Annotated in this window: 59 protein-coding genes and 18 pseudogenes (1 of these 77 cut by a window edge); 48 read left to right on the top strand and 29 right to left on the bottom strand. The window is 44.7% G+C overall.

The features are described from left to right. Together JCM11216_RS01890 and JCM11216_RS01895 are read right to left on the bottom strand one after the other, a co-directional pair. A pseudogene (locus JCM11216_RS01890) lies at positions 1–766 on the bottom strand (phosphoglycerate mutase); the annotation flags it as partial. A gap of 107 nt (positions 767–873) precedes the next feature. After that, on the bottom strand, positions 874–1,152 hold the full coding sequence (locus JCM11216_RS01895; RefSeq protein ID WP_243674841.1) for a divalent-cation tolerance protein CutA: 279 nt from the start codon (positions 1,150–1,152) through the stop codon (positions 874–876). 124 nt (positions 1,153–1,276) lie between these two features. Between JCM11216_RS01895 and JCM11216_RS01900 the strand changes: the two are divergent. The 4 genes and pseudogenes from JCM11216_RS01900 to JCM11216_RS01915 all read left to right on the top strand — a co-directional run bounded on the left by JCM11216_RS01900 (position 1,277) and on the right by JCM11216_RS01915 (position 5,033). Next, positions 1,277–2,235, top strand: a pseudogene (locus JCM11216_RS01900) (aldo/keto reductase). A 142-nt stretch (positions 2,236–2,377) separates the two neighbouring features. Then, positions 2,378–2,997 (top strand): annotated as a pseudogene (thiE, locus tag JCM11216_RS01905) (thiamine phosphate synthase). 103 nt (positions 2,998–3,100) lie between these two features. Beyond that, positions 3,101–3,748, top strand: coding sequence for a mechanosensitive ion channel (locus JCM11216_RS01910; protein ID WP_243674842.1), 648 nt, complete (start codon positions 3,101–3,103; stop codon positions 3,746–3,748). Positions 3,749–3,801: 53 nt separating this feature from the next. After that, positions 3,802–5,033, top strand: a pseudogene (locus tag JCM11216_RS01915) (redox-regulated ATPase YchF). A gap of 7 nt (positions 5,034–5,040) precedes the next feature. On the opposite strand, the gene JCM11216_RS15160 reads toward JCM11216_RS01915, so the two are convergent. The 4 genes and pseudogenes from JCM11216_RS15160 to argS (JCM11216_RS15175) form a co-directional block, all read right to left on the bottom strand. Further along, positions 5,041–5,508, bottom strand: a complete 468-nt coding sequence (locus JCM11216_RS15160; RefSeq protein ID WP_243675006.1) for a DALR anticodon-binding domain-containing protein — start codon at positions 5,506–5,508, stop codon at positions 5,041–5,043. Continuing rightward, positions 5,488–5,906: pseudogene (gene argS / locus JCM11216_RS15165) on the bottom strand (arginine--tRNA ligase); the annotation flags it as partial. The gene JCM11216_RS15160 and the pseudogene argS (JCM11216_RS15165), both read right to left, overlap by 21 nt. Beyond that, the gene (locus JCM11216_RS15170) at positions 5,813–6,475 is read right to left on the bottom strand and encodes a hypothetical protein (RefSeq protein WP_243674843.1); all 663 of its coding nucleotides are present in this window, start codon (positions 6,473–6,475) and stop codon (positions 5,813–5,815) included. The gene JCM11216_RS15170 and the pseudogene argS (JCM11216_RS15165), both read right to left, overlap by 94 nt. Further along, complete coding sequence (gene argS, locus JCM11216_RS15175) at positions 6,427–6,840, bottom strand: arginine--tRNA ligase (protein WP_243674844.1); 414 nt, start codon at positions 6,838–6,840, stop codon at positions 6,427–6,429. The genes JCM11216_RS15170 and argS (JCM11216_RS15175) overlap by 49 nt, the downstream gene beginning before the upstream one ends. A gap of 236 nt (positions 6,841–7,076) precedes the next feature. Here argS (JCM11216_RS15175) and JCM11216_RS01925 point away from each other — a divergent pair, with 236 nt between their 5' ends. From JCM11216_RS01925 to JCM11216_RS01960, 10 genes and pseudogenes are all read left to right on the top strand, one after another. Continuing rightward, positions 7,077–7,352, top strand: a complete 276-nt coding sequence (locus JCM11216_RS01925; protein ID WP_243674845.1) for a DNA-directed RNA polymerase subunit H — start codon at positions 7,077–7,079, stop codon at positions 7,350–7,352. Positions 7,353–7,511: 159 nt separating this feature from the next. Next, positions 7,512–8,684: pseudogene (locus JCM11216_RS01930) on the top strand (DNA-directed RNA polymerase subunit B''). Between the two features lie 106 nt (positions 8,685–8,790). Further along, positions 8,791–10,584: pseudogene (locus JCM11216_RS01935) on the top strand (hypothetical protein). After that, on the top strand, positions 10,581–10,742 hold the full coding sequence (locus tag JCM11216_RS15180; protein WP_243674846.1) for a hypothetical protein: 162 nt from the start codon (positions 10,581–10,583) through the stop codon (positions 10,740–10,742). Before JCM11216_RS01935 ends, JCM11216_RS15180 begins: the two are co-directional and overlap by 4 nt. After that, positions 10,674–10,918: pseudogene (locus JCM11216_RS15185) on the top strand (hypothetical protein); the annotation flags it as partial. The gene JCM11216_RS15180 and the pseudogene JCM11216_RS15185, both read left to right, overlap by 69 nt. A gap of 42 nt (positions 10,919–10,960) precedes the next feature. Further along, a pseudogene (rpoA1, locus tag JCM11216_RS01940) lies at positions 10,961–13,648 on the top strand (DNA-directed RNA polymerase subunit A'). A 23-nt stretch (positions 13,649–13,671) separates the two neighbouring features. Further along, positions 13,672–14,825: pseudogene (gene rpoA2, locus JCM11216_RS01945) on the top strand (DNA-directed RNA polymerase subunit A''). 62 nt (positions 14,826–14,887) lie between these two features. Continuing rightward, a complete protein-coding gene (locus JCM11216_RS01950; RefSeq protein WP_054853145.1) occupies positions 14,888–15,199 on the top strand; it encodes a 50S ribosomal protein L30e in 312 nt (103 codons plus the stop codon). 5 nt (positions 15,200–15,204) lie between these two features. Next, on the top strand, positions 15,205–15,657 hold the full coding sequence (locus JCM11216_RS01955; RefSeq protein ID WP_054853275.1) for a NusA-like transcription termination signal-binding factor: 453 nt from the start codon (positions 15,205–15,207) through the stop codon (positions 15,655–15,657). A 71-nt stretch (positions 15,658–15,728) separates the two neighbouring features. Next, entirely contained in the window at positions 15,729–16,154 is a 426-nt protein-coding gene (locus JCM11216_RS01960; RefSeq protein WP_243675007.1) for a 30S ribosomal protein S12, read from the top strand. 33 nt (positions 16,155–16,187) lie between these two features. Here JCM11216_RS01960 and JCM11216_RS01965 read toward each other — a convergent pair whose 3' ends face one another. Both JCM11216_RS01965 and JCM11216_RS01970 read right to left on the bottom strand, forming a co-directional pair. Then, positions 16,188–16,730 carry a hypothetical protein gene (locus JCM11216_RS01965; RefSeq protein WP_054853146.1) on the bottom strand — a complete coding sequence of 181 codons (543 nt, stop codon included), beginning with the start codon at positions 16,728–16,730 and terminating at the stop codon, positions 16,188–16,190. A 144-nt stretch (positions 16,731–16,874) separates the two neighbouring features. Continuing rightward, positions 16,875–17,431: pseudogene (locus JCM11216_RS01970) on the bottom strand (ADP-ribose-binding protein). Between the two features lie 125 nt (positions 17,432–17,556). Here JCM11216_RS01970 and JCM11216_RS01975 point away from each other — a divergent pair. Continuing rightward, the gene (locus tag JCM11216_RS01975; protein ID WP_243674847.1) at positions 17,557–18,507 is read left to right on the top strand and encodes an ATP-binding protein; all 951 of its coding nucleotides are present in this window, start codon (positions 17,557–17,559) and stop codon (positions 18,505–18,507) included. Next, positions 18,462–18,602, top strand: coding sequence for a hypothetical protein (locus JCM11216_RS15190; RefSeq protein ID WP_243670993.1), 141 nt, complete (start codon positions 18,462–18,464; stop codon positions 18,600–18,602). The genes JCM11216_RS01975 and JCM11216_RS15190 overlap by 46 nt, the downstream gene beginning before the upstream one ends. Before the next feature lie 7 nt (positions 18,603–18,609). On the opposite strand, the pseudogene JCM11216_RS01980 reads toward JCM11216_RS15190, so the two are convergent. Then, positions 18,610–19,778, bottom strand: a pseudogene (locus JCM11216_RS01980) (MFS transporter). Between the two features lie 199 nt (positions 19,779–19,977). Between JCM11216_RS01980 and JCM11216_RS01985 the strand changes: the two are divergent. Further along, entirely contained in the window at positions 19,978–20,217 is a 240-nt protein-coding gene (locus tag JCM11216_RS01985; RefSeq protein ID WP_243674848.1) for a hypothetical protein, read from the top strand. 123 nt (positions 20,218–20,340) lie between these two features. Here JCM11216_RS01985 and JCM11216_RS01990 read toward each other — a convergent pair whose 3' ends face one another. The 4 genes from JCM11216_RS01990 to JCM11216_RS15200 all read right to left on the bottom strand — a co-directional run bounded on the left by JCM11216_RS01990 (position 20,341) and on the right by JCM11216_RS15200 (position 22,837). Next, a complete protein-coding gene (locus JCM11216_RS01990; RefSeq protein WP_054853147.1) occupies positions 20,341–20,493 on the bottom strand; it encodes a hypothetical protein in 153 nt (50 codons plus the stop codon). 176 nt (positions 20,494–20,669) lie between these two features. Further along, on the bottom strand, positions 20,670–21,608 hold the full coding sequence (locus JCM11216_RS01995; protein WP_054853148.1) for a carbohydrate kinase family protein: 939 nt from the start codon (positions 21,606–21,608) through the stop codon (positions 20,670–20,672). Next, positions 21,598–22,170 (bottom strand): hypothetical protein, encoded by a 573-nt coding sequence (locus JCM11216_RS15195; protein ID WP_243674849.1) that lies wholly within the window; start codon positions 22,168–22,170, stop codon positions 21,598–21,600. The genes JCM11216_RS01995 and JCM11216_RS15195 overlap by 11 nt, the downstream gene beginning before the upstream one ends. Before the next feature lie 85 nt (positions 22,171–22,255). Continuing rightward, positions 22,256–22,837 carry an MFS transporter gene (locus JCM11216_RS15200; protein WP_243674850.1) on the bottom strand — a complete coding sequence of 194 codons (582 nt, stop codon included), beginning with the start codon at positions 22,835–22,837 and terminating at the stop codon, positions 22,256–22,258. Between the two features lie 105 nt (positions 22,838–22,942). Between JCM11216_RS15200 and JCM11216_RS02005 the strand changes: the two genes are divergently transcribed. From JCM11216_RS02005 to JCM11216_RS02010, 3 genes are all read left to right on the top strand, one after another. Beyond that, complete coding sequence (locus tag JCM11216_RS02005) at positions 22,943–23,680, top strand: hypothetical protein (protein WP_243674851.1); 738 nt, start codon at positions 22,943–22,945, stop codon at positions 23,678–23,680. A gap of 37 nt (positions 23,681–23,717) precedes the next feature. Next, a complete protein-coding gene (locus JCM11216_RS15205; RefSeq protein WP_243674852.1) occupies positions 23,718–23,906 on the top strand; it encodes a hypothetical protein in 189 nt (62 codons plus the stop codon). Positions 23,907–23,989: 83 nt separating this feature from the next. Further along, positions 23,990–24,787: a single-stranded DNA-binding protein gene (locus tag JCM11216_RS02010; protein WP_243675008.1), complete on the top strand. Its 798-nt coding sequence runs from the start codon at positions 23,990–23,992 to the stop codon at positions 24,785–24,787. Here JCM11216_RS02010 and JCM11216_RS02015 read toward each other — a convergent pair. Continuing rightward, positions 24,768–25,169 (bottom strand): Sjogren's syndrome/scleroderma autoantigen 1 family protein, encoded by a 402-nt coding sequence (locus JCM11216_RS02015; RefSeq protein WP_054853149.1) that lies wholly within the window; start codon positions 25,167–25,169, stop codon positions 24,768–24,770. The genes JCM11216_RS02010 and JCM11216_RS02015 overlap by 20 nt on opposite strands. Positions 25,170–25,363: 194 nt before the next feature. On the opposite strand from JCM11216_RS02015, the gene JCM11216_RS02020 reads away from it, so the two are divergent. The 6 genes and pseudogenes from JCM11216_RS02020 (at position 25,364) to JCM11216_RS02040 (ending at position 30,678) form a co-directional block, all read left to right on the top strand. Further along, entirely contained in the window at positions 25,364–26,206 is an 843-nt protein-coding gene (locus JCM11216_RS02020; RefSeq protein ID WP_054853278.1) for an aldo/keto reductase, read from the top strand. A 329-nt stretch (positions 26,207–26,535) separates the two neighbouring features. Beyond that, positions 26,536–27,357: a pseudouridine synthase gene (locus JCM11216_RS02025; protein ID WP_054853150.1), complete on the top strand. Its 822-nt coding sequence runs from the start codon at positions 26,536–26,538 to the stop codon at positions 27,355–27,357. A gap of 58 nt (positions 27,358–27,415) precedes the next feature. Then, the gene (locus JCM11216_RS02030; protein ID WP_054853151.1) at positions 27,416–28,096 is read left to right on the top strand and encodes a hypothetical protein; all 681 of its coding nucleotides are present in this window, start codon (positions 27,416–27,418) and stop codon (positions 28,094–28,096) included. Between the two features lie 4 nt (positions 28,097–28,100). Continuing rightward, positions 28,101–28,868 (top strand): hypothetical protein, encoded by a 768-nt coding sequence (locus JCM11216_RS15210; protein WP_243674853.1) that lies wholly within the window; start codon positions 28,101–28,103, stop codon positions 28,866–28,868. Between the two features lie 41 nt (positions 28,869–28,909). Beyond that, a complete protein-coding gene (locus JCM11216_RS15215) occupies positions 28,910–29,491 on the top strand; it encodes a radical SAM protein (RefSeq protein ID WP_243674854.1) in 582 nt (193 codons plus the stop codon). Between the two features lie 508 nt (positions 29,492–29,999). Then, positions 30,000–30,678, top strand: a pseudogene (locus JCM11216_RS02040) (translation initiation factor IF-6). On the opposite strand, the gene JCM11216_RS15220 reads toward JCM11216_RS02040, so the two are convergent. Both JCM11216_RS15220 and JCM11216_RS02045 read right to left on the bottom strand, forming a co-directional pair. Continuing rightward, positions 30,679–31,017: a DUF402 domain-containing protein gene (locus tag JCM11216_RS15220; protein WP_243674855.1), complete on the bottom strand. Its 339-nt coding sequence runs from the start codon at positions 31,015–31,017 to the stop codon at positions 30,679–30,681. Further along, on the bottom strand, positions 30,978–32,144 hold the full coding sequence (locus JCM11216_RS02045) for an RNA-binding protein (protein WP_243674856.1): 1,167 nt from the start codon (positions 32,142–32,144) through the stop codon (positions 30,978–30,980). The genes JCM11216_RS15220 and JCM11216_RS02045 overlap by 40 nt, the downstream gene beginning before the upstream one ends. 297 nt (positions 32,145–32,441) lie before the next feature. On the opposite strand from JCM11216_RS02045, the gene JCM11216_RS15225 reads away from it, so the two are divergent. The 3 genes from JCM11216_RS15225 to JCM11216_RS02060 are packed head-to-tail and all read left to right on the top strand — an operon-like array spanning position 32,442 to position 34,687. Then, positions 32,442–32,681: a hypothetical protein gene (locus tag JCM11216_RS15225; RefSeq protein ID WP_243674857.1), complete on the top strand. Its 240-nt coding sequence runs from the start codon at positions 32,442–32,444 to the stop codon at positions 32,679–32,681. Positions 32,682–32,691: 10 nt separating this feature from the next. Then, complete coding sequence (locus tag JCM11216_RS02055; protein WP_243674858.1) at positions 32,692–34,161, top strand: hypothetical protein; 1,470 nt, start codon at positions 32,692–32,694, stop codon at positions 34,159–34,161. A 1-nt stretch (position 34,162) separates the two neighbouring features. Next, complete coding sequence (locus tag JCM11216_RS02060) at positions 34,163–34,687, top strand: stage II sporulation protein M (RefSeq protein WP_243675009.1); 525 nt, start codon at positions 34,163–34,165, stop codon at positions 34,685–34,687. Here JCM11216_RS02060 and JCM11216_RS02065 read toward each other — a convergent pair. Beyond that, a pseudogene (locus tag JCM11216_RS02065) lies at positions 34,684–35,176 on the bottom strand (PaREP1 family protein). The gene JCM11216_RS02060 and the pseudogene JCM11216_RS02065 sit on opposite strands and share 4 nt — an antisense overlap. Before the next feature lie 86 nt (positions 35,177–35,262). Between JCM11216_RS02065 and JCM11216_RS15230 the strand changes: the two are divergent. The 9 genes and pseudogenes from JCM11216_RS15230 to JCM11216_RS15245 all read left to right on the top strand — a co-directional run bounded on the left by JCM11216_RS15230 (position 35,263) and on the right by JCM11216_RS15245 (position 40,572). After that, positions 35,263–35,664 carry an AAA family ATPase gene (locus tag JCM11216_RS15230; protein WP_243674859.1) on the top strand — a complete coding sequence of 134 codons (402 nt, stop codon included), beginning with the start codon at positions 35,263–35,265 and terminating at the stop codon, positions 35,662–35,664. A gap of 5 nt (positions 35,665–35,669) precedes the next feature. Next, entirely contained in the window at positions 35,670–35,987 is a 318-nt protein-coding gene (locus JCM11216_RS15235) for a hypothetical protein (protein WP_243674860.1), read from the top strand. A 51-nt stretch (positions 35,988–36,038) separates the two neighbouring features. After that, positions 36,039–36,902 (top strand): metallophosphoesterase family protein, encoded by an 864-nt coding sequence (locus JCM11216_RS02075; protein ID WP_054853155.1) that lies wholly within the window; start codon positions 36,039–36,041, stop codon positions 36,900–36,902. 297 nt (positions 36,903–37,199) lie between these two features. Beyond that, positions 37,200–37,640, top strand: a complete 441-nt coding sequence (locus tag JCM11216_RS02080) for a hypothetical protein (protein WP_054853156.1) — start codon at positions 37,200–37,202, stop codon at positions 37,638–37,640. A gap of 24 nt (positions 37,641–37,664) precedes the next feature. Then, positions 37,665–37,916, top strand: a complete 252-nt coding sequence (locus JCM11216_RS02085) for a hypothetical protein (RefSeq protein ID WP_054853157.1) — start codon at positions 37,665–37,667, stop codon at positions 37,914–37,916. A gap of 54 nt (positions 37,917–37,970) precedes the next feature. Beyond that, positions 37,971–38,366: a hypothetical protein gene (locus JCM11216_RS02090; RefSeq protein WP_243674861.1), complete on the top strand. Its 396-nt coding sequence runs from the start codon at positions 37,971–37,973 to the stop codon at positions 38,364–38,366. Positions 38,367–38,581: 215 nt separating this feature from the next. Next, positions 38,582–39,260 (top strand): annotated as a pseudogene (tpiA, locus tag JCM11216_RS02095) (triose-phosphate isomerase). Between the two features lie 289 nt (positions 39,261–39,549). Continuing rightward, complete coding sequence (locus JCM11216_RS15240) at positions 39,550–39,918, top strand: hypothetical protein (protein ID WP_243674862.1); 369 nt, start codon at positions 39,550–39,552, stop codon at positions 39,916–39,918. Positions 39,919–40,041: 123 nt separating this feature from the next. Further along, positions 40,042–40,572, top strand: coding sequence for an ATP-binding protein (locus JCM11216_RS15245; RefSeq protein ID WP_243674863.1), 531 nt, complete (start codon positions 40,042–40,044; stop codon positions 40,570–40,572). On the opposite strand, the pseudogene acnA reads toward JCM11216_RS15245, so the two are convergent. The 9 genes and pseudogenes from acnA to JCM11216_RS02135 form a co-directional block, all read right to left on the bottom strand. Then, positions 40,567–43,263: pseudogene (gene acnA / locus JCM11216_RS02105) on the bottom strand (aconitate hydratase AcnA). The gene JCM11216_RS15245 and the pseudogene acnA sit on opposite strands and share 6 nt — an antisense overlap. 256 nt (positions 43,264–43,519) lie before the next feature. Further along, on the bottom strand, positions 43,520–43,819 hold the full coding sequence (locus tag JCM11216_RS15250) for a hypothetical protein (protein ID WP_243674864.1): 300 nt from the start codon (positions 43,817–43,819) through the stop codon (positions 43,520–43,522). Continuing rightward, the gene (locus JCM11216_RS15255) at positions 43,806–44,174 is read right to left on the bottom strand and encodes a hypothetical protein (protein ID WP_243674865.1); all 369 of its coding nucleotides are present in this window, start codon (positions 44,172–44,174) and stop codon (positions 43,806–43,808) included. Before JCM11216_RS15255 ends, JCM11216_RS15250 begins: the two co-directional genes overlap by 14 nt. A gap of 298 nt (positions 44,175–44,472) precedes the next feature. Continuing rightward, a complete protein-coding gene (locus tag JCM11216_RS15260) occupies positions 44,473–44,805 on the bottom strand; it encodes a helix-turn-helix domain-containing protein (protein WP_243674866.1) in 333 nt (110 codons plus the stop codon). Between the two features lie 23 nt (positions 44,806–44,828). Beyond that, on the bottom strand, positions 44,829–45,266 hold the full coding sequence (locus JCM11216_RS15265; RefSeq protein ID WP_243674867.1) for a hypothetical protein: 438 nt from the start codon (positions 45,264–45,266) through the stop codon (positions 44,829–44,831). Between the two features lie 29 nt (positions 45,267–45,295). Then, entirely contained in the window at positions 45,296–45,466 is a 171-nt protein-coding gene (locus JCM11216_RS15270) for a hypothetical protein (protein WP_243674868.1), read from the bottom strand. A 30-nt stretch (positions 45,467–45,496) separates the two neighbouring features. Continuing rightward, on the bottom strand, positions 45,497–45,769 hold the full coding sequence (locus JCM11216_RS02125) for a hypothetical protein (protein ID WP_054853160.1): 273 nt from the start codon (positions 45,767–45,769) through the stop codon (positions 45,497–45,499). 1 nt (position 45,770) lies between these two features. After that, positions 45,771–46,361, bottom strand: coding sequence for a hypothetical protein (locus tag JCM11216_RS02130; RefSeq protein WP_054853161.1), 591 nt, complete (start codon positions 46,359–46,361; stop codon positions 45,771–45,773). A gap of 33 nt (positions 46,362–46,394) precedes the next feature. After that, on the bottom strand, positions 46,395–46,673 hold the full coding sequence (locus JCM11216_RS02135) for a DNA-directed RNA polymerase subunit L (protein WP_054853162.1): 279 nt from the start codon (positions 46,671–46,673) through the stop codon (positions 46,395–46,397). 578 nt (positions 46,674–47,251) lie between these two features. Here JCM11216_RS02135 and JCM11216_RS02140 point away from each other — a divergent pair. The 4 genes from JCM11216_RS02140 (at position 47,252) to JCM11216_RS15275 (ending at position 51,744) form a co-directional block, all read left to right on the top strand. After that, a complete protein-coding gene (locus tag JCM11216_RS02140; RefSeq protein WP_243674869.1) occupies positions 47,252–48,436 on the top strand; it encodes a hypothetical protein in 1,185 nt (394 codons plus the stop codon). Between the two features lie 359 nt (positions 48,437–48,795). Beyond that, a complete protein-coding gene (locus JCM11216_RS02145; RefSeq protein WP_054853164.1) occupies positions 48,796–50,325 on the top strand; it encodes a MoxR family ATPase in 1,530 nt (509 codons plus the stop codon). Continuing rightward, positions 50,322–51,446, top strand: coding sequence for a hypothetical protein (locus JCM11216_RS02150; protein ID WP_054853165.1), 1,125 nt, complete (start codon positions 50,322–50,324; stop codon positions 51,444–51,446). Before JCM11216_RS02145 ends, JCM11216_RS02150 begins: the two co-directional genes overlap by 4 nt. A 121-nt stretch (positions 51,447–51,567) precedes the next feature. Then, the gene (locus JCM11216_RS15275) at positions 51,568–51,744 is read left to right on the top strand and encodes a hypothetical protein (RefSeq protein WP_243674870.1); all 177 of its coding nucleotides are present in this window, start codon (positions 51,568–51,570) and stop codon (positions 51,742–51,744) included. 185 nt (positions 51,745–51,929) lie between these two features. Here the strand turns inward: JCM11216_RS15275 and JCM11216_RS15280 are convergent, their stop codons facing one another. From JCM11216_RS15280 to JCM11216_RS15290, 3 genes are read right to left on the bottom strand one after another with little or no spacing between them, the layout of a single operon-like run. Continuing rightward, the gene (locus JCM11216_RS15280) at positions 51,930–52,433 is read right to left on the bottom strand and encodes a CBS domain-containing protein (RefSeq protein WP_243675010.1); all 504 of its coding nucleotides are present in this window, start codon (positions 52,431–52,433) and stop codon (positions 51,930–51,932) included. A gap of 23 nt (positions 52,434–52,456) precedes the next feature. Then, complete coding sequence (locus JCM11216_RS15285) at positions 52,457–52,687, bottom strand: CBS domain-containing protein (RefSeq protein ID WP_243675011.1); 231 nt, start codon at positions 52,685–52,687, stop codon at positions 52,457–52,459. After that, positions 52,680–53,090: a CBS domain-containing protein gene (locus tag JCM11216_RS15290; RefSeq protein ID WP_243674871.1), complete on the bottom strand. Its 411-nt coding sequence runs from the start codon at positions 53,088–53,090 to the stop codon at positions 52,680–52,682. The genes JCM11216_RS15285 and JCM11216_RS15290 overlap by 8 nt, the downstream gene beginning before the upstream one ends. Positions 53,091–53,166: 76 nt before the next feature. On the opposite strand from JCM11216_RS15290, the pseudogene JCM11216_RS02160 reads away from it, so the two are divergent. The 6 genes and pseudogenes from JCM11216_RS02160 to JCM11216_RS15295 form a co-directional block, all read left to right on the top strand. Next, positions 53,167–53,630, top strand: a pseudogene (locus JCM11216_RS02160) (RecB-family nuclease). Between the two features lie 44 nt (positions 53,631–53,674). Then, positions 53,675–54,070 carry an NADH-quinone oxidoreductase subunit A gene (gene ndhC, locus JCM11216_RS02165; RefSeq protein ID WP_243674872.1) on the top strand — a complete coding sequence of 132 codons (396 nt, stop codon included), beginning with the start codon at positions 53,675–53,677 and terminating at the stop codon, positions 54,068–54,070. A gap of 5 nt (positions 54,071–54,075) precedes the next feature. Then, the gene (nuoB, locus tag JCM11216_RS02170; protein ID WP_054853168.1) at positions 54,076–55,332 is read left to right on the top strand and encodes an NADH-quinone oxidoreductase subunit NuoB; all 1,257 of its coding nucleotides are present in this window, start codon (positions 54,076–54,078) and stop codon (positions 55,330–55,332) included. A gap of 167 nt (positions 55,333–55,499) precedes the next feature. Beyond that, a pseudogene (locus JCM11216_RS02175) lies at positions 55,500–56,608 on the top strand (NADH-quinone oxidoreductase subunit D). A gap of 157 nt (positions 56,609–56,765) precedes the next feature. Continuing rightward, positions 56,766–57,239 carry a PaREP1 family protein gene (locus tag JCM11216_RS02180; protein ID WP_054853169.1) on the top strand — a complete coding sequence of 158 codons (474 nt, stop codon included), beginning with the start codon at positions 56,766–56,768 and terminating at the stop codon, positions 57,237–57,239. Between the two features lie 72 nt (positions 57,240–57,311). Beyond that, positions 57,312–57,388: the 5' portion of a hypothetical protein gene (locus tag JCM11216_RS15295; protein WP_243674873.1), read on the top strand. 358 nt of this gene lie beyond the right edge of the window; the window shows 77 of its 435 coding nt (coding positions 1–77); its start codon is at positions 57,312–57,314; the stop codon falls past the right edge of the window.

Below are 57,388 nucleotides of genomic sequence, written 5' to 3' on the forward strand. Positions count from 1 at the left end.
TTATCGCTGGCTTAATCCTATACTTAGTACTCAATGGTTCAAAGTTCCTCAGGGAACCCGCGCCCCCCCTGAGGAGGACCATGTTTATTGGGCCCTTACCCTCCCTCCTCCTCTTCTCATTGAATTCCGCCTTGCTTAGCTTTTCATAAACGAGTTTTGTGAATTCATTGATGTAATTAGCCGTGGTCCTGGCATCATCATTTAAGGCCCTGGTCTCTAAAACCCTGGCACCAGTGGCATGTGGGTCAGTATCGCTGACATGCGGTGATACATTGCCTCTAAGGACTAGGACACCCCCCCTATGCTCCACAGTCTGCTTATAAATAGCCTCAATGCCATACTTACTCCTTAATACGGGCAGTACCTCGTTATTGATTATATTCTCTATTTCCCTAACCTCATCGGGATTTATATACCTGCCACCTCTCCTATCAATGACCACTAAGTCATTATTGACAGTGGCTACGTTCGTCCTAAAGGCGACATCCCCCCCAGGGTTAAGCGTTAATCCCGCACCCAATGCCTCAAACGGTCCCCCCCTGCCAGGGTAATACTTGTACGGGTCATAGCCAAAAATGGCTAGGTGAGCCGTGTCACTGCCTGGCCTAATGCCTGGCGATATTACGTCCATAAGGCCACAGGATCCCTCAGCAACTAACCTATCAATTGTGGGTTTAACGGCAAATTCCAACGGAGTCTTTCCACCAAGCTCCTTAACTGGTCGGTCAGCACAGCCGTCTAAAATAACCAGTAATGCCCTAGGCATAGGCTTAAAGCAATGCTGGGGGGGCGTTAAAAGTATTTGCCTTAAGTGGAATTAGCTTCGGTTAAGCGTGTCATCAATCCACCTCAAGTACTCATCAAGACCACCAATTATTGCAACGCGATGATCTCGGGGGGGACCTTATATGGATGCCTCTCCCTTATTGATCTTATCAATTCATTAAGTTTATCCCTCCTTGATTTGATGATGAGTAATGCCTCATTATCCTCCTCAACCCTCCCCCCCTCCCAATAATAAATACTTCTTAATCCATCAATAATATTCACGCATGCAGCCAGTTTGTTATTAATTAACGACCTAGCTATTTCGGCACCGACATCCCTGTTAGGCACTGTAACAAGAATAATTACGTAGCCATCCTCAACCATAACTCCTCCCCCCCATAATTCATGAGGAATAATTTACTAAAGCATTATCTTCATTGTAAATTAAATCAATTTGTAATGAACTTCGTAATAATGTTTAAATGTGAAATAATTAGCGTCATTCTCGATGGAGTACATAAACCTTGGCAAGACTGGGTTGAAAATTTCGAGGATAGGTCTCGGTGCGTGGCAATTCGGTGGTGATGCTTGGGGGGGTCCCTACGAATATGGGATTGCCAAGGAGGTTATCGCCAAGTCCGTTGAGCTCGGTATAAATTTCATAGACACCGCGGCCGTCTATGGGCGTGGCCGTAGCGAGGAGTTTGTGGGTAGGGCAATTAGGGAGTTGGGGGGGATTAGGGATCATGTTGTTATTGCCACTAAGATACCTGGTGATTGGCATAGGTATGATGATGTCCTCAAGGCAGCGAGACGAAGTAGGGAGAGGCTTGGTGTGGATGTTATTGACCTCCTTCAACTCCATTGGCCAGCCTGTTGGCATAATGTACCAATTTGCGAGACCATGAAGGCGATGGAAAAGTTAGTTGATGATGGCGTAATTAGGTACATTGGCGTTAGCAACTACCCGCTCCAGCTCCTTGAGGCTGCTCGCTCATGCCTTAAGAAGACTGACATTGTCAGTTCCCAAAACAGGTATAATCTGATCGAGAGGGATGCGGAGAAGGAGCTCCTGCCCTACTTACAACGTGAGGGGGGGATTACGTTAATTGCCTGGAGTCCATTGGCGAAGGGTGCAGTCACTGGTAAGTACAGCCCGGAGAATAGGCCAGGGGGGGTGACCTTAGGGAAAACGAGCCGGTATTCTATCCTGATAATCTTAGGGAGGTAAGTACTAAGTTAGTACCAGTGATTAGGGAATTAGCGAGTAAGTACGGCAAGACGCCGGCCCAAATAGCGCTTAATTGGCTTATAATGCATGACAATGTTGTGCCAATACCAGGAGCCAAGAACGCGGCGCAGGTTGTCGAGAATGCCGGTGCGGCCGGTTGGAGGTTAAGCGAGGAGGACTTTAGGAAGCTCAACGCTGCAAGTAACTCCTTAGTCATAACGTATGTTACATGGTGATTAAGCCATTAAATTTATAGTTATTCATCACGTATTCCTAGTCCTAGAAAAAATAACTAGGCTAACGGTTAAGATACACCGGCAATGGGTAGAAGACTGAACAAAGCAAAATAAGGGGGGGGACCGCAGGTAATAACATTGTATGAAACTTCCTAAGGGAATATATGGAATAACGGATACGAGCTACACGGTAAAGAACCACGTGGATGCAGCCAGGGCATTCCTCGAGGGTGGGGGGGTTAGGATTGTTCAGTATAGGCGTAAGGAGGGTAGTATTAGGGTCATGCTTGAGGAGGCCAGGGCCATTAGGAGACTTTGTAATGAGTATGGGGCCGTATTTATTGTTGATGATAGGGTTGACATAGCCGTATTAAGCGATGCGGATGGGGTCCACGTGGGGCTTGACGATGCGCCCGTGGATGAGATTAGGAGAAGGTTTAGCGGCCTAGTGATTGGCGCTAGTGCCAGTACGGTCGGTGAGGCCGTACAGGGCGAGAGGGCTGGTGCTAACTACATAGGCGCAGGTTCTGTATTTCCAAGCCAACTAGGCCGGATTACAGGGTTACGGGTATAGATGGGCTAAGGAGCATTGTGAGGTCCGTGAATGTGCCCGTCTATGCAATAGGCGGTATAACGCTTGAGAGTATACCAACCATTAAGGCTACTGGTGCCTGGGGTGCGGCCGTTATTTCAGGAATACTGGCGTCAAAGGACCCGGTTAAGATGGCTAGGGCATTCGTCGAGGCATGGGAAAATGCCTAGTTCTTTCTATTATCGTAATTTTATAACTAGTATATGAGGATCTATGCCATGTTTTACCCCCCCGAGAAATCTTTATTAATACTTGATATTTAGCAAATAAAACGTGGCAACTACTACACCACAAATGAGTAGGAAGGAGATCGCTAGACATTATGCTAATGCCATAGTTAAGCTCGTGGTATACATAGTCGTATATGTAGTAGTCGCCGCGGTAGTTCACTGGTTGATAGTGTATTTACTGCCAACGATGTTTCACATAGATGTTAAGCCGTATGAGGGTTATGTTAATGTACTGCTTGCACTTGCCTTTGGTTACCTAATCGTGTCCGCCTTCGCCGATGTCATTTATTGGGCCATGAGATTTAGGTATGACCACCCGACAGCTAGGGCCATGAGGAATGTATTCCTACTAATAGGTATTGGTGCATTGGTTGCGGGCATCGCGGGTGGAATTGGTGGTGGAGTTGCTGGTGTGGCTGTCGGTGGCTTCCTCGGTATTGTGATTGGCTTTGCCGTCCAGCAGGTCCTTGGGCAGGCGGTGGCTGGCCTATTCCTACTATTGGCTAGGCCGTTCAGGATTCATGACCATGTGAATCTGCTTGGTGAGGAAGGTATTGTTAATGATGTTGCAATACTGTTCACTGAGGTTATTAAGAGCGACGGCACTAAGGTCTTGATACCGAATAATTCAATAATTGGTAATAAGATATACCTACTGCCCAAACAGCAGCCTCAACAACAGCAGAAGTGATTCGTCAACATAAATAATATTAAATTTATTAATTGGTATTGTTTTCATTTCTCGTGCCTTTACAGAGCCATGTTCAGATTGGCATCGTCGGCAAGCCTAACGTTGGTAAGTCCACATTCTTCGCTGCGGCGACTATGATCGACGTTAAGATTGCGCCTTACCCGTTCACCACGATAGAGCCTAACGTGGGTATTGGCTATGTTAGGATACCCTGCGTGTGCAGGGACCTGGGCGTTAAGGATAATCCCAGGAACTCCATATGCATTGAGGGTAATAGATTCATACCAGTGGAGTTGATCGATGTTGCTGGCTTGGTACCTGGGGGGGCTTGGCAGGGTAGGGGGGCTTGGGCAATCAATTCCTTGATCACCTTAGGAGGGCTCCTGTGCTTATTCACGTGGTCGACATGGCAGGTGCGACTGATGAGGAGGGTAGGCTTGTTAAGCCTGGTTCTCATGATCCATTGGCTGATATTGAGTTCCTTAGTAATGAGGTTACCATGTGGATGGTCCAGATGCTCAGTAAGGATTGGGATAAGCTTGTTAGGCTCGTGGATTACGCGAAGAAGCCTCTGCTCGATGTATTATATGATAGGTTCAGTGGGCTTGGCATAACCCAGGCGCAGATAAGTGATGCATTGGTAAAGTTGGACCTAGACAAGAAGCCGCTTAGTAAGTGGGGGGGTGGTGATGATATTAGGGGTTTCGTTTCCATGCTTAGGGAGTTGAGTAAGCCCATGGTCATCGCAGCAAATAAGATGGACATCCCCCCCGAAGCCGAGGATAATTATAAGAGGGTTGTTAAGGAGGTTGGTAGTAAGTACAGGGTTATTCCCGTGAGTGCTGATTACGAACTTGCACTGAGAAGGGCTGCTAAGGCAAATTTGATTAAGTACATACCTGGTGATGACGACTTTGAGATCATATCAAGTAGTCTAACGAATGCCCAGAGGGACGCCCTGGAGAGGATCAGGGACTTCATGCATAGGTGGGGGGGTGGCACTGGCGTTATTAAGGCGTTGAATACTGCCGTGTTCGACGTACTCGGCATGATTGCGGTCTACCCAGTGGCTGATGAGAAAAAGTTCACAGATACTGAAGGCAATGTGCTACCCGACGTATTATTATTACCCAGAGATGCCACGGTTCTAGACCTGGCCAGGGAGGTTCATAGTGAGATTGCTGAGAAGGCCGTTACGGGTGTTGACGCCATTACCGGTAAGAGACTTGGTGTTAACTCGAAACTTTGGCATAGGGCGGTCGTGAGGATCTACATAACGAAGTAACTCAACATTACATTCTTCTGAGTTTAGGTATTCCGAGTATATCCATGGCATTTCCAAGTACGGTTCTCACGGCATTCACGAGGTTTATCCTAAACTCCCTAATACCCGGCTCAGCATTAAGTACGGGATACTTCTCGTAATAACTGTTAAAAACCAGGGATATCTTATTCACATACTCAATGATGTTCTCAAGCCTCAACTCCTGGGCAGCCTTAGCAACAACCTCGGGATACTCACCGAGTAGTAATATTAATTCCTTCTCCTCATCAACAATGTTGTCTGGTACCTGGGTTATTCTAGGGATCTCACCGGCCTTCTCGAGTATTCCATTTGTCCTAACGTATGTGTACTGAACAAATGGGCCACTATTCTGTCTCAAGTTCAGTACCTTATCCCATGAGAACGTTAAAGGCTTGTTCGGGCTTACCGAGAGGAATGAGTACCTGATCGCGCCGACGGCCACGGCCTCGGCCACCTTACCGGCTTCGTCAGGCGAGAACCTGCCTTTCACGATTTCCATAACCCTATCCCTGGCCTCGTTCAATAGTTCATCAAGTGATACGTAAATCCCCCCCTTCCTACCACTCATCTTCATTCCAGCCAAATTAACCATTTCATAGGAATAATGAATAAGTCTCTTGGCTAAATCGTGATACCCCATGCATGTAATGCCAACCTAAGCTGAGCTTGTGGGTGGGCTTGTTCAGAGCCTATAACCCTTATCAACTTATCAAACTTGAAGTTGCTCCAGAACCAAAGGGCATAGGCAATGTCTCTCGTTAGGTATAGGCTCGTCCCGTCACTCCTGAGTAGGGTGGCCTTCGGTATGTACCTAGGTAGTTTAAGTTCGTTCCAAAGCCCAAGGTCTTGCACGTACTATCCGCCCTAAATACCAAAGCCCCGTTATCTCTCTCCATGTACTGCGGAACCTTCCTGAGTAATTCGTTAATGACCTTAGATACACCACCATTATCAACAGCGACCTCACTCTCGAAATCCCACGAATCAAAGCTTATGCCGAGTCTATCAAGGGTTATCCTAAAGCCCCCCCTGAGCACTATGTCCACTGCTTCCCTAATGACGCTCCTAACGAATTCATCACCCTCCTCGTAAGCCCTAGACCACTGCTTAACCATTAACGGGAGATCCTCAAACTTACCCAACCCCCCCTTAAGTAAACCCTCAGTGAGTTCCTTATCCCTCTCCATAAAGTTGTTGATTACGGAGACCCACTCATCCCTCTCGCTAATTAGCTTATTAGCATCCTCATACTTACCCTCATTCTTAAGCTGCTCAATTTGCTTGCTCAATCTCTTAATCTCACTTACCGCATATGTTACTGAGTATATGATGCCCATCACATCATCAGGCTTCCAACCACCATTAATCCTACTTAATACCAGGTCCTTAGCCACGTAATAGCCAATACCAACATATGGCATTTGATCTCCGCAATCATTAACGTAGAAATGAACCTGACGGAGGCACCGCAAAACCTTAACAGCCTAGCCAGTGAATCGCCGAGCACGGCATTCCTACCATGACCAATATGCATGGGTTTAGCGGGGGGGTTCGCACTCGTATGTTCTATTATATAACTGCCCCCTGGACATTTATTAGTAAGACCGTATCTATTACCGAGGTTGTTAATTGCTGACAAAACCATGCCTGCGTAGTTCTTCATATTAACATCAATGTTTAAATAACCATTAATTAATACAGCCTTATTAATTAGCCTTAATTGATTTATTACCTTATTATTTATTATTTCATTAATATTAGTATATTCCTTTACGATGTTATGCATTGGGATTGCTAAATAACCATATTGTGGCGGTGCCTTATCACGTCATTCACGTACCCAGTCACGTCAGTACCAATTTCCTTACTTAGAAGCTCGAGAAGCCTCTGCACCTCCCTAATTACTTCATCATAGGGATTATTCATTCAAGAGTGTTGTTACTCTCACAATATTAAATGTTTTAGTGTCATTGTTTAGTCATTGGTGTAAGGCTTATATAGCCTTATGATGAGCGTAATGACGTGAGTTCAGGGGGTAGGAGGAGGAAGACTGAGGAGCGCTTTAGGAGGATTCTCGAGCATGAGTACATGCCTAAGGCCGAGATCGTGCCCAAGGAAGAGGTTAAGGAGATACTCAAGCAATTGAACGCTAAGGTTTTCCAGCTTCCATGGATTAGGGCGAGCGATCCATTGGCTAGGGCCATAGGCGCCAAGCCTGGTAATGTAATTAGGATAATTAGGAGGTCAGACACGGCCGGGGGGGAGTTCGTCACGTACAGGTTCGTGGTTCCAGGCTAATATACAAAGCAATATAAATAAGTTCTTTATGGATTAGTAGGAGCCATGGCTGTTCGGTTTATGGATTATTATTCTGGAAAAAAGAGTTTAAATATTAATTTAAGCATGGGGGGGTGATTAATCATGCCGATAGATAATCCTAATGTTGATCGTGGTAAGATGGTGGATTCCGTGTCAATACCGATACTTAGGTCTAAGAGGGCTTACACGGCATTCCCATCATCAGACGACAGGTGGGAATTAGTAAGGGCATTCATTAGGGAGGGCGGCCTTGTTAGGCATCAGATTGATTCGTTTAATGACTTCGTTGAGAAGAAACTGCAGGAGATAGTCAATGAGAATAACATAATTGAGACCGAGGTTAAGGGCCTCTACATAAAGCTTGAGAGGATCGAGGTTGGGAAGCCAAGGGTTAGGGAGCAGACGCCAGCGAGCATATCCTATACCCAATGGAGGCCAGACTCAGGAACCTAACCTACGCGGCACCGCTTTACCTAACAATGGTGCTTTACGTGAATGATGAGGAGGTTGATAGGCAGAAGGTCTACATAGGTGACCTACCGATAATGGTTAGGTCAAAGTTCTGCAACCTATACGGTCTTAAGCAGCAAGAGCTAATCAGTAAGCTTGAGGACCCCGATGACCCGGGTGGTTACTTCATAATTAATGGTAGTGAAAGGGTCATTGTTTCCCAGGAGGATCTAGCCCCGAATAAGCCATTTTACGATAAGGGTGACAAGGCCAGTATTACGCATGTGGCTAAGGTAATATCAATTGGCGCCGGGTATAAGACCACGGTCACGGTCGAGAGGCACAGGGACGGTATTATATACGTGACGTTTCCGGCAATAGCCACTAGGATACCATTCCCAATAGTGATGAGGGCGCTTGGCCTAGAGACGGACGAGGACATAGTACTTGCGGTAAGTGATGACGCCGATATACAGAATGAGTTATTGCCATCACTACAGTTCTCCGTGCAGATAGCCAGTACCGTTGATGATGCATTGGACTTCATAGGCAGTAAGGTGGCCATTGGACAGCCCAGGGAGGTTAGGATTGAGAGGGCGAAGCAAGTGCTCGATAGGTACTTCCTCCCTCACCTAGGCACTACCGAGGATGCTAGATTGAAGAAGGCGTTGATGGTTGCAGATGGTTAAGGGCGTTATTGAGATGTACCTTGGGCGTAGGCAACCGGATGATAAGGACCACATAGGCAACAAGAGGGTTAGGCTAGTTGGTGACTTGATGACTCAGTTGTTCAGGGCCGTATTTAAGCAGGTGCTCCAGGACATTAGGCAGCAATTGGAGAGGCATTACTCGAGGGGGTAAGATACCAAGCCTGGTTACTCTTGTAAGGGCTGACATAATAACCGAGAGGGTTAGGCATGCATTGGCTACGGGTAATTGGATAGGCGGTAGGACCGGGGTCTCACAGATGCTTGATAGAACTAACATACTATCAACATTGAGTCATCTAAGGAGGGTCGTATCCAACCTAAGCAGGACACAGCCCCCCCACTTTGAGGCAAGAGACCTACACCCAACCCAGTGGGGGGGTAGCTTTGCGCCATTGAGACGCCTGAGGGTCAAAACTGCGGTTTGGTGAAGAACCTAGCCCTACTCTCCACAATAACAGTTGGCGTTAATGAGGAGGAGGTAGAGAAGATGCTTTATGACCTCGGTGTTGTCCCGATACTGAAGGCTAGGAAGGAGGGTGTTAAGGGTACTGAGGTTTACCTGAATGGTAGGTTAATAGGTATTCACACCGATCCCGATAAGCTCGTGAGTACGATTAGGGAAATGAGGAGGAGGGGGGGGCAGATAAGTCATGAAATTAATATTGCAAGGATTAGGGACAAGTACTTGGATGAGGTGAGGATTAATTGTGATGGTGGTAGGTTAAGGAGACCATTGATAATTATTGAGAATGGGAAGCTAAAGCTAAGGCCTGAGCATATTGAGAGGCTGAGGAAGGGTGAGTGGACATGGAGTGACTTAATTAGTAATGGCATTATTGAGTACCTTGATGGTGATGAGGAGGAGAATGCCCTTGTCGCCATTAATCCTGAGGAGGACATGAGCAAGTACACGCATATGGAGATTATACCGTCCGTCATGATAGGCGCCGTTGCGTCTATAATACCATATGCGGAGCATAATCAATCGCCAAGGAACATCTATGAAGCCGCAATGGCAAAACAAAGTCTCGGATTCCCAGCAGCCAATTATAGATTTAGGATGGACAGTAGGGGTCACCTACTTATTTATCCTGAAAAACCATTGGTTATAACGAGGGGTATAGAACTCAATGGTTACTTAGAGAGACCGGCTGGTCAAAATGCCATTGTTGCATTATTGACATATACCGGTTATAACATGGAGGATGCCGTAATACTAAACAAGTCAACTATTGAGAGGGGGGGAATGTTCAGGAGCGTGTTCTTTAGGACGTATGAGACGGAGCAGATGAGGTATCCCGGCGGTGAGGAGGATAGGATAGAGATACCATCGGCCGAGGTCAGGGGGGGTTACAAGGGGGGGCCTGAGGCCTATGCGCATCTGGACGAGGATGGTATCGTATCCCCCCGAGGTATTCGTATCAGGTGGTGAGGTTCCCATAGGCAAGACATCGCCGCCCAGGTTTTATGGTGTTTATACCGAAGCTGTTGTATCTAGTGCGAGGAGGGATTCCTCAATAACTGTTAGACGTGGTGAGAAGGGCATCGTCGATAACGTCGTGGTCACAGAGACAAACGAGGGTTATAAACTCGTTAAGGTCAAGGTCAGGGAGTTGAGGATACCGGAGCTTGGTGATAAGTTCGCCAGTAGGCATGGGCAGAAGGGTGTCATGGGCATGATGATACCAATGCAGGACATGCCATTCACGGAGGACGGAATAACACCAGACATAATCGTTAACCCACATGCATTACCGAGTAGAATGACCGTTGGTCAATTACTCGAGTCCATGGCAGGTAAGGTTGCCGCGTTGAGGGGGGGTGTAATGATTGATGCGACGCCGTTTGAAGGCGTAACTGAGGAGGAGCTCAGGGACTTGCTCATTAGGTCCGGCTTTAGGTGGGATGGTAAGGAGGTAATGTATAGTGGGTTAATGGGGGGGAGGAGGCTTGAGGCTGACGTATTCATTGGCGTTGTTTATTACCAGAAGCTTCACCACATGGTTGCTGACAAGATACATGCCAGGGCAAGGGTCCCGTACAGATATTGACTAGGCAAACAACGAGTAGATCCAGGGAGGGTGGTCTCAGGCTTGGTGAGATGGAGAGGGACGTGTTGATAGCTCATGGCGCGGCTGCCTACTTAGGGAGAGACTTGTTGAGTCCAGTGATAAGTACGTTATGTATGTCTGTGAGGATTGCGGAATGATTGCTTGGTACGACTCCAATAAGGGTAAGCCTGTCTGTCCAATACATGGTGATAAGGGTAGGATTGTGAGGGTTGTTGTGCCATACGCATTTAAGTTGTTGCTTCAGGAGTTGATGAGTCTTGGTATTTACCCAAGAATTGAGGCAGGTGATTTAATTGAGGAGAGGAGGGCTTGATAAGGTTTATTTAATGGCTTGTCAAGGGGGGGGTGATGAGTAATGGCGACACAGACAGAGAAGATCTCCATTAGGGAAGAGGAGATACCTCTAAAGACCATAAAGGCCATTAAGTTCTCGATCCTTTCACCAGACGTTATAAGGTCGATGTCCGTCATGGAGATAACGACATCGGAGACCTACGATGAGGCAGGTAGGCCAATGGTTGGCGGATTAATGGACAGGAGATTAGGCGTCGTTGAGCCTGGTGCCAGGTGCGAGACCTGCGGTAACCCGCCCGATAAGTGCCCTGGGCATTTCGGTAGGATAGAGCTTGCAAGGCCGGTAATACATGTTGAATATGCCAAGTATATACATGACCTGCTCAGAACAACGTGTAGGGAATGTGGTAGAATATTACTTACGGATGAGGAAATCGAGAAGTACAGCAAGAGATTGACTAAGTTAAGGGCCAGGTGGAAGTTGCTTGCGGATAGGCTTATTGAGAGGATTAGGAAGAAGGCCATGGAGAGGACCGTATGCCCACACTGCGGTGCTAAGCAGTACAGGGTTAGGTTTGAGAGGCCGTACACGTTCTATGAGGAGAAGGAGAATGGCGTATTGGAGAAGCTGGACCCAATGAAGATTAGGGAGAGGCTTGAGAAGATTCCGGATAGTGACCTGGAGTTATTGGGCTGGGATCCGAAGCTTGCAAGGCCCGAGTGGGCTGTTTTAACTGTGTTGCCAGTACCGCCACCGCAGGTTAGGCCCTCAATACAGCTGGAGACTGGGCAGAGGAGTGAGGATGACCTAACGCATAAGCTTGTCGATATTGTTAGGGTTAATGAGAAGCTTAGGACGGCCGTTGAATCCGGTGCGCCAAGCAGTGTTGTTGATCAGCTATGGGACTTACTTCAGTATCACGTGGCCACTTACTTCAACAATGAGCTACCAAACCTGCCACCCGTTAAGCACAGGAGTGGTAGGCCTCTAAAGACCCTAGCCCAGAGACTTAAGGGTAAGGAGGGTAGGTTCAGGGGAAGTCTATCGGGTAAGAGGGTTGACTTCTCATCAAGGACTGTGATTAGTCCGGACCCCCCCAACCTAAGCATTAATGAGGTTGGTGTGCCAATTGACGTGGCAAAGGTATTGACGGTGCCCATGACAGTCACTGAGTGGAACCTAGAATTAGCCAGGCAATTGGTACTCAATGGACCGGAGGTCTGGCCTGGTGCTAATTATGTGATTTACCCAGATGGTAGGAGGGTCGACCTTAGGTACTTCAGGGATAGGCGTGAACTAGCCAATAAGTTAGCCCCCTGGATTCGTAATCGAGAGGCACTTAATAAATGGTGACATAGTACTATTCAACAGGCAACCAAGTCTTCATAGGATGTCTATGATGGGCCACATAGTGAGGGTATTACCGGGCAGAACCTTCAGGCTGCACCTTGCTGTTTGTCCGCCGTATAACGCGGACTTTGATGGGGGGGATGAGATGAACCTACATGTGCCTCAGAATGAGGAGGCCAGGGCAGAGGCAAAGACGTTAATGCTTGTTCAGAACCACATAATAACGCCTAGGTACGGCGGGCCAATAATAGGCGCTAGGCAGGACTACATAACCGGCGGTTACCTACTGACTAGGAAGGACACGTTCATAAACAGGGAATTACTCATGTACATACTGGCCGCGGCTAACTATGACGGTGAAATAGATGAACCAGCCATAATGCACCCGAAGGAACTTTGGACTGGTAAGCAGGTAATATCGATGCTCCTACCCAAGGACCTAAACTGGGTTCAGCCAACGGCAATTAAGGAGAGTTGCAAGGACCCATATAACTGCTACACTGATGAGTACATATTAATTGTTAATGGTTACATGGCCACCGGGGGGGTCCTTGATAAGAAGTCCATAGGTGCCGAGCAGGTTGACTCGCTATGGCACGTGATAGTTAAGAGATACGGCAATGACTACGCAAGGAGGTGGGTCGACTCAATACTAAGGGCATTACTCAGGTTCTTAGACCTCAGGGGGGGATTCTCGATGGGTATTGATTCACTGGAGATGCCTCAGGAGAGCTACAGGGAGCTTGAGAGATTGTATGAGGAGAGTGAGAGGAAGGTCCTTGACTATATACAAAAGTATAGGGAGGGAAAACTTGAGGCTGAGCCGGGTTATACGATTGATGAGACCCTGGAGAATGACGTAACAATTGAATTAAGCCGCGTAAGGGAGGCTGCGGCCCGTGTTGCGGAGAAGTACATTAATAAGGATGGTGAAGCTACATAATGGCTAAGACAGGCGCCAGAGGCAGCATCGTTAATATAACACAGATGGTTGCGATGATAGGCCAGCAGACAATAAGGGGTGAACGCTTAAAGAGGGGTTTTGCTGGAAGAACCACGGCGCACTTTGAGCCTGGTGACCTGGGTCCAACGGCAAAGGGATTCGTTAGGAATAACTTCAAGGTCGGCCTAACACCGCTCGAGTTCTTCTTCCACGCAGCCGGTGGTAGGGATGGCCTAGTGGACACTGCCGTAAGGACCGCCCAAAGCGGTTACATGCAGAGGAGACTCATTAATGCGTTGCAGGATATTTACGTTGCTTATGATGGGACGGTTAGGAACGCCTCAGGCTCCATAATACAGACTAAGTACGCTGAGGATGGCATTGACGTTAGTAAGAGCGATCACGGCAGGCTTAATCTAGATGAAATATTTAGGAGGGCAGGTATAAGTAGGTGATGGGTATGTCCGAGGTAAAGAACGTGGTCTCCCAGGAGGAAATAAATAACTTACTGGCGCAGTTAGCTAATATATTACCTCCAAGGATCATTAATGAATTAAAGAGTAAGTTATCGAATGTGGAAATCACTAGGGAGCAATTGGCGAATTTAATAAGGATATTGGTTAATGAATATTATAAAATGCTTGTTGATCCTGGGGAAGCAATAGGCATTGTTACGGCGCAGTCGGTTGGTGAACCAAGCACCCAAATGATACTAAGATCGTTCCACTTCGCAGGACTTAGGGAATTCTCAATGGCACTTGGTCTACCAAGGATGATAGAGCTTGTTGATGCTAGGAGGAAGCCCTCAGTACCCATGATGACCATATACCTAGACGAGGAACATAGGAAGGACCCAAACAAGGCTCAGGAAGTTGCCTACAAGATTCAGTTAACAACAATAGAAAATGTCACAAAGAGTGTAGAGGTTGATTACATAAATTCACAAATAATCATTGAGATTGACGAGAACGAACTCAAGCAGAGGGGGGGCTTGAGTATGGAGGATGTCAGGAAGGTTGTTGAGAGGATCAAGGGTAAGGGCGCCCAGGTGGAGATTGAGGGTAATGTCATTAGGATTACGTTGGAGGAGGCCGACATAATAAAGCTCAGGAGGATTAGGGATAAGGTAATGCAGACGAGGCTAGCGGGCATTAAGAATGTTAAGAAGACGTTGGTTAGGTATAAGGATGGTGAGTGGATAATAGAGACTGAGGGCACAAACCTGGAGGCTGTCCTCACGATAGATGGTGTTGATTATAGGAGGACAATAACTAATGATATTCATGAGGTCGCGGAGGTACTGGCATAGAGGCCGCCAGGACTGTCATAATGAGGGAGTTAAAGAAGGTCCTTGATCAACAAGGTCTGGATACGGACATTAGGCACCTAATGCTCGTTTCCGACGTAATGACTTGGACAGGCAGGGTCAGGCAGGTTGGTAGGCATGGTGTTGTGGGCGAGAAGGAGAGCCCATTGGCCAGGGCTGCCTTCGAGGTTACGGTTAAGAACCTAGTTGAGGCATCAATTAAGGGTGAACCCGAGAACTTCAGGGGCGTTGTTGAGAGCGTACTCGCCGGTAAGTACATACCCATTGGCACCGGCATTGTTCAGTTACTAATGGAGTTTGAGTAAAATATTATCTCAACTTATCGTTGGCATTAGGTTTAAATAGGGTTTTTTCAGGGCTGTCTTGAATGATTGATATTTCACGAGAACTACAGGTAGCGTTGAACACAGGTAAGGTGACCCTTGGTTATAGGGAATCACTTAAGGCAGTAATTGATGGATCGGCAAAACTGGTAATAATAGCGTCAAATGCGCCCGCTGACGTTATGAATACAGTGCAGCACTATGCAAAGATCTCAAATGTGCCAGTATATGTGTTTCAGGGATCAAGCTGGGACCTTGGCGCAGCCGTTAGAAAGCCCTTCAAGATCTCAACAATAGCCATAATTGACCCAGGAGAAAGCAATATATTGGCTTTAGTAGCGCAACGTACCGGGTGATCGTAATGCCTAGCATTAGATTAACAGAAGAGGAAATCAGATACGTGGCATTGTTTGAAAAGATAACTGGGATAACGCCGAGGGATACGGTAATTGATTCTCAGTATAATAGGATAATATTCATTGTTGATAAGAATTTTGCGCCGCTTGCCGTCGGTAAAAATGGTATTAACATTAGGAAGCTAAAGGAATTAACGGGTAAGGATGTTGAGGTAGTCGAATACGGAGAAACACCTGAGGAACTAATTAAGAACAGCCTATATCCGGCAAGGGTTATTTCGGTGAAAATAACCAAGTTGCCAAACAATGGTAGCATTGCCATAGCCACAGTACATAATGAAGACAAGGCAATAGCAATAGGTAAACAGGGACGAAACATAAACAGAGCTAAACTACTGGCTAAGCGGTACTTCGACATTGACAGAGTAAAAATAGTATCGCCTGAACAAAGCCAGTGACGTGAGGAAAAAGTAAATAAGCACTTAAATCAACGGTGATAGCAATGCCCGGTAAAAAATCACCACTCGGTATGTTTGCAGCAAGGGGGGGATTGAAGGAGAGGAGGAAGAGGTTTAGGTGGAGTGATACATATTATAAAAGGAGGGCTCTTGGTATAGCCAAGAAATTTGACCCACTCGAGGGGGGGGCACCAATGGCAAGGGGGGGAATAGTCCTTGAGAAGGTCGGTGTGGAGGCAAGAAAACCAAACGCTGCCGTGAGGAAGTGCGTCAGGGTCCAAATAACTAAAAATGGTAAGGTGGTCACGGCATTCGTGCCATGGGACGGCGGGTTGAACATAATAAATGAGCATGACGAGGTTATAATCGAGAGGATAGGCGGCCCTGAGGGTAGGGCTTATGGAGACCTACCCGGCGTTAGGTTTAGGGTCATAATGGTTAATGGCGTTAGCCTAAAGGCGATTTTGCAGGGTAAGAAGCAGAAACCCGTTAGGTAATTTAATAGATTTATGGATTTTTATATATTTAACTTAGTCCTCAGATCCTTGATCATTATCATTACCTTGATTAATAGATCCTGTGTAATTACCTTCGCTTTTCTCCTCATGCTCACCAACGGGCTTTATAGTTATTAATGGTTTGTGAGCAACATTGGGTGGTCCCTTGGGGTTGGGCTTAACCGTGTAGTAAACGGTTATTGATACTGTGTAATTACCTGGTGTTAAGTACACGGTATACTCATCCCTATGCAGATTGAAAGTTAATGTCTGATTACCAATGGCTACAACAACTGTGAAATTACTAAAGACGTCATCCAAGCCTTCATGGTGAAGTTCAACCTTGAAGTATCCCGAGGAATTAACGTATAGATATGCCGTGGCCTCAGCGGTACCACTCATTCCTGGTGTCAGGTTGCCGAGGTCTATGTAGGCAGCAACGGTACTGTACGTAGGAGGTGGTGGTAGGATTAGGTGATAGCTTAGGTAGGCGAGTACGCCATTCATGTTAGCGGCAACAGCCATTCCACTGAACCCTGCTAGGAAGGCCAGTGCTATTAGTAGCCACGTCTTCATATTAAAAAGAGGAATTGATCGCCATTTAATAAAAGTTGCGCGACATAAGTATTTAAAGAAGATTATGCTAGGCATAATTTAAAGTGATGTAAAGGTTTCCGGCCTGACAAATTGATGACATCACCCCCCCTTACTGATGACAACTCAACCCACCTTATACTCCCTTAACTCGTCACTAAATACTCTATCGAATACATTGAATGCATCATCACCATAAAGGCAAATAATTATCCTCCTCACACTCCTAAGGCCCGATGCCTCTCTCCTAATTGCCCGCGCCATTATCCTCGCCGCATCCTCATATGGACACCCAAATATACCAGTACTAATTGCAGGGAAGGCTATACTAACTAGTCTCAATTCCTCAGCCTTCCTAAGTGAGTTCGTGACCGCATCATCAAGCTTCTCAATAGGTTCAACACCGCATCTGGGTCCAACGGCGTGAATCACGTATTTAGCTTTAATTTACCTGCGCTGGTAACGGCAACACCACCAACCGGGACAGGACCATGCTTCCTAACCCACTCCCTGGACTCCTCCTGAATAACCCAACCACCCCTCCTAACGATGGCTCCGGCAACACCACCGCCGTGTTCGAGATAGGAATTAGCGGCATTAACAATGGCGTCAGCCTCAATTTCTGTTATATCGCCCTTAGTTAACTCCACAGTGACTCCATTGGGAAATCTGAAGTTGGGCATATGCAATATTTAACTTAACAAAGCATCCTTATATGCATTAAAGTGTAAATTTTATAACTGGCTACCTACAGTTACTGTAGGTAGCCGGTGCTCTTTGATCCGAAGCCTAAGGAAAGAAGGAGGATTTGTTTGATAGAGATGATGAATTGAACAAGCTCAGGACTGGTCTTGGTTATCCGGTCACTTTATTGCTTGGTATAAGGAGGAGTGGTAAGTCGTCATTAGTTAAGGTGCTTATGAGTGAGGAGAAAGACGTAATATGGATATACCTTGACCTGAGGAAGTATGAGGGCTATGCATACATAACCTATAAACATCTATTGAACGAATTTGAGAGGGCATTAAATACTTGGCCGAAATTCCTGAGGGAATTACTGCGTGGAATTCGTGGGGTGAATATTTCGGGGTCTGGGTTTGAGATTAGATTAAGTTGGAGTAAGGATAGAGTTGAGCTTGCTGATTTATTTGATAGGTTGTCCAGCATTAGTGAGCGTGAAGGCCGTAGGGTTATAATCGTGTTTGATGAGTCCCAGGAGCTTAGGAAGCTGAAGGGGGGGTTTAATATATTGTATCCGCTTGCCTATGCATACGATAATCTTAAATTGAGCTTCATATTTACTGGGTCTCAAATCGGCATGGTTTACAGATTTTTAAGGCTTAAGGATCCAAGCTCGCCATTGTTTGGGAGAGCAATGTTTGAGGTTCGCGTAAATCCATTTACGAAAGAGCAATCTATTGAGTTCCTTAAGGCCGGGTTTAGGGAGGTTGGTATTTCCGTAAGTAATAACTTACTTGAAGGTGTATATGATGAGTTGGGTGGTATACCTGGTTGGTTAACGTACTACGGCTTTAATTATCTGCAATTTGGCGATCATGAGGAGGCGATAAAGAGGACACTGGAGTATGCGGTACAACTTGTTAGGCAGGAATTTGAAAACTTCCTGAGGGGGGGTAGGGAGGAGGCTAGGGAGCGTTACTACGCAATAATGGTCTATGCAAGAATGGATGTAGGTGGAGTGATGTTAAGAGAATGCTGGAGGCTAGGGAGGGCTATCGCATCGATGATAAGAAGGTAACGGAGTTACTACAAAACCTAGTGGATTCATCATTTCTGGTTAAGGATGGTGACATCTATAAGCCAAGTGACCCATTGATTACTAGGGCATTTTAAGTGTCATTCACCCAAATAGAGGTACTTTGGTACGCTTTGGTGGCTTGGGTACAGCAACCCATAAAGCACCTGATATAAATGCCAGTACAAGCACTATTAGCAGGGCGTGTTCTAGTGCACCAACCTCACCGTAAACCGGTACGTAGTATTGCGCAATTAGGCCCGTTATTAATGAGCCAAGGACATTACCGCCTGTAACCGCGCCATTCCAGACAATAGACGTCGCCCAACTAACCTGTTCCCTCGGGAATAAGTCCCCAAGTACAGCCATTATCAATGGGAAGTTACTAAGCACGAAGAGCATGGCGAAGAACGCGAAGATTAGGTTGCCAGTATATATGAAGGCTATGAACAGTATTGCGAATGCGAATGTGGAGAACGAAGCCATAAACCTCCTACCAACCTTATCACTCAGCCAGCCTAATATTGGTTGGCCTATTATGGCCGAGGCGAGTAATATTGAAAGGATTTCTCCATAGCTTATACTGAGCTTTATACCTAGTACCTTATTTATGTATATGCCTAGGAACGTCTGTATGCCCTGACCGGCGGTGTTTCTAAGCAATGTTATTATGAATAATAGCATTATTAGTATTATAGAGGTTCTTAGTGTTGCTGATGTATTTGGCGGATCGTCCTTATTACCGCCCCTCCTATATGCCTTGACATCAAATTTGTAAATACCGTACAATAGCACCGCAATACCCACGATGAAGGTTATGAGGCTAATATCCATAGATTAAAGACGGCGCTCACGGTGCCCGCAAACACGACGATTGAGGCAATGAGTGGATATAATGCCCTACCCAGACTTCCAAATGCACCGTTTATTCCAAGGGCTGAGCCAGCCGTTCCACCATAGGTCGCTGACAGCAATGCACTACCTATTGGATGATAATAGGCGGCGCCTACGCCTGCCAAAACAACGCCTACGTACACGAGGTAAAGGTTATGTACTAGGAAGCCTATTGAGGTGAGCCCTATGGCGAATGCCCACAGGAACATGCCGAGTGCCATGGCCCTCATGTGACCGCCAAGCCACTTAATACTAAGCGGTACTAGGGGACTCGCTATTGCCGATATAGCTGCGTAGAGTGCGGATAGTAGGCCTATTATTGCGTAATTAACACCCATTTGATTCAGTACTGGAAGTATTATTCCAGGTATTAGCCACATGTTTCCATCATTAATGAAGTGGCCAATCGATGTTAATCCAAGTATTGTCACCCTATCCTTACTCCTTTCTCCCTGTATCATCAGCGTTAGGGCTACCCTAACGCTTTTTAAACCAATCGCGCCTAACAAGAATTCATGAAATAGTTAATGAACTATTGACAGGCGCGAAATTTACATAAACTAGGCAGAGCGTTGGGACATGATGGCAAAGGTAGTCTTCCTAATAATGAGTGATGACGTTAAGATGGATTTGGCATTAACAATGGCTGCAAACACTGTCGGCACAAATAGGTATGAGGACTTCAAAGTCATATTCTGGGGCCCTGCCCAGGAAAGGCTATTGAGGCTTGAGGGTCCTGCCAGGGATAATTTCGAGAAATTGCTAAGGCAGGTGCAATTGATAGTGCATGCATTAATTACGCGAGGAATAAGGGAATAGATCAGCACTTAACCAAGATAGGTATTAAGCTGCATCCCGCCGGTGATAGGGTCGCGTACTACATAAACAATGGGTATCAAGTGTTAGTATTTTAAAATTTAAAGAAAAATGAAAAACGCCCTCTTAAACCCTCCTTAACCTCTCAATACCCTCCAGGTTTATAACACCAAGTCTATTGCCATTTTGGTCATAGGTATACACCTTATTATCCTCCTCATCACGCACGAGCTTATGCTTACCACCGCATATCGGGTACACATCGCTCAAGCCGCACATGTAAATCTAAACCGATTCGCCACTTGGCGTTTTATACTCATATGGCCCCTGGCTGTATGGAGTATTACCCTCACGAAGTCCGCATTAATTGCTGCGTCTTTAAAAAGGTTGTTACTAAGTTTAGAAACAAATATGAATTATTACTGATATAAAATGACTTAATTAATACCAACTTTTTACCAATTATTAACGAAGTGAGACCTACCAATTAATTGATCCTTGAGATCGGGTAATTCTAATGGCGTTAAGTATTGAATTCTTAATGCGGCAATCCTATTGCCTAAATCGCAGGAATCGGCAGGACTTAAGCCGTACATGATGCCCACCGTGTAAGCCGCATTAAATGCGTCGCCAGCGCCTATCGTCGTCACAATATTACTCACGTTATAGGGCTGGCATTGTTGAATCTCGACATTATTCACTAGGGCAGCGCCATTACTGCCTAGCTTTACTACGGCAATGACGTTAGTGCCGTATATAGCATTTCTCAACCCATTCATATTGCTAAATAACCTCTTCATCTCCTCCTCATTCATGAGAACAGTATCCACGGACCTAACCAGGTTAATTATGAGGTCCCTATTGTTAATGGATGGTCCCGTATCGAGGAAGATTGGGATTGAATATTCACGGGCAATTTTAATTACCTCAGTAAATGTGTTAATGATATTCCTCATAAACGATGCGTAAAAACCATTAATGAATATAGCCCTTGAATTCCTAATGATTCCTTCATCAATATCATTAATCACTAACTCCCTACCAACGCCTAGATAACCCATGAAGGCGTGGCCGTTTACGCCGATTATGTTGTTAGATACTGTTACGAAGCCACGCACCCTCTTCATAAACCCTGTATGCACACCGGTGTCATTAAGGTACTTAATGAGCACGTCAGAGAATGGGTCGTCGCCAACCCTATCAATTACGGCGACCTTAAGGCCCAGTTTACGGGCTATTAAGGCTGTGGTGCATGCACCACCTGGTGATAACGCGATTATATCGGATACCGAAACATCACCAGCCCTAATTGGTAATTCCCTAATCCTATAATAAATATCCAAGACACAGTCAGAGATTATTACCAGGTCAAATTTATCCTCATTACTTCTCATACTCCCACGCGTTAATGCTAATTCCCTTACCAGTCTCAACACCGATCAAGTACCAGACGAGGGAAGCTGCGAAACCAATACCGAATATCGTAACCGCCAATGCTAGATACAAACTCACTGGCAGGTAAGACGACAGGAATATCACTGGTATTGAACCACCCAACGACATAACCCTAACAGCCGCAGTGTAGGAACCCCCCCTGCGCCTCGTAACCCAATACTCAGATTTTAGTGTATCTTCAGTTAGGAAGTACGTATTTACGAGTATTGAGAATAATATGAAGAGCACCCAGAAGATGTATTGGTCATTCACGAGACAGTTAATTAGTGATAGTATAAGTACTGAGGTAACTAGGGATCCTAACGATGAGATGAGTAACAGTAATTTCCTGCTGGTCCTGTCAGTGAACATACTTACTGGTATTCCAGAGATGAAGGATGCTGCCGAGAAGGCAAAGATAAGCCAATTGGTGAGGTTGGGGGGGAAGTAGTAGGGCCCGAAGGTTAATACCATTAACGTGAAACCGGCGGTATACGACCAGCCAATTAAGCCCCCAATCACTACCCTAACTGGTAATGGTGGTAACCTTATGGATGTTCGATTACCTTCCTCTAAATTAAGTCCCTGATCCTCAGGAATTGACCTCCTAGCTGAGCCAGTATGGCGATTCGGGAATTAATGACCTAAGTAGGTAAAGCACTGGGATTATTATGAGTATGGTCAATCCAAGCGTGAGTTTTTGAAGCATTACTGACGTTATGTTGGCCAGAGCCAAGGCCGCGGCCAAAGCGCCGCCGAGGTTCGTGAAGTTAAGTATTAAGTAGACAGCACGACTCCTAACACTGCTTGGGAAGTATTCATGGGATGAAATCATAACTGTATTATACTCACCACCGACGGCGAGCATTAATATGGCTATGGAAAATAGCAAGAATGCATAGTTAATACTAAGTATTAGACTCAGGGAACCTACTACGTACATAATCAACGATAAGTAAAGGCTCCTTCTCCTACCAATGGCGTCCGATATGGGCCCCATTATAGCGCCGCCAATTAGTAGCCATAGAGGTGGCCAGATGGATAGTAGGGCAATTAGGGTCCTCGGTACTGAGACCCAGTTGGAGGCTATGTAGGCTATGGAGTATATGTAAGCCTCAATCGTGGTGCTTATGGAAAATACCGTGAAAATTAACGCATGCGCCCTATTCCGTTTTTCGTTATTCATCATGATAGGATATACATCCTATTTATTAAATACTTCCCAACACGAACCCACTAATGAATTAAAGCATGATTTGCGCAAGGAATATTAACTAATCACGACCATTAATAAATGATGGATTTATCGTTAATTTTGGGTATTGTTGGGCCTATAGTTACTATTGTTACGATTTTGGGTACGACGCTTTATTGGCTTGGTGGTAAGTTTAGGGAGATTGACATGAGGTTCCAGCAGATAGATGAAAGGTTCAAACAAATCGACAGAAGGTTCGAGGAAATAGATAAGAGGTTCGAAAAGATAGATGAACGCTTTAATGAAATAGATAAGAGGTTTGACGTAATCGAGAGAGATTTAAAGGGTTACGTGGACACCAGGTTTGGTGAACTCAAGGGTTATGTTGATTTAAGGATTAATGAGCTGAAGGGTTATGTTGACTCAAAACTTAATGAGTTTAGGAATTACATGGATGGAAGATTTAATAGGCTCATCAATGTTATTTCTGGCCAGAATGAGTTCATCACAGAGTTTCTCGGTTTTAGGGGTGTTCTTGATAGTAAGGATGTGAGTTTCGTTAAGGCTACGCTGCGCAGTATGATTACAATGGCTACCAATCCACTTACAGAGACTGAGAAGAGGAGGTTGCTTGAGCTCATTGATAAGGATGAGTTAACGCTTGAGGAGGCCGATGAATTACTGCAGTTGGCTAGGAAGTTCGTCATGGAGTATGGTGATAAAGGACCTGATGTTTGGAAGTTGTTATGGTATGCGGCGGCAATGCACGGTATAACGCTTAGGAAACTTGGAGAGAAGAAGGCGAGGGAGGGTCAGGGAAAGGGTTCCAGTGAATAGTTAGGGTTTTTAATTGCCTGGGTTCGTTGGTTCTCTCGTGAAGATTAATCTTAGTAAGGATTGGGTCGACTTCGTGGTTGAGAACGAGGATGACCTATACGTAATTTACCTATTGATTGATCCTGGCGATATTCTTTATGGCTGGACTGTTAGGGAGTTTAGGGGGGGTAGGGAGGGTTCCAGGGGGGGTGAGAGGGTTAGGATTTACGTTGGTCTTAGGGGTTGAGGGCTTAGAGTACCATGCCTTCAGGGGGGGTACGCTTAGGGTTAGGGGGGGCGTGCTTATTGAGGTTCCTGAGTGGTTTGAGGGTGCCCGGGGGTAGTCACCACACGATGGAGTTGTCCTATGGGCTTGAGTATAGGTTAGTTAAGCCTAATGGGATTGATAGGGAGTTCATTGGCAAGGTTCTGGATATGTTCAGTGGAGCTTCAATAAGTGTGCTGTTGGTTTCGGTTTCTATGGAGGAGGTCGCTGTTGCTCATATTCGTAGGTTTGGTAGGGAGTTGCTTGGGACGATACCAATACAGGGCGGTGGTAAGGAGGGTGAGGATTCACTTGATAGGTTTAGGAGGTCACTTAGGAATGCGCTTACTCAGGTTAAGCAGTGGGTGCAGGTTAGGAGGCCGACGCATATTGTGGTTGTTGGTAATCACATGACGCTTTCAATTGCCAGGGACGTTATTAACGATGAACTGAACAAACTCGGCATATCAATTATTTACCATGAGCAGGGTGAGGGTGGTTTAGCGGGTATTTATGAGTTTGAGAGGGTTGGTGTTGATGTTCTTAAGAAGTTGAACATAAGCCTCGGGCAGGAGTATGTGGATGAAGTATTCAGTAGATTAGGTATGAATAATGGATTAGTTGCAGTGGGTATTGACGAGGTTAGGAAGGCGCTTGAGTTTGGTGCCGTTGAGACTATGATAGTCCTTGATGAGACATATAAGGAGAGGGGGGGTGGTGAAATGAAGGATTTAATGGGCATGGTGCTTAGGACCAGGGCGAACCTCGTAATAATACCGTCAAGCACCGAGGGTGGTGAAAAGTTGAGGAGTATTGGTGGTATTGCCGCACTACTTAGGTTCCCTATTTCTTCTCAGCCTTAGGGCTGGTTCCTGGTGATCCCTGGTTTATTATCTGCGTTACCTTATCATAAGCCTCCAGGATAAGAACCATGGACTTAACGAGTTCATTTATCCTATCGATATCCTTAGTCTCCTTAAGCTCGTTATTGATCATCACCAACCTCTCATAGAGCGTGTCCCTAATGTCCATGAGACCGTACTTAATCATGACCTCCTTCTCCTCAGCATCAGACCTAACAATCACAACAGGCCTATCACAGTTAGCGCAGTAATACTCGCCAGTCTTGAGTCTAAGCAGCGGAGTACCGCAGACCGGGCACGTGTAGCTAGTCAGCGTCGCCCCCCCAGCCCTAATTAACTGAGCCATCTTCTTAGCAACCAAGTCCCTACTACTGACACTCACGTTGCTAAGCTAATGCAACCTGCTTATAAACCCAACGAAGCAATGCCCAAGTTAAGTATTTTAAGGCCTTGATTAGGTTCTTCGCTAAAGTGATGAGTGACATGCCATGTGAATGGTGATCGATCCTGGGGGGTACCTGATTACATTCACACTAAGAAATAAGGTTAATAGGGTCTGGTTACATGTTGGCATCCGTGGAGTATAGGGTATTTAGTAAGACCGGTGTTAAGGTATCCATAATAGGCATGGGCACGTACTACGACCCAGGCTGGATAATACTATCAAGACTCGGTATAAGACCCGGCTACGAGAGAAAGCTTAGGGCATTAAGGGTTGGTCTAGAGGGTGGCATTAACTTCATAGATACGGCAGAGATTTATGGCTCAGAACCACTGGTCGGCGAGGCTATCAAGGATTTCAATAGGGAGGAATTGTTCATAGCCACTAAGGTCTGGCCGACGCATCTTAAATACGACGACGTCATTAAGGCTGCGAAAAGAAGCCTTGAGAGGCTTGGTGTTAAGTACATAGACTTATACCAAGTACACTTCCCGAACAGGAGGGTTCCAATTACGGAGACCATGAGGGCCATGGAGTACCTAGTCGATAATGGATTAATAAGGTTCATAGGACTTAGCAACTTCAGTCTTGATCAAATTATTGAAGCTCAGAATGCACTGAAGAAGTACGAGATTGTTTCCATTCAAATGCCCTATAGCCTAATGGATAGGAGGATCGAGAATGACATAATACCATACGCGAAGAAGAATGGTATGGCTGTGATAGCGTATTACCCACTTGGTCATGGAAAGCTCATTAGTAGGTTTCCAAGGGATGCCCTGGAAATGATAGGTAGAAACCATGGTCAAAAGACCGTGGCCCAAATAGTGCTTAATTGGATAATTAGTAAGCATGAGCATGTATTCCCAATACCTAGAGCCTCGAACCCCAACCACGTTAGAGAAAACCTTGGCGTTGCAGGTTGGAGATTAACTGATGAAGAAATTAGGTATCTTGAGGGTATTAGATTTTCTTGAGTTATGGTCTTCGAATCAGCGCTGGCAATAATTAATTAAATAATTGATTCAGTGAGTCATGGAAGGTGCATAATAATCATATAAGTATTTCATGAGTACCTTGGTTCAGTAAGGTTATACGATAATGAGAAAAGGACCTTTAAGCTAAAGTTTTGATACGGTGCTTGCGAGTAAGCCTTGAAAATTTCGCCATTATTAGGGAGTTGAGACCTATGCAGTTAGATTATGGTAATTATTAGGATAGTTGTCGTTAATTCTCCTAAAGGTACCTAATAACTTTATAATTAGCACTATTTTTAATACCTACTGGTAGTAATTACGTATATTCAATGCCGACAATGGCCTTTAAGGTGTTTTATGATGGATTGTTGTTTAGCGGATTTACTGGCAGTACTAACTCCATTGAGTACTACCTGAGGAGGGCCATTAGGCACTTCATTGAGGACTTTAAGTTAAGTAAGGCCTCAAGGACTGACCCAGGGGTTAGTGCCATCGGTAACGTAATCTCAGTAAAGTATGGCGACGGTATTAGGTTAATGCCTGGTATGTTAAATTCTAGGTTGCCGAGTGGAGTTAGGATATGGGCCTGGGCTGAGGTTAGTGATGATTTTCGTGCAAGGGCTGCGGTGTCTAGGACTTATGTCTATGTAATGCCCTGGCTCTATGAGGATGTTGATTTAATGAGGAGGGCTGCGGAATTATTTGTGGGTATTCATGACCTAACTAATTTCCAGGTTAGGGAGAGGGGGGGTGTGCCGACCACGGTAATGATAAATAGCGTTAACGTTGAGAGGCTTGGTGATTACTTGGTTTTTACCGTTGTTGGTCGTGGGTTTAGGAATAAGATGATTAGGAAGATTGTCAATGCACTTAGAATGGTTGGTTCTAATGTATTGACTATTGATGAATTACGGGACTTAATAGAGATGAGGATTAGAAGGCCAATACCGCCTGCGCCGCCCTACGGATTGTTACTGCTGAATGTGGGTTATGGCGATAGGGAACCAGCATGGTTCTTGAGTGTTGATGATGTTTCATACGTAATTAATTACTTAGTAAGTAGGTGGTATAGCTCGTTATCTAGTTCGTTTGCTATTTCAAAAATTCTTCATGATTTTATGGATATAAATAAATTATTTAGTCGTATTTAAACATAACATGGACCAAATGTTTAAATAATAAATAAAATAATATGCATACGGGAGTTTTGTGGCATATTTAGACATTGACATAGCTTGTAGGGAGGGCTTTGGTGAGCGTAAGTTAGTTTCCATGATTCAACAACGGATAGATTCCCTATCCTGGGATTTAGATTCCAATGAGCAGGATTTCCTAACAAGCTATGCCTATCAGGATTTAAGATATTACCTATTACATAAGTTTGGATTGATTAACCTAAGTAATGAGGATGCATCATATGAATTATGTAAGAGAATTTTGAGAAATGAGGAGCAGGTGGCGAGGATTGTTGATGAGTGGTTTAATTGGTGGGTTATTAAGTGGAGGCAGAGGGTTAAGCTTGTCTTTAATGAGAGTGAGCAGATGAGTAATGATAATAACGCTAATCTTCAGACTGAGGCTGATGAAATTCTTAAGAGCATACCCAAGAACCTAATTGATAGGTTACGTAGGGAGATTATTGTGGAGTTAATAAGGCAGAATGAGGTTTGCAGCCTTGACGTAGTTTCAGACTTCATATTAAGGACTACGCTTGGCGAGCTCATTAGTGAGTATGGGAAGGACGGCGCATTGAAGCTAATATCGACGAATGTCACGAGTGTACGCCTAAGGTTGTTAAGGAAGATAATGGAAATAAGGGATTCTAATCAACCGCTTGTGATACTTAGGGTTAGGATTAGCCCATCACAACCATACCAGGGAATTTCATAACACAATGAGCGCTTACCGTAAGTCCTACAGGAAGGGAATGATTAGGGTAGCCATTGCATACCCATCGAATTCCAGGGTTGCCCTCCAATCACTATCAATACACATAATCAGGAAACTACTGAATGAGCACTCCAATGTGTATTCAGACTTCGTATTCATGAGTGATGACGGTAAATCCACAACCAAGTCACTTAGGGATTTCGACATAGTAATATTCTCTGTGCATTACGAACTTGATTATCCACGGATACTGAAGATGATGGGGGGGATTAGTGGGATAAATCCGTACAGCCCCCAAAGGACCGTGGATGATCCATTAATTGTAATGGGTGGACCAACACTAATGGCTAATCCAGAGCCCATGGCGCCCTTTGCCGACATTGTGCTTATCGGTGATGCTGAAATGCTAATCCCAGCTCTCATTAATTATTACCCGGATTATGGTAAGAATGTTGAGGAATACGCAAACCTAACGGGATTTTACGTACCATCACTTGGTAAGCATGACGTAACCAAGGCATTTGTAAGGGACTTGTCATACTCAATAAAGCTCATCCATGATACAGCAATTGAACTAAGTCTCAGTAATGTCAGGTCCATATTTAGTAACCCAGCCATTCTTGAGGTTATGAGGGGTTGCCCTAGAGGTTGCTTATTCTGTATGGAGGGCTTTGTTGGAAGGCCTGTTAGGTTTGCGGACATTAATTCCATTAAGGGACTTGTCCTTAGGGATTTAGGTAAGGGTGAAGGGCTGGTTAATGGGTATCCTTGATAGGTCTTTCCGTAACTGATCACCCAGGTTTTAAGGAGTTAATGAGTTTTTTAGTGGATGAGCTAGGCCTTAATGTTTCTGTTCCCTCTTTACGTGTTGACTCATTAGACAGGGATATCATTAGGTTAATTGCAAGGGGCGGTCAAAGAGTTCTCACGATAGCTCCAGAGTCAAGTGAGAGACTGAGGAGGGCATTGGGTAAGGGTTTTTCGGATGACGACATTGTTAGGGTGGCGATGGACGCGGTTAGCGTGGGTATTGATCACCTAAAGCTGTACTTCATGGTGGGATTGCCGGGTGAGGGTGATGACGATGTGAAGTCAGTAATTAACCTGCTATCAAGGCTTAAGAGACTGGGCATTAAGCACTCACTCTCTGTTAATCCATGGATACCCAAGCCACATACACCATTACAATGGCTACCAATGGCTAATGACGACATAATCAATGCCAGGGTTAAGGAATTAAGAAACGCACAGACGTACATGGAGTTCTCGACATACAACATACTTGATGCAAAGGTTCAGGCACTACTATCGCTCGGCGATAGGGATGTTGGTAACTTAATATTTGAGGCTTCATTAACAGGGCTCGATAGGGGGCTCCTGGAGAAGACTGCTTAGGAAGTATGAGGACTTACTTAATAAGTACGTATATTCATGGAAGTCGCTTAACGGTGAATTGCCCTGGAGCCACATAAGAATTCCAGGTGCTGATGAGGAAAGCCTCAAGTCATTGATGCTCAGGTACGTCAATGAGGTTAATATAAGCCTTCCCGCTTAACCCATAAGATGTACCCAGGACGAAGATATTGCTCCCAATAATAGTTACCACAGGCGCCGCAGTAACGATTTAGCAGGTATTGGTAATAATGTTCATGGTACTATATACATTACTAAGCAATGTTAAGGAGAAGAAGCTCGCTGACATAAGGGCGTTTAGCTTATAGGAGGGGGGGAACGTATTATAGGGATATCAGGATGAGCAGGATTAATCATATAGCCGTTGCATTATTAATAGCGTTACTCATAGTGGGAATACGCATATCTGGGCTTCCTGGGATGGGGGGGCCGTACCATACAACCCATGATAATTATTTAAATAGTTGCTAAGTTGTTTGGGTCGAGGGAAATGAGTAGGCGTAGGTTTGAGGTGGCGCCATTAAGTATTTATGGGACATCAACAATAGGTGTTTATGTATTCACAAATAATGCCCTGACGATAGTGCCAATGGACGTCCCTGACAAGGTCGTTAATTCAATAAGGGATACCCTCAGCACGAACGTGATTAAGGCATCGCTTGCAAAATCACCATTAATAGGGATTTTCATGGTTGGTAATGACAATGGCGTATTGGTGCCGAGCATAGTCACGGAGGATGAGATAAACGAATTGAAAAAGAACGGCCTTAACGTGTCAATAATACGCACGAGATACACGGCCATCGCCAACCTAGTACTTACGAATAATAAGAAGACGATTGTGTCGCCAATAATTGAGAAGGAATACATAGGGTTGATAAGGGATACATTGTACTGAAGTCATAGTTGATGAGGTTTGCGGCACTTACCTCGTGGGCTCGATCGCGGTGGCTAATGATAAAGGCGTCTTACTAAGTCCCGAGGCTAAGGATGAGGATGTAAAGAAGGTGAAGGAGTACTTTGGCTTACCGGTTAATGTTGGCACGGTCAATAGGGGTAGGAGCTTCCTCAGGGGTGGATTAGTCGTTAATGACAATGGCGGTTTAGTTGGTAGTGACACCACGGGTTTCGAGATAGTGAGGATAATGCAGGTATTCAGTGGTTCCTAATCAACGGTAATATTCCTCAGCCTTAGATAGACAATTCTCGCCAAGTTTATGCGCGTTGATAATTAAATTATTTATTAATTGCTCAACCCTATCACGTAACTTGCTTGTTACGACGCCCATGCTGATATATGTTTTATATTCATCATAATCAATTACATTAGCCTCATTGGAGCCCCACCTCTTAACTACATCTACTGCCAAGTCGATATAAAGTATGTTGGCGCCTGTGAACTCAACGGGCGTATTAACGTTAATGTATATACCCTTAGGTCTCCAGGAGCCATCAACATACACATGGGTTAAGTACTCACTACCCAATGATGTACAGGTGATTGCCAAATCACCCTCCTCCTTAGGAAGACCAAGACCATCGAGATAACCACCACCCTTAATCTACGTAGGAGTACTATATCGTCAGGTTCGAGCTTAATCACATCGGCAGTACCCAGCCTAAGTACTTCACCACTAGGCCTTATATGGATAATGCCGACCCTATACCTCCTACCCATTAACTGCCTCATGAACTCAGCACTAAACCCAGCCCTATCGTTACAACGACCAAGTAATGCCTCAACTAGGTCTAACAACGCGGTATTCCTCCTTAAGGTCTTATACGTGTGATGACCAATTATTGTTGGCATGACGTTATTCCTGACATTATCAAGAAGGAGCTTAGCCCTGCCATTAAGCATAACCTCAACAATGCACTCACCATCCTGGAGCACCGTGTAAGGAGCCGATGACTTACTAGCCGACTCAACCTCATTAAGCGTATTTAACGCTCTCTCAATTTCCTTAATGGCCTCATCCTCATCCAGGAATTGAGCACTACTCCTCCACTTAATGCTATAACCACTCAACCTACCAACGTACTTAAGACCAACCTTAAGCAGTGCTTGCCTAGCCTCATAATCCTTAATATGCCTACTAAATAATACAGTACCACTGCCCGGCACTATGGAGACGTACTCAGTATCAACCCTAACGCCAGGTACAGCAACCAACTCATCACTTGGGTAAACCCTAGTCCTACTTATAATGACGGGGGGGATCACATCACCCTCATTATACGCGCCACCTAGCGCCTTAAGTACGGCCCTAACGCCATTACCAACATCAACGAAATAATTACTATTAACAACATTGACGACGCCCATGACTACCCTATGAAGAGGAACCACCGACCTCCAGACCAACGCCTCCTCCTCAACAACCCTAAGCAGGTTATTAACAACATCATTAACCACACCGCACTTGCCCATTACCGTTAACGCCCCCCCAGGAACTCTCCCGGAGTCCTTAATCGTAACGTCAGGCGCAGAATTATCAACATTAATACCAAACCTACTGATTATCACGTCAGAGGCCTGCACAATGGTATAACCAAGATCAAGCACCAACTTACTAATTGCAGTCGCGTACTTACCCCCCCTAATCCTAACCCTATAATTGCTAACATAACCCATTGCTTATCACCACAACTTAACCTACTAAATCACGCTAAGTCATAAATTATTAATTTATGCTTAAGGACATGTCGAAAATCCGAGAATCAACTGTTGGAAGTAATTATCAAAGATATTTTGTAAATATTATGAATAAGTTAAAGATTTTCTGGAAAAATGATTAAATATTTTTCTTTTAAATTGCAAAAAGAAATAAATAAATATTAATAAATATAACCTATTATTAAATAATGTTTTACAATCATTGAAACAGTAATATATATATATTAGATAAAATAAACTAATTATAGTGAGAGCATGAGAAACGAAATGAGAAGAGACATGGCCATAGCAGGTCTGGCACTAGCAGTAATATTACTAATGCCAACAATAGTAATACCATTAGCCGCTGCAGCAGCTGCAGAAACAGGAGTTGGATTAATAGCTTTCGGGATTGCATACGGATTTTGGGCTGGGTCATGTTTATATAGTGCTAGTACCCATAGTACCACAGACGTATTAATAGATTGTGTAGTAGGTTTTATTCCCGTGCTATAAGTGATAGGTAATGTTAGGTCGAGGTTTAAAATCAAATAAACGAGATATTCTTATCTTAATTATAATTTCTATTTTTGCTTATATAACATTTTTTCTAAATATTATTTACAGAAATAAAGGCATTATTTACGCATTATTCCAATATATTGCCTTACCAATATTTTGGATTGGCGTAATATACGTATCATTGCATAGTTATTTTACTATCCTAACAGAAAAGGGTAGACCCTCCGGAAAAATAGCCGTCGTTATGTTCTTATCTTACGTAAGTATGATGATTATACTTTATGTGATAATTATCATGATAATGTCCCCTTATTTATCTAATATCGCTAAAGTTGTGAATGGTGCATTTTTATTTCCAGTATCGTTGTATGTATTGTTCGTTATTTCCTATGGTATTTCCTTCTTATTAATTTTTGCCCTTTCGGCTATCGCTGAATTAATTACTTACGTCATTATTAGTCGTGTAAACGCGCCCTTCATTACCCGCGGTAGTAATTACCTGGCTGTATGGTTATTCGGTTATCCTAATTATGGCGGTATGGCTTTTGGTGGTGTGTATAAAGGCTTCGTAATAATTAGGTCTATGAGTGATGAAGTCAATGAGGTTGGTAGAGGTATCTTGGTTCATGAGGTTCAGCATGTGCGTGGTAAGCACGTACCTCTAATATTAAGTTTGGCGTTTACGGTGCCTGTGTATTTATATTTATTACTTACATCAGGTGTTACTTCTTCATTTTTTGTGGATTTTATACTTCCTTTTATGGTGTTGATGCCTTTAGTTTTGTTTAGGGCTTGTGAGGTTAATGCTGATAGGGCCATGTTTAAGGTATATGGTAGTGATGCCTTAAATTATATATTAACTGTATTGAAATCCACATATGGCGTTTCATCCACAGAAAAGGCGCCATGGAGTAGTAGATCAACCCATACTGGTAGGCGAGACCTTGTGTTGAAATATGGTGATGCTATTGCGCCGCATGCCGTTTGGGAGTTCCCATTACTGCTTTCGCTCCTAACGGCTTCTATAATAACCATTGCGTATGTAAGCTATGCTATTCTTTTAATTAATAATATGGATTTAATTGAATATTTAGCATCACTTACGTATGTAGCATCCATGTTAGGCTCTATGGTATTGACTATGCTTTTGGGTTTGATTTTAAGGCCAATTGCTAGATTATTTCTTACTAATACTTTGACTGAGAGGGGTTTATTGAATATTTCCACGCTTACTGCTGGGCTTTACTTAGCAGTAATGGGCTTTGCCTTTTATGGCGTTAATCAGTATTTATTGATTGCGTTATTTTTATCAATAATGTTATTAATTATTAGCTATTATGCTGGATTTAGTACTAAGTCACTTATTTACTTAGTGTTTTCGTTTGCCGTATTATTCGTCATTTCACTCGCTATTCATTACATCCTAATATTAATGGTTCATTATATGAGGGTGCTGCCAATTATGAGTGGTTAGTATGGGAAGGCCTTTATTATATGAAGTGTTAAATTATGTTTTTATTTTTGTCTCAGGTCTTCTCGTAGGTTACTTTACTCTTCATGAGTTTTTATTTTCATTTAACGAGGTGATGATTGATTATAAAATTAATGAGTCATTTATTAAACCTGGACTGCCATTATTTGATATAATATTGATTAAGAATTCTCAATTTTCGATTGCAGTTTTTCTGCTTGGTTTTAATAAATTTATTCAATATTTAGTTATGTTTATTGCTGGCCTTATTAGTGGTCTTTTATTATCTCCATTAATGCCGATTTGCGCGGCTCTGGGGGGGATTTTGCCGCATGGCTTGTTAGAATTAACTGGATATGCATTAGCAGGTGTAGGAGGCTATAAATACTTTGGTTTACATGTAATTTCATTAAGGGACTCACTGGTTAAGTATTTACTTCCATCATTAGTATTACTAATTATTGCGGCACTGATAGAGGCATTTATTACGCTAAAAATAATATTAATTATACCAACGTGTAGCGTTTAAGATCTAATTTTGTCAGCATCTAAAATACTCCTTGCAAGGTTCACGAGAGCCTCGATGTCAGGTAAGTCCCTCCTGACCTGGTCAGGCCTTAACCTCGCTTCGTGAAATCCCTCAACATGCAAAAACCATGCACTCTTCCACCACCACCTTACCTCCCTCCTGCCAACCTATCGGCAGTATTATCCACCGCATCAAATAATAGTTGTGCCGTCCACCTACCAATCTCGGAGGCCTTCTTTGCCTCATCTAGGCCCAGGGTTATGGCTATTGCCTTGATGGCCTCCTCGGCGGCTTTGTAGAGCTTCTCGCTGGCCTGCACGGGGGGGTCCTTACTAATAAGTTCTCTACCCTCATTTAGGAATTTCTCGCGAGCTCAAGGTGAGCTTTGCCTGTTGTTGATGGGTCAAGCGATAGTGCCTTGGCTATTAGGTCCACTATGTCTATTCCCTTTCTTTCTGCCTCGTCGATTATCAGCTTTGGTATTTCCACGATTTACATTGCTGATGCGGAGTTAAAAATGTTTGTTCGTAGTAACGTTAGTGCCTTATTAATTGGGGGGGTGTTACTATATTGACGTGAGTATTAAGTGCATTGCCTCAGGCCAGAAGGGTGGTGTTGGTAAGAGCACGCTGGCACTACTGACGGCTAGGGCTGCGCCTGCGCTCGGTATTAGGCTAGCCATTATTGACTTAGCCATGGGTAATCCAAGCACGTCCCTCAACCTACTTGGTAATATACCGAGGCATACCCTGGCTACCTACGTAATTAATGCGTCTAAGGTTAATGAGGCCATTCACGTAGTTCCAACAGAGCACGGACCTGTTTACCTAGTGCCTTCGGGATATGGAGATTTAGCGCTTATTAATGAGTATGGGGATTTTAGGGAGAGGTTGGGCTCCTTGATTAAGTATTTGATTGATAGGGTTGGGGGGGTTAATCATGTGGTTATTGATTTCCCATCATTTGAGCCAAGCTAGATAACGTGCTAAATGAGGCATTAAGCGAGTGCGATATTGTTTATCCAGTAGGTATTCAGGACCTTGGCTCAGTGGTTGCCCTGAGGAATCTGGTGCATTTTGTTAGGAGACTTTCGATTAATGTTGGTCGACCCGTGATTAATATGTTTAGGGAGTCCCTGGGTAGGCAGTGGGTTGCCGCTGTTGGTAAGCTCGTTGGTTTGGAGCCTAGCGTGGTTCATTATGATCCCTGGGTCATTAGGTGGGTTCATGATGGTGCTGGTCAGTATGGTGCTGGTGTTAAAGAGGCTTTGTCATACGTAATTAGGGAGATTCTAAGTTAGTAGATGTTACGCAAAATGGTTTTAAGGCATTAATTACTAGTCATTAATGCGGTGTCCGTTGAGGAGTTTCGAGGCATCACCGTGGATTCTGAGGATAGTGAGAGGTGGCTACTTATTGCCGATACTCACGTCGGCCTGGAGGTTGAGCTTGGTAAGAAGGGTGTTAGGATACCTAGCCAATCAGCCAGGATCGCGCAGCTAGTCCTGGACTTCGCCGAGAGGACCGGGGGGGCGACCTCGCTGGCTATACTCGGTGATGTTAAGCATGAGATAGCGAGCATAGTCGAGAGCGCCAGGGAGGTTAGGGAATTCCTAGATAGGATTAGCGGCAGATTCAATAAGGTGGTCCTGGTTAAGGGTAATCATGATGGGAATCTTGACTTAATATTGAGTAGTGATGCGAAGCCCAATGTATACCTCATAGACTCCAGAGGCTTCATAATAAGGAGTAAGGACGGCAAAAACCTCCTACTGCTTCACGGAAATTCAAAGCCTAGGATTGAGGATTTCATGAATGCTGACGTAATAATAATGGGGGGGCACACCCACCCAGCCATACTCATACAGGACGTGACTGGTTACGTGATGAGGGCGCCAGTCATCGTTAAGGTACGTGTCGATAAGTCCGTGTTCGGTAAGAACATGTATAACACCGAAATAGGCGCCACGGGGGGGCCCATGAACGTAATAGTACTACCAACATTTAACCCATTGACCGTGGGCATGGACGTGTTTGAGATATTCCCAAAGGACCTCGTCGAGGTCGAGACAATACTCCACTACGCACGCACCTGGGAAATACTTAGCAACATAGAGGTTTACCTGACCGACATGACGTACCTCGGCACAATGGATGTACTGGCCAGGATAAGGGAGGAGATTGGTGAGGGTGGTTACGAGGTTAACTGGTTATAAGTATTGTTTTACACGTGCATAAAGAAGCCTATGTATTTAAGGATTTACCGTTAAGAATACTAATTAAGTGGTTTCATGAATAGGTTGTGTGGTGGGGGGGATTTTTAAGGCCATGATCATTGGCTCTACCGTGCTTGGTGCCGTATTCCTCACTTCATATCAGTCTTGGCGGCAATAAAAAGGTGTATGTGCCTCCTCATGCTATATTATCCTAGTAATGGCTATCGTGTTAATGATGAACCGCTCATTGATCGTGCAAGTAAGCCTTAAATTGCCGTCATTATTAATCATTATGTTATGAAGAACCCCCCCAGGTCTCTTGTATTGAGTAGGGAGCTTAGGTTTGGTGTTGCCTTTCTAGTTGTTGGTACAGTATTGCTTATGATAATGGCGTTCCTCAAGTCTACTGATGTATTAACTGATGGATTTTATGGAGGGATTATTTCATTATCCATCGAATTACTGTTAATAGGCTTGGTGCTCATATTAAGCACGTACATTACGGCTAGAGGAAACGCATCAATCATTAATTGCGGTATGGCTAAGAAATTAATTGATGGTATTTCCGGCGCCGCGGCATTGCTGGTTATTGGGGGGGTCCCAATTATTTTATCAATATATCATATAACGATAAACTCACCAATAGCCATAGTACTTATTGCACTAACCGGCGCAGGCTTCTTCACCTGGGCCTATGTATATGGCTATACGAGGAGACATTGCTGGGATAAACCTTAAAGTATTTTGTTTAGATTACGAAATATGAGATGGTGCGCCCTTAAGAATGCGTTCAATTGGTTCATTAGGTATGGTATTGGCTTTATAGTGACCGGCATCGTATTATTCATGGCGCTACCATACCTTAAGCTGGCCTTAAGTTCCTCAATACTCATTATTGCTACATATACTTACTCAGTAATATTCATGGGAATAGGCATTATGCTAATTATTATGTACTTAATAATATACACACTATGCATACGCGAAAAGAAGACAGAGGTAAGCCTTAAGTAATGATGCGCATTTTACTATTAAATTAAGGTTATGAGAAAATGGCTCGGGGGCCTAGTGCTCATTGCCATAGGACTTGGGCCAATTGGTATTGGTTTTGCCCTGAGGTTACTTGGCCTAATAACGATAGGTATTTTCTATGGACTAGCCTTAGTCTCCCTCGAGATTTTCTTAATATTTACAGCATTTGCCATTGGTTCAATAATTAAGAGGAAACATGGAATTAATTGCAGAGTCGTCAATAGGCTCTACGGCTTTACCGGCTTTTACATATCAATATCAATGCTTGCAGCATTTACACCGCTAGTATTTAACATACATACGCCTCAATGGGTCAATACTACAATAACCATAGCATTAATTGTTGCTCTTGGCTTAATGCCAGTTTGGATCTTAATGATGGTCTTTGAGGAAAGCTGCCGAAGGACCTCTAAATTAATCAATAATACCTGAGATATGGGTCCTTATTATGAATAAGATAATGAAAGTATTTTAAAGAATCACCACAATGTTATACCGAATATTCATACCACATGTACGAATTATCGCGTTCTTAATTCCTTTACGCATGGTCTTAGATGTTTACTAGCTCACGGCCTAATTGTGTAATCATTATTACCATTAAACCCTAACAATTTAATAACTAGTTGATAACTGCCAACCATTGTATGAAACTGCCAATACTAATTATAAACATGAAGGTGTATACTGAGGTACTCGGTAAGAGATCTCTTGAACTCGCCAAGGTTGCCGAGGCGGTTTCCAAGGAGTTGGGCGTATCAATTGCGATAGCCCCACCAATCACTGAGCTTAGGCTTGTGGCTGAGAACGTGGGAATACCCGTCTATGCCCAGGGCGCTGACCCAGTCGAGCCTGGAGCCAAGACAGGGCATGTACCGCTTGAGTTCATTAAGGAGACTGGGGGGGCGTCGGGGGGGGTAATCCTTAACCACAGCGAGAATAGGCTCCTCCTAAATGACCTTGGCTGGCTCGTTAGTAGGGCGAAGGGTCTCGGTCTGGAAACCTCGTGTGCGCGCCAGACCCATACACAAGCGCAGCCGCCGCGGCTCTTGGGCCAACGGCGGTGGCTGTCGAGCCGCCTGAACTGATTGGTACGGGTAAGGCCGTGAGTAGGGAGAAGCCTGACGTAATTGTGAAGACCGTGGAGCTTGTTAAGAGGGTTAATCCAGGCATTCCCGTGATTACGGGGGGGGCAGGCATTGAGAGCTATGAAGATGTTAAGAAGGCCCTAGAGCTTGGTACGCAGGCGTTTTAGTAGCGAGTGCGATAGTTAGGGCTAAGGATTGGAGGCAGAAAATAATGGAACTTGCGAATGCATTGCATTAATATTGATTTGCTTATTACGATAATTCCTGATGATTTACGTAGGGATCTTAGCCTATTTACCCGAAATATAATTAATTTAAGATATTTGTCAAGTATAAGATTACACTTCATCACCTTTTTTGTTAACTTGACATACTGGAATAAACATATTGAGGAATATATCATGTTTTACGCCGCGGATGAAAGTTCATGGTTTAATTGCTCAGAATGAGTAAGTTATGAAATAGAAATAAACCGTGAATTAATAATGGCGTTAGGCTTATAGTTCCGGGGGCGGAACTAAGTTCTGGTGCGGAACTTATTCGATCCAAGACCCAAGAGTTCCAGGGGGGGTGAGCTTTTCGATAGAGAATATGAGTTGGGGCTCCTTGATAAGTCAGTTAATAAGCCCCCCCTCATTGTTGTCCTTGGTATTAGACGTATTGGTAAGACATCCCTTGTTAAGTCCTTTCTTGAACCATATGATGGTGTTTACATTGATTTACGTGGTGTGGTTACGCATGCAGATCTTTATGAGAGATTATCTGAGGGTTTAAGTAGCGGTCTTAATAAGTTGAGGAGGGTTATTGAGGGTATTAGAGGTATTAAAATCATGGGGTTTGGTGTTGAGATTAAATGGAGGGGGTACGGATTCCATAAGTTTATTGGGCCTTCTTGAGGAGTTAAGTCATAGAGGTCAATTTATCGTTGTGCTTGATGAGGTACAGGATACAAGGCCACCCATATCGGCTGAGCTTAGGAGGGTTTTGGCGTATGCTATGATCACCTGGACAATATAACAGTGATTCTAAGCGGTTCTGAGGTAAGGTTATTAAGTGATTTCATGGGCATCAACAACCCGGAGTCCCCATTGTATGGTAGGTACTTTGTTGAGGTTGATGTTCGTAGATTCTCAAGGGATGAATCACTGGATTTCTTAAGGCTTGGCTTTAAACAGGAGGGTATTGAACCACCCGTGGATGTGCTTGAGGATGCTGTTGAATTCTTTGATGGTATCCCTGGGTGGTTAGTTCAATTTGGCAGGAGCTACATAGATGGGATTCACGACATTAGCGCCATTAAGGAGCAAGCCATCTCCATGGCACTCAGCGAATTAATGAGACTATCCCAAAGGGAGAGAGTGGTACTTAGGGCTATTGCTGAGGGTGCGAAGACGTGGGGTCAGGTTAGGAGATTCGTTGAGGAAAGGCTTGGCGTGTCTATCCCTAAGTCTAGCTTAACAAGGGTCATTAATAAGTTGGAGTCCCTTAGTATAATTAGGGATTATGAATTTTTAGATGGTATTTATCGAGAAGCGGCTAAGCGATTATGACTGCTTGCTCTCCTGCCTATGTCTCTTAATTATTTGCCTAAGCACGTACTGCAGTATTCCTCCATTAAGGAAGTACTGAACCTCCATCGGTGTGTCAAGCCTCACGAGCAACTTCGTCTTAATAACCCTACCATCGGGCTTGTGGATGACCAAGTCCACGGTCTGCCTAGCTTTAATCCCTGGGATAGCCCCACTATGTCGAAGGTCTCATCACCGGTTATACCCAGCTTATCCGCGTCCTCACCCTCCATGAACTGTAGCGGTAGTATACCCATCTCAACCAGGTTACTCCTGTGTATCCTCTCGAAGCTCTTCGCAATGACTGCCTTTATGCCCAGGAGCTTTGGACCCTTCGCAGCCCAGTCCCTTGAGCTACCGGCGCCGTAGGTCTGCCCAGCCAGTATTATTAATGGTACATGTTCATCCTTGTACCTCATGGCTGCGTCAAACACAGTCATTAACTGCCCATCAGGCCAGTGAATGGTGTACCCACCCTCAATGACTTTACCGCCCATCTTGTTCCTAACACCCTTGTTCCAGAACGCGCCCCCCCTCACCATAACCTCCCAATTACCCCCCCTCCTAGTACCGAAGGTGTTGAAGTCACTTGGCTTAACGCCAAGCGATAGTAAGTACTTACCTGCGGGTGAGTCGGCGGGTATTGAGCTTGCCGGTGATATGTGGTCTGTGGTTATGTTATCGCCAAGCACCAGTAACGCCCTGGCACCAACTATGTCCTTAACTTCCACAAGCCTATCTGGGTCAAAGTCGTCAAAGAACGGTGGTCTCCTTATGTACGTATTCTTTGGATTCCACTGATACAGGTCACCACTTGGTGCCTTCAATGTGTTCCATTCATCAGGCACTAGGTCTCCTATTTTCGTGTACTTCTCCGTGAATTCGTCAGGTGTTACATACCTCTCAACGTAGCTCCTAACCTCGTCATCACTGGGCCATAGGTCCTTCAGGTAAACGGGCTTGCCATCGTTGGTGTACGTCACAGGCTCCTTCGTTAGGTCCTTATTGATGGTACCCGCTAATGCGTAAACCACTACCATGGGTGGTGAGGCCAGGTAATTAGCCCTAACATCTGGGTGTATCCTACCCTCGAAATTCCTATTGCCGGAGAGTACGGAAGATGCTATTAGGTCATTCTCCCTAATTGCCTTAACAATGGGTTCAGGGAGTGGACCAGTATTGCCTATGCAAACCATGCAGCCAAAGCCAGTTATGTAAAAGCCAATCTTCTCAAGGTACTGAAGCAGTCCCGACCTCCTTAAGTATTCCTCAACAACCCTGGAACCTGGCGCCAGCACGGTCTTAACGTATGGTGGCGGTAAGACTCCAAGTTCAACAGCCTTCTTAGCGACTAGGCCCGCGGCCATTAATAGGTATGGGTTGCTCGTGTTTGTGCAGCTTGTTATTGCGGCGATGGCCACAAAACCATCCTCAAGCTCTACCTTCTTACCGTCAAGCTCTATGACGACCTTCTTCCTACCACTTATGTTCCTCTTCTTATTCCTGTCCTCAATGACTGGTTCAAGGCTCTTGGGCACATCGCTCAATGACCTCCTCTGCCACGGAAGCGAGGGACCAGCGAGACTCGGCTCTATGGCTGATAAGTCAATATTAATCACCTGGCTATACTCAACATCACCCTCCTTCGGCGATCCAAAGACTCCCTGTTCCATGAAGTACCTCTCAACGAGCGATATTAACCACTCATCCCTACCCGTAAGCCTTAGGTAAGCCAGCGTCTGCTCATCCACTGGGAATAACCCAGTTGTTGCGCCATACTCAGGCGCCATGTTGGCTATCGTTGCCCTATCAGGGACGGGCAACTCCTTAACACCCTCTCCGAAGAACTCAACGAACTTATCAACCACGTTATACTTCCTAAGGGTCTCAGTTACGTATAGCACTATGTCCGTAGCCGTGACGCCAGGTCTCGGCTTACCATAAAGGTGAACACCAACGACTTGCGGCGGTAATACCGCTATTGGTTGACCAAGAAGCGCGGCCTCGGCCTCAACACCACCAACACCCCCCCAACCAACAACACCAAGCCCATTAATCATTGTGGTGTGTGAGTCCATGCCAACGACGGTGTCGAAATACGCAAGTCTCTCGCTAGGTCCAAGGTCCTCCGTCATCACGACCCTAGCAATATGCTCAAGGTGCACCTGGTGTATTATCCCAGTACCCGGTGGGAAGACCCTGAAGTTCCTAAAGGCGTTCTGAGCCACTTAAGGAATTCATACCTCTCCGCATTCCTCTCAACCTCAAGCTTAATATTTAATTTAACCGCATCAGGCCTACCCCAGTAGTCGGCCTGTACGCTGTGGTCGATTATTAGGTCTGTCGGTACCTGCGGATTAATTACCTTTGGGTCAATACCGTACTTAGCCACTATCTCCCTCATCACCGCCAGGTCAACTAGGCGGGTACTCCCGTGTAGTCCTGCATTAGGACCCTCGCCACCTTTATCGGGACCTCCTTAGTACCTGGGTTCTTCGGGTTCCAGTGCAGTAAATTCTCAATATCCTCCTCAGTGATTGCCTGCCCATCGTAATTCCTTAGCAGGTTCTCTATGAAGACCTTGATCGTGTATGGGAACCTGGCAATGTCAAAGCCCTCCCTCTCAAGCACCCTTAATGAGTAATAGCGAACCTTGATGCCGCCCACATCCATTACGCTTAAAGTATTCCATAAATTGGGCAGGTTCTTGGCCACGGGGGGGTTATGATTAGTTATGGTTTTTTAATTATTTGCTCTCAATGTACTATTTAGCGAATTATATTATCCCGAGGCGCATTAACCATTACCGGGAATGTGCTGGCATTATCTCTTGATAGTGACCTTGCCTACGTGTTCAACCTCGAGCACGTGAACAAATCGTCAAATTATGCTAAGTTCGTTATAATTGTTTAATTTTTATTAATATTGCTTAATCGCCAATCATCGACTTTTCTTCGGCAGTGACCTCCTCCTCCGAGTCAACATGTAGCCTTCTTGTCTGCATTCCATCGGGCGTAAGTAATACCATCTTTACTGATGCACCGTCCTCACCGAACCTCGTTAAGTACCTAAGAAGTACCTTGTTTGCCAGGACTATGCCTATGTGCTGTGTCTTACCATTTAGCGAGACGCTTTGGTGGTAGTGCCAAATCTCCTTCTTAGTTATTATGTTGAATTGCTTAACTATGGAGTCCTTATAATCATCGAGGACCAGGTTATAAATGCTCAATACCCTCCATATCCTTTTTATCGGGTTTATCTCCCCCATAAATAACCACAACAGGTCTCTCGGTCTTTTTCTCCCTAACTCTTGATTGGTAAATTGCCGTTATTACGGGTTTAGAATCAAGCATTAATAAGTCCTTAATGAATTGCCTATACCTAATCACGGCAGCCATGAAAGGCATCAACAACCTAAACCTGAACTCAACACCATTGGGTATTTTTATACTGTCGAAATTACAATTATAGCAATGAACCCTAATAATTGCCGGTGAGGGTTCTATTATCCTCCTTATGAAATCCTGACCTTCCTCAATGATTCCCTCATTACCCACCTTATTCGATTCATCGTTAATAGCCATCAATATTCTATACCTTATAGAATTTATTAAATTTATGGTTCATAATGATAATATTGCCATGTGGAAATTGTGCAGATTATGCACCTTACAAACTACTTTTTAATGAGGCATAGCAACAATTAATTGTATGATAAAGCATGAATTAAGAAAGTACATAACCTATGGACAATTAATTATGTGGCCCAGATTAGTCATAAATATGAAAAACCACATCAAGATACTGCTAACCGTAAGTACAACAGGTAAGGACGAAATCAGGAACATTAGGTGCTCAAGTATTGAATTAATGAAGCGCGGCTCACCTCTCAGCTGACTTAAGGGAGTAAACAATGACCTCCTTATTACCCCCCCTAATAATTACCTGCCTCTGGATCAACCCCCCCTTCCTAATTAAAATACTCAATGCATTTCTAACAGTCCTGCTCGGAAGCATGGTCTTCTCAACAATCTCCTTCTGCGTTAATTGACCCTCATACTCAAGGATCTTAAGTATGAACTTAGCACTTGGAGGCAGGTCCATGTTAGCCAGTAGACTTATCTTCTTCTCATAACGGCCAATCGCACTCGAGATCTCACCAATCCTAATAAGCTTGAGTGGTTTCCCAGACATTATCCTGACTTCGCTACCCACGTATGTCCTAATACTACCGTCGATTATCGCTTCAGCCTAGACCTGGAGATTAGGTCCCTAATCATGATCACAGAATCACTGGGCACGATAACGGGTACGCGAGCCAAATTCGTACTATTTACAGGCACGATCTCGATGACCTGGGCTCTCGAGTGTATTAATGGGCCTCCCGCCGACATGGCGTACGCCGTGGAGCCCGTGGGCGTCGATATTATTAGGCCATCAGCCACATCATGCCATAGGTACTCATTATTCACGTAAAGGCTATACTCAAGAGTCATCGCACTCCTTGCCGGGAATATCGCAACCTCATTTATTGCATATGGTAATTTCTTCCCCTTAATATTCACGGAAAGTCTCAGTATCTCCTCAATATCGTAATTACCATCAACTATTGTGGTCAATGCCTTATCCAGGTTCGTAATATCCACGGAATTCAAAAAACTTAATCCGAAGCCCACGGTAAGGACAGGCCCCCCCTCCCACGAATTCAACCTATGAAGTTCATGAGTATGAACCTATCTGTCCCAATAACACCCACTACATCATACCCATCGACATCACCACCTACCTCGGTGACGATGGTGAAGGAAGAATAATTGCCAATGATCTTCTTAACCTCATCAATAACACTGGGCATCGCTATCAATAACCCCTTCATCTTTGCTAATTATAGAACAATCAAGGAATTTTATTTTTTACCACCCATCAGGAACCACTGTAATGTATACCTTAAAAACCGCGGGTAGGCACCTACCTGAATGCTAACAGCAATGATTATAGGCATACTCGGACTAGTATTCATCGCAGTAGGCTGGACACTCACACTAGGTGATGTACCACCACTTAAGTTAACAATACCGTACCTACTAGGGAGCACCCTATTAACGGTATACTCAGCACTAAATTGGAACACCATATTCCTAGTACTAAACGGCGCATCAACAATACTCTCCGCAATCAACCTAATAAGGCGGGTTCGAACGCCTAAGGCTAATTCCAAAAATCATGGACAGGGCAACGAGCTCAAGCATTAAATCACCCCTGACCAAATACGTATCACCACCATTACCCAACAACCAGGTTACTGGTGAATCAAGAAGCAGCGTATTCCTCGCAGTACCCCTACCCAACGCCACAACGTACTCCCCCTGGTCCTTATTGGCCATAACAACGGTATAAACAGAACCAGGGACCACTCGGTCACTAACCGCGATTTCAGCCACACCAACCACATCAATTACCCTAACACCAACAAAGCCGAGCAGCGACAACGCATCACCCATGGAACCCACGCCCTGAATTTTCCTAAGCATGCTCACTACCGACAATAATACACCCCCCCTCGCAGTACCCCCCCTTTGAATTGGTATGGAATTTCCATAGGGCAGCAACGATAGAACAACGGAACCCCCCCTAGCTCTGCACGCACCACTTATCGAAATAACAACACTACGTGGAGGCACGTCACAATTACCAACCTCCACAACCTCTTCACCCAACTCCCTAACCACATCAACAAGCCATTGCGGTGATTTACCAAATACATAAATCAAGGCTCAATCACCAGGGATGGAAAAATTAACCACTTAAGACGAGTGTAAAAAACCGTTCTCCAACTCCTCAATATCCTTCAATATCGCATTTACGGCATCCTTAATAACATCAAGCGGTGGCTTCCCCCCCTTGGTCTTTATCCTAAACCGAACATTCTGAGTCAATGGGTGATCAACATCGTACATCGCATACTCAACATCAGGTCTCTTAAGTAAGTACTCAATCAACGGCGCGAACAACGTGTACGTCTCCCCCTGCACCACAGCCTCCAGGTAATTGTCCTCAGCCCTAACAATGCTTATCTTGATCACGAAAACAATGTGGAATAGTAGCAAAATAAAAGCTTTAGCTCTAGCTTAAAAATAATACATTGAGCGAATAACAAAGTGATGACAACCCCCGGAACAGACCAATGAAGAATTCACGTACCGACTGACCACACCTAACCCAGCTTTTACGAGTTCATCACCAACACCGTTCTTAGCATTCACGTCAATCATTCCTGGAAGACTTAAATACCCGCTTTACCACTCATTAACTGATTGTTGCGGTTAATTATCGGCTTATTACAGGTAATGTTTAGTAATTTTCTTAACTTACTAAGAGGAAAACTAAGCCCGTGATCTTGACGTTACCTGGTCGCGTCATTAGTCTAGTGCCAATGATAGTCTCATTTATTAACTCTTGCGAGGAAACAATAATTAGGAGATAGCTAGGCAGGTCTTAGGTAAGGACTTTAAGCTTTATGAGTTAAGAAGATTTCGTCGCATGGATGATAAGCCAGAAAGTAACTGAGTGCTGTGAAAATTCTTCAGGGCAGAGCTCCGCCGAGTGAGTATAGGGTGTTGATTGAGCATTATTGGTCGCCTAGGCATGAGGAGCTACGCCAATGGTACTTGAAACATACGCCTTGTTTGTTGTGTTTGTGATTGTGTCTGTAAGGCATTTATTTCTTGGAATCGATTGCTCAGTAATGTCTCGACTTGATAAGTCTCGTGATCTTTGGAGGATTAGTCCCGAGCATTTACTCATAATTTTTATCATTGCTTTAATAATCGCAATCATACTGCTATACCTTACGCATTTCCAGCCAGTATTAGGCCCAATAATTGGCGCCCTAATCTCGGTAATCGCGGTGCTAAGCAACGACCTAGCCAAGTACTACTCGTCAACGAGTACGTTAAGGCTTTCCCTGGGTATTGGCGGTGAGAATGATTCAGGACTTGACGTTGAGGTTTTTAATCCAACGCGTAGGGTCTCGGCAATGATAATCAATGATGGTAATACGATTATTAGGGATGTAAAGGCGTCATTAACGATTAAGGTTAAGAAAGGAAATGAAGAAAAATACCACCTCGGCGACGTTCTACTGCGTAGAGCCCAATTTGATGATTATAAGAAGAAGTATAGTAGCATTGAGAATTTACTCAATTCATACAATTGCCAGAATTATCTCGTTAATGAGATTAATCCTCACGTAATTGGTGAAACACTTCCCTGGGCACTTCCTGAGAAGATAATACCGAGACCCGCGGTATACTTCCCAAGGAGGATTCGCAGGGAGAGAATAAAGGAGTTAATTGCTTGTAAAGACGAGGATAAAATTAATTTATTTAACCTCCTCGAAATTACTTGTAAAAGTATAAAGGAAGTCCTTGATAAATGGCTTTCTGATGAATTGCCGATGCCTTGGTTCTTCACTGATTATCAGCACATAACCTCGATATCTCCTGGTCAGAGGAATAGGTTGTTAATATTTGATTACGTAAAATTGAGTGAGGATGAGTACTTAGTAATGCCCTATAGTGAGTACGGTGGTGAAGGGATAAGTGACCCATCATTAAGGCCCTACAGGGCATGCCTAAGGATAACCAAGGATACGGAGCTAATGCTTGAAGTCACGGTACACGGCGAGGGCTCAAGAAATCCCCCCCTAAAATTCAACCTATGCATAGACTTTGACAAATTAAACCAATTAGAGAAGGCAATACAATGCGGGGATTACGACCAATTACTCCAGGCGTTGAACAAGCTCAAATGCCAAGGCCAGAAGTGGGTTATGAAACCACTGTGAGTCACGACTAAGACAACGAACACTAAGCCAAGGTAGAGAAACTTAGTAATTGATACCTTAAGCACGCGCCATGCTTGCCATGTTCTTGAATTTTACGGTATCCATAGTAACACTAATCATCTGCTCATCTTTAACCACGGACCCACGAGAATTGAGCCAGTAAATCTGACCTGTCCAAGGACCACAGTTAGTGGGAGGCCAGGCAAGGCCCAAGGCATTCTGCATTAACCTCACACTCTAGCCTGAGGTTATTTACGCTTTATAGTGCATTCCTTATTTCTTGCCCTTAGTCTTTGTAGCTCCTGGTAGAAACAATAACGCATAATTTTTATTACATTAGGTTTGGTAAAAGTAATGCTGTGGATGAGGAACGTAAATTAAGGGAAGAGAGTGGTATTAAGGGTGATTGTGACTTATTACGGGGCATTTACGGTGAAAGTATTATTGATTATGCGTTTAAGTTATTAAGTGAATATCATGCATTACTTATCCTAGGTCCTCCAGGTACTGGTAAGACTACGTTAGCTAGGTGTTTGGCCCGTAAGCTTGGTGCTGATTTGATTGAGGCTACGGTTCATGGTTGGTTCAGTAGAATGGATCTAATAGGCGGTTATGTACTTCAGAGTGGCGACACAGTTTGGAGGGATGGAATACTGCTTAGAGCTGTCAAGAGCGGTAGAAAGACCCTAATACTCCTAGACGAGATTAATAGGGGGGGTGAACCCGAGAAATTCCTCGCCGAACTATTCACAGCACTATCAAGGCCCGATAAGAAATTAAGCATACCAGGCACTGGCACTGCCCTGGGCAGTAATGATGTGATGATGGAATTCTCCGGCAATCCATTCTCAATAATAAACTCATTCAGGAGATGGAAAAAGGAAGGAGGCGAATACGTATGGGGTTTGGAAAGTGATGGTATTAATAAGTATATCCTAAATAAATTGAATGAGTACATGACTAATGGAAAAAGGGTCTTTGCAGGAATATTTTTCTACGGAAGAACATACCTCAATAAAGAGAAAGATAAAGTTATACGATTATTAGCCTTATTCGGCGAAATATCTAGTTTGAAGCTCGAAGAGGATGAAAAAACTGCCGGGGAATACATGCTTAATGAGAGATTTAATTTAATTTTAGGAATAAAGCCATTAGCATATCTTAAAGTCCTCGATAACGAGGAGAGAATATTTATCATAAACATAAGAGATACTAATGAAGAGAGAAGACTTAATGAAATTCGAGATTTAGGAATTTTCGTTAACGATAGAAACTATGTCATTAGTCCTAATATTGAGGATGAGAATATCGTAAATAAGGTTTCCATGCCCATCTCACTTAGTGATCATCCCCCCCTTCCACTTAGTTATGCGCTTGGTCGTTGGAATGAGACATTAACTGTTGGTGGTTTTCTTAGGGAGTTGGAGTCAACGGGGCTTTACGAATTTACCGAGGATGGTAAACGCTATTTGAATAGCAGCGATGATGGATCTGCGGAATTTTCTTTAGGCAACATCTATATTGTCGCCACTGCTAATACTGCTGATATTGGTGTTCTTGGCGGTCTTGGCTTTGCGCTACAGAGGAGGTTTAAGGTTGTTAGGGTTGATGCTAGTAAGGGTGCCCTGCATAAAGCCTTGGATGCGTTTAATGTTAAGAGGGATGAGTATTTGAAGGAGGTAGATGGGATTTGGGATGCATTGGAGAGGTGCCTTAGTGATAGGCTTGGTAGGGGGGGTTATAGGGATTATATGCCAGGTTGGTCCTACTTCATTGATTATGTTAAGTTAAGGGATGCCGGGTTTAGCAGTGATGAGGCATTTAAATCTGTGTTTAACATCTATGTTGAGAGACTTGAATGTACGCGGAGCGGTGAGTCGCTTAAATGAGCTTCAATGATGAGGATGTGAATAAACTCTTGAGTGCCATTGTAAGGAGTAGTACGGCTCTTAGGGTGATTGAAGCTCTCGGTAGGGTTAAACTCGTTAGGGGGGGCGGGGGGGAAGGTTATAGAAGCGTCGTTAGGCTTAGCTGCGAAAGCAATTACTGCAAATTCGTTGAAAGCGATTGCCCAGCTTACACGTTAGCTTCGGTGTACGTTCTTGGCTTATTTAGGGACTTATTTAGGATATCAGCTAATTTAAGGCCCATGTACTTACTGAGTGCTGAGGCTCATGGTGTGATACTAGATAGATTAGCCTATACTATACCCTATGGAGTGTATGAGAACTTAATGTACATCCCCCCCAATATTGATACGCCTGAGAATAGATTCATGAAATTCATACTGAATTCAGTGGTTAGGTGCGGTGAACGGGGGATTAGGGTTCCGCGGTGGTTAATTAATGAGGTTAATTGGGCGTTAAGGTTCACGTGGTTGAGTAAGGTTACTGATGTTGAGGAGGTTGATTTAAGGGAATTGATTGCGAGAAAGCCTCATTTAAATCCGCCTTATGATGTATTATTGGAGCTTGGCGGTGTTTTGAGACGTGAAACCGCTGGAGTTGAATATATTTATAGGCTCCTTGAGATATACGTACTAGGCATTATCGTCGATTCATTAGGTGAGGGTTATGATATCGAAATGAGCATTAGAGGTGGTGGTTTAGAAATAAACCTTAGCAATGGCGTTAAAGTCTATTATCAAGTAGGTCTTGGTGAATTGTGTGAATTAAAGGAGTATGAGTGCTGGGTCCCTGACATCGTGGTTATTAAAGATAATTTAATATTTGTGGTTGAAATCAAGGCCACGGGCTATGTGGATTACCTAAAAGATGGTGCCTTACAAGTGCTTAACTACGCTAGACAGCTTCAGGATTGTCTCAATTACGTGAATGTGAAGCCAATCCTGGTGTATTATGGCGTTAAAGACGAAGATGTGAATAAGTTGATTTCGGAATGCTTCAGGGACAAAGTTGAGTCAATAAGCCTAAAACTGGATAATCATGAATCTAAATTACTAGGATTATTTCATGTTCTGTTCAGGACCTATTTTCGTAAATTTCAATGAAGTGATGATTAATCATGAATCAATCAGTTAATGAGCGGTGAGACAGATTTAAATACGAAACTGGCACCGCCAGATTTTGAAGCGAGACCACGGATTAATTCCCTATTCCGCAAATGTTACTGTGTTAATAGGCGGTATATCACTGAGCCAGGCCGCACAGCTCATGCTGTCACCACCAACGAGCTTCGTAGTCACTTGGCAATCAACATACCAAACGCCACTTGGCACGAGAACAATAACATGCACAGCGACGACGTACATACCAACGAATCAAACAACACAGGCATGCACAGGCTAGATAGGAAATGAAGCTTAAAGTCTATTGGAAGCGCATGTTGTTGGCGCACGGGTTAAGAGCTAAGTAGTGGTGCCTTGGTGTTCTAATGCTTGTTTGTTAGATGTAGTGGTGCTCTTGGTTTTGTGTCAGTCGTTGGCGAAGTAATCACCGGTCATTAAAGGGTGCGTTCATCACGGGCTAATTAATTACTCGCTGGGTGGTCCTCCGCGTAGTCTTCCTCTCCTCTTTATGTCCCTTGTTCTGTTTATTTCCCTTTCGATTCTCTTGATCAAGGTCTCAAAGGCGTACCTAACGGCGTTGACTGGGTCCCAATCAACCTCGTTGACCGTGTACGTGTTTGCGTTGTCCTTGAGCATTATGTGGACGGAGTACTTGCTTCTCTTCTCCTCGCCTCCCCTCTCGTACTTCTTAATGTTTATTTTCATGTCGATTACGTTAGTCATCCTATTGATCTTGGCGATGTAGTTCGAAATAACCTTCTCAACTAGTGGCTTAGCGTCCTCGTCAATCTCGGTGAGCTTTGCCTCAACGGGTATCTCCTCGTATGGTTTAAGTACGGCCCTTATCACGTCGTAGCTCGACACGACGCCCACCACGGATTCTCCCGAAACCACGGGCATTCCTGAAATGCCCTTGTCAAGCATTAAATTGACCGTTGTGTAAACATCATCGGCTTCATTAACGGTTATTACCGGAGTAGTCGCTATTGCCTTTACGGGGGGGCCGCGAGTACGTCGTCCTCGGTACCAACAACGTCACCCCTCCTGCTACGCCGTGGTATTGATGCATAGTATAATCGCTCAACTATGTCTCGCATTGAAACAATGCCGTAAAGCTTACCTGAATCAAGCACTGGTAGGCGTGTTATTCCATGCCTAATCATGAGCCACTTAGCCCTTGCCACGGCCTCGTCGGCGTCAATCGTGATTGCCGGCTTAGACATCACCGATGAAACCGACGTGCGGGGGTAACATCTTATTATTAAGTAGGTACCTCATTATCTTCTCCCTTGTCAGTATACCGACAAGGCTCATGCCTGGGTCAACCACGGGTATCGCCCTAACCCTCAGGGTTAGTATCTTAGTCATTGCCTTAACGAGGTCTGAGTCCTGGCTTATTGAGTATGGTGGTGACATGGCGCTTGAGACCTTTGATCTAAGGCTGATCCTTCTCTCAAGCAAATCCCTGTAGCTTAGTACGCCCACTAATTTGCCATTCTCGTTAATGACTGGGACAACCCAAGCCTTATAATCCCTCATGTCCGAAATTATCTTGGAAATAATGTCCTTGGGCTTTGCAATAACTACTACGTTATCCATGAGTTCACTGACCAGTGGTGTACTCATTAGGAATTTGATTTGTAAGGCCCTTTAATAATTTAATTGGGTTATAGTTTTATAGGAGGCGCTGAGTTGCGGCGTGATGGATTGCCAACAAGCCGTTAACAACGTAATACCCGTAATTCACAACCCAGCCAGTGTGCAGAAATTACTGGATGCGGTAAAGGTCTCACTTGGCTTCGGCTTGAAGACCATAGTGGTCACCAAGGCCGTGGGTACAGCAGCCCAGCAGGGCGTGCCTGAGGCCTTTAGGCTTGTGCTCAGGTCTGGGGGGGCCACATTGATTGTACTGCCTGACATTAAGGATGCCGTTGAGCTTCTTCACCCAGACTCTGTATACTTCTTGAGCACTAGGGGGGGTGATTCCATGGGGGGGATGAGGTTAGGGGGGGTAGGGTTTTGGTTGTGATACAGGCGTCTGACCAGCCATTTATGCAGAGTGAGTTGAGTTTGGGTCGGCAGGTTAAGGTTGTTGGCCGTGACGTGGGTAGTACGGCACTACTAACACTGGCGCTTAATAAATTGCTTGGGCAGTGTGTTGAATGAGGTTATTACTTAAAAATGCCTCATTACTAGTTCTTTCGGTCACGATGTCAGCCTTCATTGATGCATTGGCGATACTGATAGTGCTCGTGGTGATAGCCCTAATAGCCGATGCTTCAATAATATATATAGCGAGGAGAATCGCCGCAAGGAACCCAAACGCATCTAAGCTCCAGAGGTATGAGGCTGGTAACCCACCGGTTGGTGAGGCTAGGTATGTCTTCCCCATACAGTACGTAGGTTTTCTACTCATGTTTCTCGGTATGGAGCCTATCATTGTCATATTACTAATCCTATCATCAATCGCCATCAAGGCACTACCAATGACCTATATAATACTGGCTGTGCTTGTAATAACCCTACCAAGTATCTATGTTGGTTATAAATACGCACTAAAAATAGCGTATCCCAAAGAATTTATAAGAAGGCCAAGCGGTAGGTGACGCGAATGTCGCTTGACAAATATTTAGAACCCTACAAGAAGTGGGGGGGCACGAAGTACTCCCTATGGCCTGTCCACCTCGTAACGGCATGCTGCGGCGTTGAGATGGCGCATACCTGGAACCCAACCTACGATGCGGAGAGGCTTGGTTCATTACCATGGCATGCACCAAGGCAGACAAACCTAATCCTTGTTGAGGGTACAATAACCTTCAAGATGGCCAGGGTCCTCAGGTATGTTTGGGAGCAAATGAGTGATCCAAAGTACGTAATTGCCATGGGCTCCTGCGCCGCCGAGGGCGGCATATTCTGGAATAGCTACCACGCGGTCCCCCCCGTTAATAAAATAATACCAATTGACGCATACGCCATCGGTTGCCCACCAACGCCAGAGGCCGTTATCCAAATGATTAAGATCGTCCAGAGGAAGATAGAGACGGGCGAGGCCAAGGCCAATGTTAAGCCAAAGACGATTGACTTAACGAAAATATTCACACCATCACCAACTAAACAACCCGCACCAAACCCACCGCACAGGATAACCCCCCCCAACCCACACATACCCATTTGCCAGGAAAAGAAGGTTGAGTGGCCCTTCGGTTATGAATTAATAAACAACCAATTAATGCCCACACTCAAGGAATCGGCCAAGAAAATCGTTGTAACTGACATTAATAGAATATGCATTGATACGGAACCCAATAAGTTAAGGGATGCCGCATCATCGCTGTCAAAGCTTGGCTTTGACCATGTTAAGTCGGTTAACGTTATTGATGCACCCCACGAGAACAAGTTCTATATTGAGTACTGGATATCGAGTTACGGCAAGAAGGAGTTAATGCCAGTGCTCATTTCATTAACAACTGAGATACCCAGGGACAACCCCAGGGTGCCAAGCCTAATCGACATTTGGCCAAGCGCTGACTACATGGAGCGTGAGATGTATGACTTCTTCGGCGTTTGGTTCGAGGGTAACCCATGGATGGGAAAGAACTTCCTACTTGACCCAGACACCCCCCCTGTTAAGTTCCCGCTTAGGAAGGACGTACCAATAGTTAGGGAGTTCTACATAGTCGATAGGGAATTCCCTGGACTACCAGTGGCGCCACCACAGCCGAAACCGACTGCAGCACCGCAGAAGCCAGCCCAACCAAAACCTGCACAGCAGGCTCCACAACCAAAGCCCACAGAGGCTACACCGCAGTCAAAGCCAGCTCAGGAAAAGCCAGGTGAGGGTAAGCAGGAGGTGGGTAGCACCGGGTGATGGGCATGGGTAGTAATGAGAGGTATGCGGAACTGCCCGTTAGGATGGAGGTGCCTGAGGAATTCGTTAAGAACTTCGTACCAATACCAAAGGAGTACGTTGAGGAGGCCTACAGGAGCGAGGAGTACCTGGTCTTCATAGGCCCTCAGCACCCAGGGAGTGGCCACATGAGGATAATACTCAGGCTTAAGGGTGACTACATCGTTGATGCAATACCAGACCCAGGCTATGTCCATAGGGGCGTGGAGAAGCTTGCCGAGACCAGGCTCTACATACACATATTACCGCTCATCGAGAGACCCACGATTCAGGACTCGGCAAACTTCGACCTTGGCTACTCACGCGCAGTGGAGAAGCTGGCTGACCTAGACGTGCCCAAGAGGGCCCAGTACATTAGGGTTATACTGGCCGAATTAAGTAGGATAGCCACGCACCTATACGATACTGGAATCCTCGCCGTATTCATCGGCCACAGCACTGGCTACATGTGGGCCTTCGGACTTAGGGACGTGATCAATGAAGCGTTCATCAGAATAACTGGCACGAGAACCACCCTGAGCTACACAGTGCCAGGTGGTGTTAGGTGGGATGTTAAGCCCGATGTCCTCAACTTCGTAAATGAGTTAACGAATTACCTGGAGAGGAAGATGAAGGATATGGAGTCAATATTCGTTAAGAACCCGGTGACGATACATAGGCTTAAGGAGGTTGGTGTACTAACGAAGGAGGAGGCGATAAAGTACGGTCTAGTCGGCCCATTCCTTAGGGCATCAGGTGTTGAGTATGATGTTAGGAAGGTCGAGCCGTACGAGGCATATAGTGAGTTTGAGTGGGACATACCAGTGGCTGATGAGGGTGACTCATACTCTAGGTTCCTGGTTAGGGTCGAGGAGATTAGGCAGAGCATTAAGATAATTAGGCAAGCTGTTAAGAACATACCAGACACACCAATACTAAGCGAGAAGATATTATCAAGAATACCGCCGAAGGATAGACCACAGGCAGCGAAGGACATTAGGACATTCCTAACAAAGACTCATGTTGGATTAACGCCAGGTGCTGGCGAGGCAACAACATTGACGGAGGCTCAAGAGGACTCCTGCTATTTACATTAGTATCTGACGGGCATAGCAACGTGCCGTATAGATTAAGGATGGTCACGCCATCATGGCTACTACTCAGGGGATTCATGGAGGCGCTAAAGGGTTATAGGCTAGCGGACGTACCGGCCATATACGGAAGCTTCGGCTACTTCCCACCGGAGGCTGACCGATGATTATGAAATTAAGTCACAGGGAAATCAAAGTCCCTTTATTTAGGTACTTACTTTTGATGGGTTTTACAAGTCAGTTTCATTGGCATAGATAGTATTAATGCTGCAATAACGAAATGTAACTTTATTAGGTATTTTAACGATGTATTGGTGATGTAGTATGGAGGAGTTGATTAAGGTCGCTAGGGAGCGCGGTATCGATGTTGAGGACTTAATAATAAGTGCGTTGTCAAAGATTGATCCTCAGGAAGGGTTGAGGATAAGGATGGAACTCGCCAAGAGATACCTAGACGAGGTGGATGAGTACTTAAGAAAGGGTGATGCTGTTCAAGCCAGTGAAAAGGCCTATAAGGCTGCCGAGGAGTGCGTTAAGGCGTTGGCCGAGAAACTAAACATACCTGAGTATCAGCAGGCTATAAGGGAGGGTAGGTGGTATACTTACTTATTAACGAGGGCTGCTGGCACGCTTTCCACGAGATTGGGTGATTGGGTATCTAACGGGTGGAGCAGTGCCTACGTGCTGCATGTATGGGGGGGTTTTCATGAGGCTAAGTTGGGTGTGAATGATTTAATGCCATACATTGATAAGGTTAGGACATTAGTTAGAGAGACTGAAAACGTATTGAGTCGGTAAGAGCTCGGGGGGGTGTAATTGCAGACCTTGCTCATTAGTGCTTTATATACCTACCTGTAATCATACTTTGATATGTTACCTAGTGATTATGGGCCTGGGGATATTGAGTTTTGGATTGAACCTCCATTATTACTTTCTATACAATCTGA

This window comes from Vulcanisaeta distributa JCM 11216, from assembly GCF_001315985.1.
Taxonomy (GTDB): Archaea; Thermoproteota; Thermoprotei; order Thermoproteales; family Thermocladiaceae; genus Vulcanisaeta; species Vulcanisaeta distributa_E.

Excerpts from the sequence above, each read along its gene's own strand:
- JCM11216_RS01895 (WP_243674841.1), bottom strand. The coding sequence starts at position 1,152 with ATGGTTGAGGATGGCTACGTAATTATTCTTGTTACAGTGCCTAACAGG.
- JCM11216_RS15170 (WP_243674843.1), bottom strand. The coding sequence starts at position 6,475 with ATGCCATATGTTGGTATTGGCTATTACGTGGCTAAGGACCTGGTATTA.
- argS (WP_243674844.1), bottom strand. The coding sequence starts at position 6,840 with ATGCATAACATCGTAAAGGAATATACTAATATTAATGAAATAATAAAT.
- JCM11216_RS01950 (WP_054853145.1), top strand. The coding sequence starts at position 14,888 with ATGATTGATATTTCACGAGAACTACAGGTAGCGTTGAACACAGGTAAG.
- JCM11216_RS01955 (WP_054853275.1), top strand. The coding sequence starts at position 15,205 with ATGCCTAGCATTAGATTAACAGAAGAGGAAATCAGATACGTGGCATTG.
- JCM11216_RS01960 (WP_243675007.1), top strand. The coding sequence starts at position 15,729 with ATGTTTGCAGCAAGGGGGGGATTGAAGGAGAGGAGGAAGAGGTTTAGG.
- JCM11216_RS01965 (WP_054853146.1), bottom strand. The coding sequence starts at position 16,730 with ATGAAGACGTGGCTACTAATAGCACTGGCCTTCCTAGCAGGGTTCAGT.
- JCM11216_RS15190 (WP_243670993.1), top strand. The coding sequence starts at position 18,462 with ATGCTGGAGGCTAGGGAGGGCTATCGCATCGATGATAAGAAGGTAACG.
- JCM11216_RS01985 (WP_243674848.1), top strand. The coding sequence starts at position 19,978 with ATGATGGCAAAGGTAGTCTTCCTAATAATGAGTGATGACGTTAAGATG.
- JCM11216_RS01990 (WP_054853147.1), bottom strand. The coding sequence starts at position 20,493 with ATGTGCGGCTTGAGCGATGTGTACCCGATATGCGGTGGTAAGCATAAG.
- JCM11216_RS01995 (WP_054853148.1), bottom strand. The coding sequence starts at position 21,608 with ATGAGAAGTAATGAGGATAAATTTGACCTGGTAATAATCTCTGACTGT.
- JCM11216_RS15200 (WP_243674850.1), bottom strand. The coding sequence starts at position 22,837 with ATGATGAATAACGAAAAACGGAATAGGGCGCATGCGTTAATTTTCACG.
- JCM11216_RS02005 (WP_243674851.1), top strand. The coding sequence starts at position 22,943 with ATGATGGATTTATCGTTAATTTTGGGTATTGTTGGGCCTATAGTTACT.
- JCM11216_RS02025 (WP_054853150.1), top strand. The coding sequence starts at position 26,536 with ATGCCGACAATGGCCTTTAAGGTGTTTTATGATGGATTGTTGTTTAGC.
- JCM11216_RS15210 (WP_243674853.1), top strand. The coding sequence starts at position 28,101 with ATGAGCGCTTACCGTAAGTCCTACAGGAAGGGAATGATTAGGGTAGCC.
- JCM11216_RS15215 (WP_243674854.1), top strand. The coding sequence starts at position 28,910 with ATGAGTTTTTTAGTGGATGAGCTAGGCCTTAATGTTTCTGTTCCCTCT.
- JCM11216_RS02045 (WP_243674856.1), bottom strand. The coding sequence starts at position 32,144 with ATGGGTTATGTTAGCAATTATAGGGTTAGGATTAGGGGGGGTAAGTAC.
- JCM11216_RS15225 (WP_243674857.1), top strand. The coding sequence starts at position 32,442 with ATGAGAAACGAAATGAGAAGAGACATGGCCATAGCAGGTCTGGCACTA.
- JCM11216_RS02055 (WP_243674858.1), top strand. The coding sequence starts at position 32,692 with ATGTTAGGTCGAGGTTTAAAATCAAATAAACGAGATATTCTTATCTTA.
- JCM11216_RS02060 (WP_243675009.1), top strand. The coding sequence starts at position 34,163 with ATGGGAAGGCCTTTATTATATGAAGTGTTAAATTATGTTTTTATTTTT.
- JCM11216_RS02080 (WP_054853156.1), top strand. The coding sequence starts at position 37,200 with ATGAAGAACCCCCCCAGGTCTCTTGTATTGAGTAGGGAGCTTAGGTTT.
- JCM11216_RS02085 (WP_054853157.1), top strand. The coding sequence starts at position 37,665 with ATGAGATGGTGCGCCCTTAAGAATGCGTTCAATTGGTTCATTAGGTAT.
- JCM11216_RS15255 (WP_243674865.1), bottom strand. The coding sequence starts at position 44,174 with ATGGCTATTAACGATGAATCGAATAAGGTGGGTAATGAGGGAATCATT.
- JCM11216_RS15270 (WP_243674868.1), bottom strand. The coding sequence starts at position 45,466 with ATGAAGGGGTTATTGATAGCGATGCCCAGTGTTATTGATGAGGTTAAG.
- JCM11216_RS02140 (WP_243674869.1), top strand. The coding sequence starts at position 47,252 with ATGGTACTTGAAACATACGCCTTGTTTGTTGTGTTTGTGATTGTGTCT.
- JCM11216_RS02150 (WP_054853165.1), top strand. The coding sequence starts at position 50,322 with ATGAGCTTCAATGATGAGGATGTGAATAAACTCTTGAGTGCCATTGTA.
- JCM11216_RS15285 (WP_243675011.1), bottom strand. The coding sequence starts at position 52,687 with ATGTCTAAGCCGGCAATCACGATTGACGCCGACGAGGCCGTGGCAAGG.
- JCM11216_RS15290 (WP_243674871.1), bottom strand. The coding sequence starts at position 53,090 with ATGAGTACACCACTGGTCAGTGAACTCATGGATAACGTAGTAGTTATT.
- ndhC (WP_243674872.1), top strand. The coding sequence starts at position 53,675 with ATGTCAGCCTTCATTGATGCATTGGCGATACTGATAGTGCTCGTGGTG.
- nuoB (WP_054853168.1), top strand. The coding sequence starts at position 54,076 with ATGTCGCTTGACAAATATTTAGAACCCTACAAGAAGTGGGGGGGCACG.
- JCM11216_RS02180 (WP_054853169.1), top strand. The coding sequence starts at position 56,766 with ATGGAGGAGTTGATTAAGGTCGCTAGGGAGCGCGGTATCGATGTTGAG.